The organism is Sphingobium sp. TomTYG75 (assembly GCF_054771635.1).
On sequence record NZ_BSRE01000001.1, the window covers coordinates 623,918 to 681,588 of the forward strand.

A 57,671-nucleotide genomic window follows, 5' to 3' on the forward strand; every position below is an offset into this window, starting at 1 on the left:
GATTCGCGTCGTTCAGCAAAATGGCTGGGAGGCGGCATGGCGGACATCGATCGCCTGCGCCAGATGCCCGCCGAGGTTTTCGGTAATGAAGGGAAAGCGCATCCCGGACAGCCGCGTGCTCGTGCAGTTAGCCCATAGCTGTCCGGGATGACCTCATCGCCATTCAGGGAATGACAACGCTGTCTTTCTTTAGACATTTGCGATGATCGATCAAGTCCCTTTTTGCTGTCTTGAGCCGAAAATCCGGACGCGATCCTTGGCCCCTGCGCCTCAGCCTTGTGCTGGGCGGCATTTCCGTGCCAAGGCCGCAACAATGCGTCGGGGCTGTCACACAGGATTGGGCGAAATTCGCCGGGAGTTTCATGGCCAGCATCCATGACGTGGCGGCACTGGCGCGCGTTTCGATCAAGACGGTCTCGCGCGTGGTCAACAAGGCGCCCAATGTCAGCGAGGAACTGCGGGACCGGGTGACCGCGGCGATAGCGGAGCTGGACTATCGCCCGAACCAGTCCGCGCGGAGGCTGGCTGGCGGACGGTCGTTCATGATCGCCTTCCTCTACAATAATCCGGTGGCAAGCTACATCAGCGGCATTCAGGCAGGCGCGGTCAACCGGTGCCGGGAACTGGGCTATCATCTGGTGGTCGAGCTGATCCCGTTGGCGGGTGAGGAGCGGTTCGACATATTGGAGGGGCTTGCGGCGGCGCTGCGTCCGGATGGCGTATTCCTCGCGCCTCCCCTGTCCGACGATCCCGCCGTGCTGGAATGGCTGGCCCGCAAGAAGCTGCCCTGCGCCCGGATAGCGGGGCCGAATGGGGCGCAGAGCCTGAATATCGTGACGCCGGAATGGGCTGCGGGGCGGATGGTGGCCGATCATCTGCTTGGCCTTGGTCATCGCCGGATCGGCGTCATCACGCCGCCGTCCGGCCATGAGGCGGCGACGCATCGCGTGGACGGGTTTCGTGAGGGGCTGGCGGCAGCGGGGCTGACGGAGGAGCCTGAATTGTTCGTCGAGGGCGGGTTTGACTATCCGTCGGGGATCGCGGCGGGCGAGATGCTGTTGGGGTTGGCCGAGCCGCCGACCGCGATCTTTGCGACCAACGACGACATGGCTCTGGGCGTTCTGCAACTGGCGCGGCAGCGGGGCTTGAGGGTGCCGGATGATCTTTCGGTGGTCGGGTTCGACGATACGCCCGCCAGCGCGACAGCCTGGCCGCCGCTCACGACCGTGCGGCAACCGCTGGCGCAGATGGGCGCGGCCGTCATCGATGCACTGATCAACCGGCCCGCCCAGGCGCCGCAGTTCGATTTCGAGCTGGTGCGGCGCGAAAGTTCCGCGCCGCCGACTGCCTAGGGTGTGTGGGGATTCAGTTCAGGGCGAGGCGAAAATGGTGAATTTCGAGCACCGGCGCGCAGCGTACTTCAGTACGTGAGCACCGGAAGCGCAGAAAGTCGCCATTTGCAGCCCATCATGGGCTGAATCCCCACACACCCTAGCCTGCGTAGAGCGGCGTCGGCATGCCCTTCACACCGGCATCGACCTCAAACAGGCCGCCATCATAGTCGCTGTCGGGCAATCCAACGGCCGCCGAACTCACGAACATGCGATCGAGCGCGGGGCCTGCAAAACAGATGTTCGTCACCTGCTGCGCGGGCAAGGCGATGGCGCGATCGAGCTTACCGTCGGGCGTGAAGCGGCTGATGCGGCTGCCGCTCCAATGCGCGATCCAGAGATGTCCTTCGGCATCCACCGTCATGCCGTCGGGATAGCCGTCCGCGTCGCCGAACTGGATGAAGACTTCTCGCGCGGAAAGGCCGCCGCCTTCGGTGCGGGCGAAGCGGTAGACGGTTCGGCGCGCGCTGTCGGTGTGATAAAGCCAGTTGCCGCAGGGGGAAAAGGCAGGGCCGTTGGGCACGCGATAGCCGCTGTCCATCTGCGTCCAGCGACCGTCCGGGTCCAGCCGGTAGAAGGCCCCGCTATCCTCTTTCTCCGCCATGTCCATCGTGCCGCACCAGATGCGCCCTTCGGCATCCGCCTTGCCATCGTTCATGCGGTTGCCGGGCAAATGCTGTTCAGGGTCACCGAACGGCTCGATCGTCAGCGGATCGAGAGAAAGGCGCGCGAAACCGCTCTTCAATCCGGCGATGAAACCGCCCTCCTGCCGCTCGGCGACCCAGCCGATCGGCTCCGGCATGGCCCAGCGGTCGATGCGGCCATCCGTCAGCGACAGCCGATTGAGCGCGGGGCCGATGATGTCGGTCCAATAAACCGCATTGTCGCGCGCCGACCAGAGAGTGCCCTCGCCCAGCTGATCGCGAATGTCGCGCTTGATGAGTTGCCACTGCGCCATGGGTCAGCGCTTTACCGAGAGGCGATAGATCATGACGTGGCGATAGGGCTTGCCGGGATCGACCCGAGCCGAAGGGAAATTTGGGTGATTTGGCGCATCGGGGAAATTCTGTGGCTCAAGCGCGAAGCCGTCGCCCATGCGATAGAGATGACTGTTTTTACCAAGGAATGTCCCGTCGAGAAAATTGCCGGAATAGAATTGAAGTCCAGGCTCCGTGCTCAGCACTTCAAGCACGCGTCCTGACCCAGGGTCCTCAAGACGCGCAGCCAGTTCCGGCGTCGCCGTCTGCCCCTTGTCCAACACCCAATTATGATCATAGCCCCGCCCGAAACTGATTTGCTGATCGGCGCCGTCGCGCACGGCATCGTCCACGCGGCGAGGTACGCGGAAGTCGAACGGCGTTCCCGCGACCGGCCTGATCTCGCCGGTGGGAATGAGTCCCGCATCGACGGGCGTGTAGGCTTTGGCCGGTATCGTCAGCAAATGACCAAGGGCGCCGCCCGGTGCCCCCTCGCCCGCCAGATTGAATATGGCATGGTTAGTGAGGTTGACGATCGTGGGCTTGCTCGCCTTCGCCTCGAAACTGATGATCAGGCCGCCGGTTTCATCCAGTGCGTAGCTGATGCGGGTGTCAAGCTGGCCGGGATAGCCCGCCTCCCCATTCGGGCTGCTGTAGGAGAGGACGACTTCGGGCCGCGGTTCGCGGCGAACCGACACGACCTTCCAGACCTGCTTGTCGAACCCCTTGCCGCCGCCGTGCAGCGTATTGCCCTTGTCATTGAGGGGCAGCTGGTAGGTCTGACCATCCAGAGTGAACCGGCCATGCCCGATGCGGTTGGCATAGCGGCCAACGGTCACCCCAAAATAATCGGGCCGAGCCAGATAGCCCGCCAGATCATCATAACCGAGCAGCACGTCGGCCTGCTTGCCGTCCCGATCCGGCCCCGTCAGCGATTGCAAAGTCGCGCCATAGGTAAGAATGCGGGCCGAAACGCCGTGGTCGTTAGAGAGCGTGATCGCTTCGACCGCCGTGCCGTCTGGAAGCTGTCCTGCGGGGGCGCGGCTGGCTTCACCCGCCCATGCTGACGTGCTTGCCATCAGACACGCAAAATAATAGGACGACGATGTTCGAAAAGCGTGGCTGATCCAGCCCCTCTGCATACGATCCCCTTACCGCCGGAGTATATTGACGCCCGACCGGCAGCTATATACTCGGACAAATTGAAGCAGCACAAGCCTGTTGGCGCCTGTTGGAGAAGATGAATGCCTGCACCTCCCTCATCATCAGCCACTCTGACGGCGGGCGACCACCCCGCCACCCGGTACGGGCCTGCCCTGACGCTGCTGGCCAGCCTGTTCTTCATGTGGGGCTTTATCACCGTCATCAACAACACGTTGCTGCCGCATCTGCGCAGCGTGTTCGAACTGAACTATACCCAGACAACGTTGATCGAGTCCGTCTGGTTCATCGCCTACTTCGTGGCATCCATCCCCTCGGCCAAGCTGATCGAACGCGTCGGCTATCAAAAGGCGCTGGTGATCGGGCTGCTGATCATGGCGGCGGGCGCATTGGGCATGATGCTGGCAGCCAGCCTGCCATCCTATGGCGTCACCTTGGCCATGTTGTTCATCATCGCCAGCGGCATCACGCTGTTGCAGGTTGCCGCCAATCCCTATGTGGCGGTCGTCGGCAAGCCGGAGACAGCGTCGTCACGTCTCAATCTGGTGCAGGCGATGAACTCGGCTGGTACGATGCTCGCTCCGCTGTTCGGCGCCTATCTGATCCTTGGCCGATCAAAGGGCGGCACGGCGAGCGCGGACGTCGTCCTGACCCAGGCGGAACGGTTGGCCGATGCGCAATCGGTGATCCTGCCCTACGGCCTCGTTGCCGCGGTCCTGCTGGTGCTGGCGATTGTGATCGCTCGCTTTCCCCTGCCCGCCATGGGTTCGTCCACCTCGCGTCTGGCGAAGGAGGACCGCAAGAACCACTCGCTCTGGGCGCATCGCAACCTGGTCTTCGGCGTCCCCGCCATCTTCATTTACCTGATCGCGGAGATCGGCGTCGCCAACCTCTTCGTGAATTTTGTCAGCCAGCCTGACATCGCCAACCTGACCCATGAGCAGGCAGGCCGCTATCTGAGCTTCCTGTGGGGCGGCATGATGGTCGGCCGTTTCGTGGGATCGGCGATCATGCAGAAGGTGGACGCGGGCAAGGTGCTGGCGGCCTTCGCGACCGGATCGTTCATCGTGATGCTCGTCGCGGTCTTCAGCCACGGGCCGGTCGCCATGTGGGCGCTGATTCTGGTGGGCCTGGGCCATTCGATCATGTTCCCGACCATCTTCACCCTGGGCATTCGTGGCCTGGGGCCGCTGACCGAGGAAGGATCGGGACTGCTGATCATGGCGATCGCTGGCGGGTCGCTGGTGGTGGTGCAGGGATGGCTGGCCGACAATTATGGCTTGCAAAACAGCTTCCTGCTGACGGCCGTCTGCGAACTCTACATCCTCTTCTATGCCCTTTGGGGTTCAAGGCCCACGCACGCGCTGCCTGATCAGCATCTGGAATGATGCGCGCATAGCGGTATCAAGCGAAGGCCGGGGTGCAGGTAGCGCCCCGGCCTTCTGCATATCTGGCTATTCAGCGGCGAGTGGATAGGCGGCGCGTGGCGCTTCGCTGGCCAGCGCGTCGATCAGGGATCTGATGGCCGTCTGAACCCTTGGCAGGCCGGGGCCGGGATTGTCCAGGGCGGCATCGAGATAGAGACTGCGGTCAACCTCCACCTGCAAGGCGTAGAAGTCATGGGCCGGATGCCCATGGCGTTCGATCATATGGTCGCCCGCATAGGGATGATTCTGCGCCACCGTCAGCCCATGCCCCTCCAGCACATCGGCCGCCAGCGTCATGAGCCGCGCCGACGCAGCCCGGCCGAAGCGATCCCCCAGCACCACGCTGGGCGCAGGCTGTCCGGCAGCAGCAGCGGGAAGCGGCGGCATCGAATGAAGATCGATCAGCACGGCGTGGCCATGGACTTCCCGAGCCGCCCGCAGCATCCGCGTCAATGCCTCATGATAGGGCCGATGGATCGTGTCGATCCGCCGACGGACTTCGTCCCACCCGATGGGCCGCTGCCACAGTTCATAGGCGCCCGGCAGGCGCCGGGGTAGAAGGCCAAGGCCACCACGCAGCTTCGCGCTGCTTTGAAGGGGGACGTCGCGGGGCAGGCCCGTCACCATCGCGGGATCGATTTCCCGTTCATGGCGATTGAGGTCGATCATCGCGCGGGGCGCGCGCGCCACCAGCACATGATAGCCGCGTTCGATCAACGGATGGGCCAGCAGGTCCGCCCAGCGATCCTCCAGCCGTCGCAATATGTCCGGTGCGACTCTGGCGGTGCCCAGCAGAGCCGGGGCATATTCGCGCCCGGCATGGGGCACCGAAATAACCACCGGAGCGATCGGGCGGTCCGGTCCGTAAAGATCATGAGAGGCTGTGGATTGGGCCGGAGCGCGCGGTGCGGAATAGCTCAAATCATCTCCTTCCACAGGGCGCGGCAAAAATGGTTACCCGGCTGGATATATATACTGGTTGTCGCATATAATGGCATACAGCGCCACCCGCGAGGGGTGCCGCACGAGATCGGCCGACACCGGCCAGAGACGAGATTGATCCAAGCGATGGTTCGAATTTTGCTGGCCGAGGATGATGACAGCATGCGCGTCTACCTCGCCCGCGCGCTGGAGCGGTCGGGATATGAGGTGGTGGCGGTCGCCACCGGCGCGCAGGCCGTGCCGCATATCGACGACGATCATTTCGACCTGTTGCTGACCGACATCGTCATGCCCGAGATGGATGGCATCGAGCTGGCCCAGCATGCGGCCACGGTCGCGCCCGATATGCGGATCATGTTCATCACGGGCTTTGCCGCCGTGACGTTGAAGGCTGGAAAAGCGGTGCCGCAGGCGAAGGTGCTGTCCAAGCCCTTCCACCTGCGCGACCTGGTGCTGGAGATCGACCGGCTTTTCGGCAGCACCAGCATGAGCGAGCTGAACTGAAAGCCGCTTAGCCGGGGACGACTTCTTCCATGTCGGGGGTCGGGGGCAGCGGCTTGCCCGCCATGGCGGCGGCGAAACGCTCGCGGTCGAGCCCCCTCTCCCACGCCGATACGACCACCGTCGCGACCGCATTGCCGACGAAGTTGGTGAGGCTGCGGCATTCGCTCATGAAACGGTCGACGCCGAGGATCAGGGTCATGCCTGCGACCGGCACGGACGGGACGATCGAGAGCGTGGCGGCGAGCGTGATGAAGCCCGCGCCCGTGACGCCCGCCGCGCCCTTGCTGGACAGCATGGCGACCAGCAGCAGCAGGATCTGGTCGCCGATGCTCAAATGGACGTTGGTCGCTTGCGCTATGAACAGCGCCGCCAGCGTCATATAGATGTTCGTGCCGTCGAGGTTGAAGCTGTACCCCGTCGGCACCACCAGCCCGACGACGGACTTGCGGCACCCTGCCCGCTCCATTTTCTCGATGAGACTGGGCAGCGCAGCTTCCGATGAAGATGTGCCGAGGACGAGCAGCAGTTCCGCTTTCAGGTAGCGGATGAGATGCAGGATGTTGAAGCCGATCAGCTTGGCGACGAGGCCCAGCACGACCAGCACGAACAACAAGGATGTGAGGTAGAAGGTCGCGACCAATTCCACGAGGTTCGCCAGCGCCCCCACGCCATATTTGCCGATGGTGAAGGCCATGGCGCCGAGCGCGCCGACGGGGGCTGCCTTCATCAGGATCGACACCAGCTTGAAAATGGCGTGGCTGGCGGATTCCAGGACCTGCATGAGCGGGTCCGCCCTCTCACCAATCAGGGTCAGGGCGATGCCGAACAATATGGCCACGAACAGCACCTGAAGGATGTTGTGGCCATCCGCGACGGCCGAGATCAGCGTGGCGGGGATGATGTCCATGAGGAAGCCGATGAGTGACCGGTCATGCGCCTGCTGCTGATATTCCGCGACCTTGCCCGCGTCGAGCGTCGTCGGGTCGATGTTCAGCCCCGCGCCCGGATGCACGACATTGGCGACGATCAGCCCGACTATCAGCGCAAGGGTGGAAAAGATGAGGAAGTAAGCAAATGCCTTTGCCGCCACCCGCCCGATCGCGCCCAATTCCTTCATGCCCGCGATGCCGGTCACGATGGTGAGGAAGATGACCGGCGCGATGATCATCTTCACCAGCTTGATGAAGGCGTCGCCGAGCGGCTGGAGCGCAACGCCGGTCTGCGGGAAGAAATGGCCGATCAGGACCCCGATCGCGATGGCGGCGAGCACCTGCACGTAAAGCTGCCGGTAAAAGGGCAGTGGCATCGTCGCTCCGCCCGCTGCGTTGTGGATGTCGTTCATGCCGACGGCGCCCCCTGTTTTCCCCGCACAATATGGGCTGCGCTCCCTCTGTCCAGAGAATTAGCTTTTAAGCGAATTTCGCGCTTGCACACCCCACCACCCCCCGCTATTGGCCCAACTCCCGTGGGCGTGTAGCTCAGTGGTAGAGCACTGTGTTGACATCGCAGGGGTCGCAAGTTCAATCCTTGCCACGCCCACCATCGAAAACCCCGTCAAATCAACGATTTGGCGGGGTTTTTGTTTGCCTGATGGAGGTCGCCTCCCCCGCATTGCCCAAGAGATTTTTGGGCAAATTTTGGGCATATCGACGCCTCTTTGGGCAAATTCTGGGCATGAAAATGCCGGGCGAACCCAGCGAGATTCCGATTCGCTAGCGCCTCGCCGACATGGTCTCGCAAAGCCTCATGATGCCCCATCGTCGACCCACGGACAGGTCGTCACCCCATTCGCGCGTGAGCCGCATCTTGCGGCAGAAAAACGGTGCTGCGCCACGGCAGAGCAGGCAATCTCGTCAGCAAGCAAAAGACGACACGCCGCCTCCGCCCCCCATAGAGCCCGCGATCCCCCGAAACAGACACAAGCCCCTTCGGGTCTCGCGACACTCTGCACCAGCCCGGCATAGCCACCGCCGTGCATGCACCGGAATGCGCCAGACCTTCACGAAACATGGCGTGCCCCACGTTCAGGAATGCGGATAAAATCCGTGCGGGGAAGGCGCAAAATCACATGCGACTGGAAAAGATCACATGCTCTCAATCCGTACCCGTGGGAAGAAAGGCATATACTACATCCGAGGCTCGGTTTCGCTTGGCGACAAGCATATCGAGGTCCAGGAGTTCAGCCTAAGAACAACCGATCGCGATGCGGCCGCCCATCTGATGGCAGAACATGAAACGAAGCTGCGCCACCAGCTCATGTTCGGTCCCGCAGCGCTCGTCGCCCAGGGAACCATCGCCGATGCCTTCAACAGCTATCTGTCAAAAGCCAAGCCTCCTTGCGCGTCCGACATCCTGCGCATCGGCAAACTGAATGGCATCATCGGCGACTTCAGCCTGCGCGAGCCGAAGCAGGCGTGGGAGCATTTTCGCCGGGCTTACCTGACCGGCCATGACCCGGGCGGTCAGGACCGCTATCGCTCGGTTTTCCAGGCGGCGATAAACGTCCATCACGATCTGCATGACCTTCCACCGCTCCGGATCAAGGCGATCCCGTTCAACAATGAGCGGGTGCGCTTCCTCAGCAAGGAGGATCGCGATCGGCTGATCGCCGCCTATTCCCCTCACATCCAGCCAATCATCACCATGCTGGCTTTCCAGGGTCCGAGGATCCAGACGGCATTGCAGATCCCGTGGGGCGTCGATGGGGTCGATATGAAAGAGAGATCGATCCGGCTCAACCACAGCAAGAACGCGGTCATCAAGTCGGTGCCGATGCATTCCCGCGTGTTCGATGTGCTCTGGCCGATCTGGGAAAAACGAGGACAGCCGACAAATGGCCATGTCTTCCTCAACCGGTTTGGCAAACCTTATTCGGACACGCGCAAGGCGAAGATCCCCGGTGGCAACCCGATCAGGAACCAGCATGCGACCGCCTGCACGCGCGCGGGGATCGAGGATTTCACCGTCCATGACTGGCGCCACCATTGGGCGTCCCACTGCGTGATGGCCGGGATAGACCTTATCACCATCATGAACATGGGCGGCTGGAAGTCACTGCGGATGGTCCAGCGCTATTCCAGCGTCAGCGTGGATCATATGCGCGAGTCCATCAACAGGCTCAGCTGACCCCCTCATCCAGGAAGCACCATACTGGCGGACCAGGAAGCGCAATGCGTACGCACTCCTGATCCGCCGCCCCTTGATCATTAACGTCTATTTGCGTTATAACAAGCGTATGAACGGCGCTCTTAGAATTACCAAGATCGGAAACAGCGCGGGTGTCATTCTACCCCGGGATGTTCTGGCGCACCTCAATGTACAGGTGGGTGAGACGCTCTCGATGGTAACGACTCCCCAGGGCATCGAACTGAGGACTGCGGCACCAGAGTTCGAAGCTCAGATGGCCGCAGCCCGTGAAGTGATGCTTCGGCGCAAACGCGCGTTGCGCGAACTCGCCAAATAATCCCGTGCAACACTGGATTTGGGTCACGGTAGCGGTGGCCTTGGCAGCCCATGCTGAGCAGGTGACGGAGCATGGCGGAGATGACGGGATACGCGATCCCGGCCTGCTTAATAGTGCCATGGCCCGCCCAGTGAACCTGGCGAATTACGGCAAACCTGACGTCGCGGATTTAGCCGCAGCCTATGCTTTCGGCATCGCGCGAAACCATCCTTTTGTAGACGGTAATAAACGGACCGCAGCAGTGGTGAGCGAAACATTCCTCATGCTTAACGGATACGACTTGGCCGCGACGGATGCCGAATTAGTGGTGGCTTTTGTCGCCCTTGCTGGCGGCGAACTCTCAGAGGTAGAGATGGCTGACTGGTTCCGCCAGCATCTCCGTTAGTCTGGGTTCGGTGCAACTTGTCTTCGCCTCGCCTGCCACTAAGCGGAATTCCGCGTGTAAAAAGATTCCGTTGCCCGGGATAATCGCGCAGCATGGGCGGGTGGCGATCAAACGCATCAATTAAGGTTCGCGCGGCCGCTTGGTGGTGATTGCTCGTGCATCTCTGAACTGAAACATGCTTCGATCAGCGGCCACTTCGCGACAGATTGGTTCGTTTCGCCCGTGCGACGCGCTGTGGCGACCACATCAGTCGCAGAACACGCCCAACGTCGAAGAGGTCATCGCGACCGCCGAGTTCGCGCGGTCAGGAAGATCGTCCGGTGACCGGGCATCGCCCCTCGTGCCAACCGCGGATCGAGAGACCCGCCTTCAGGCACACCTCCTCAACCCTCGTTCATCCCCCGCCTGTTTGAGAATGAACGCCCTCTGCTGCTCGCTAAATCTCGACGTCTTCATACGCCAACTTCCTCGTCTGGCTTCTGCCAAACCGAACCGGGAATTTCTCATCAAAATTCGGACCAGTCTCCAGCGAGCAGGCAACCTCTTACCTGGGACGGGTATGGAAGGCGCCGTTTGCGCGATGGCTTGCGTCATTATGCCCTGATCCCTTGCCGAGCGAAGGCCGTAGCTATGCGCAACATGGCCGGACGTATCCCTCCAAGGGGATGCGGGTACAGACTGGCAATCGGTAGACAGAACAGGCCCCCCGATGGTGACATTCGCGCACCCGTTGCGAAAGATTTGGCACCGTCACCAGGATTAGGGATATGCCAGTGTAATGCCGAACCAGCTATCGCTGGTAACTAATTCGGAATGCGCCAGATGGATCACAAAATCACCGTGAATGGCCGCAGCATGTCGGTCGAGGCGGACGAAGAGACCCCCTTGCTGTGGAGCTTGCGGGAGCAACTTGCGTTGCGAGGCACCAAATTTGGATGCGGCCTGGGTCAGTGCGGCGCATGTACGGTGCTGGTCGATGGCAGTCCTAGCCGCTCATGCGTAACGCCGACAGCCTCCGTCGGGGACGCGAGCATAGTCACGATCGAGGGCGCGGCTGCGGATGCCGTGGGGCAGCGGGTACAGTCGGCATGGGAAAAGCTGGCCGTCGTGCAATGCGGATATTGTCAGAGCGGCCAGATCATGGCGGCCATCGCACTGCTGAAGTCTACGCCCCGGCCCACGGACGCCGACATCGATGCAGCAATGACCAATTTATGCCGCTGCGGCACCTATCCCCGCATCCGGGCGGCGATCCATCTTGCAGCGAAGACCGATGATCATGGATGATGCATCTCGGCCCGCTTTCGGACGCAGGCACTTTATCGGCGCCAGTCTGATGGCCGGGGCGGCCCTGGTAATCCCGATGCGATTACTGGCGAAGGTTCCCGCGACGCCGGGAGAAACCGGATTCGCGCCCAATGCGTGGGTCACGATCCTTGCCGACGGGTCGGTCGAGATCATGATGGCACATATTGAAATGGGCCAAGGTGCGCAGACCGGACTTGCGATGTTGGTGGCCGAGGAGTTGGACGTCGCCATGGACGCGGTGCGCCTTCGGCAGGCTCCGGCGGACGAAGAACGCTACGGGCCGCAGATAACGGGCGGTTCCCAGTCGATCCGGAGCGGCTGGCTTCCAATGCGGCATGCCGGAGCGACGGCGCGAGCGATGTTGGTCGCCGCAGCTGCCGCGCGATGGACCGTAAAGCCGGAAAGCTGCTCGACTGCCGATGGGGTCGTGCGCCACGACGCAAGTGGCCGCAGCGTCAGCTATGCTGCCTTGATCCCCGACGCGGCGAAGCTGCCCGTGCCCAGTGATGTACCGCTGAAGAAACCGGCCGATTTCAAGCTGATCGGACGCACCAGTCCTCGTGTGGAGGGTATCGCGAAAATTCGGGGCGAAGCCGTATTCGGCATCGACGCGGCCGTGCCAGGTGCACGCATCGCGACACTGATCCAGTCCCCGGTGTTTGGCGGCAAGCTTGTTCAACTGGACGATGCTGCAGCCAAGGCGTCACCGGGCGTCAGCCAGATCGTGCGGCTGGACGATGCTGTTGCGGTCATCGCCGATACCATGCCGCACGCGCGGCAGGCGGCAGTTTTGCTGAAACCGCAATGGGACAATGGCCCGTCCGCGACGATCAATAGCGCCTCGATCCGGGCGTCGTTGCTCGCGGCGCTTGAGGCGCCGGGAGCCGTCGCCAGCAGCGTCGGAACACCGGGTGCGGTGCCGGGCCGACGGATAGCGGCGACCTATGAGCAGCCGTTTCTTGCTCATGCCCCAATGGAGCCGATGAACTGTACCGTTCACGTCACGAACGAACGATGTGACATCTGGACCGGCACGCAGGTGGCGACCGTGGCGCGCAAGGCCGTCGCCGGGCAGCTTGGCCTGCCGGTCACCAGCGTCATGCTGAACGTGTATCTCATGGGTGGCGGATTTGGCCGCCGGCTTGAGATCGATGGCATCCTTCGAGCCGTGCAGATCGGCCGTCAGGTGGCTGGACCCGTCCAGGTCATCTGGTCACGGGAGGAGGATATGCAGCACGACATGTACCGGCCCGCCTACGCGGATCGTATCGAAGCGGTCCTCGATAAGCAGGGGCGACCGGTCGACTGGATGCATCGCATTGCCGGTTCCTCGATCATAGCGCGCCTGTATCCACAGTTGTTCAAGGGCGTGGACAGCGACGCAGTGGAGTGCGCTGCAAAGCCGCTTTACGATCTGCCCAACCTCAAGGTCGAGTTCCAACGTGTCGAATCCGGAATTCCCACATCCTGGTGGCGCGGCGTCGGCGCCACCCGCAGCCTGTTCGTCGTGGAAAGCTTCATCGACGAACTCGCATTTGCGGCCAAGGCAAAGCCGATCGCCTATCGTCGTGCCCTGCTCAGCGACAAACGGGCATTGGGTGTTCTGGACCGGCTCGAAACCATGATGACGGCGCCGGCCAACAAGACCTCCGCTGGCGCATGGGGGGTGTCCCTGTTCCATGCGTTCGGAAGCTATTGCGGACTGGCGGCGCACGTGTCGCAGGAGCAAGGTGGCATAAGGGTACGCAAGGTGCTGGCCGCGCTCGACTGCGGCAGGGTGATAAATCCCGATCTGGTCAAGGCACAGATCGAGGGCGGGTGCATCTTTGGCGCCGGGGCGGCGCTTTCTGGCGAGATCACTATTGCCGGTGGGGCTGTCGAGCAGAGCAATTTCGCTGATTTTCCGATGATGACGATGGCGACGGCGCCACAAGTTGATGTCGAGATTCTGGCTAGCGAAGCCGATCCCGGCGGCGTCGGCGAGGTCGGGACCGCCGGTATCGCGCCCGCAATCACCAACGCCATTTTCGCGTTGGGTGGCAAAAGGATCCGCCGTCTGCCGGTGTCGTCGGCAATGCCGGTCTGGTCTGCATGAGCGTTTAACGATGAGGTATATCAGGGTGATGCATAAGAAATTACTGGCGGCTATGGGCGTGACCATGATCATGTCGTCGGCGGGAGTGGCAGCTCAACCCGCGGCGGCGGGCGCAGCAACGTTCAAGCAGCGGTGCATGATGTGTCATACGGTCGCACCCGGCGCGAAGGGCGCAGGGGGACCTAATCTGGGCGGGGTCGGCAATAGACCGGCTGCCAGTACCGCTTTCGCCTATTCGCCTGCGTTGAAACAATCAAAGGTGAAGTGGACCGCCGAAAATCTCGACAAGTTCCTGACGGCGCCAAGCAAGATGGTGCCGGGCACGCGTATGTTCGCCGGAATTCCAGACCCGAAGAAGCGTGCGGAAGTCGTGGCCTATCTCCTCTCGCTCAAATGATGAGGGGTTCAGCGGGCACCGATGATCGCGGCGGAATATGCCGCGATCGCGCAACGTCTGCCGCTGCTCCACAGACCCGACTTCCTGGATTAACCAACTTCGCCTGACCCAAAAGCGCGTTGTCAAGCACGCCCCGCTACAGCATAACCGACAGCCCAAGTGGCTTCGCGATGTTTGTTGTTATGCGATGGGGGAAGCTGCAACAGCTTCCGGGGGCTGGATTATGAACCAAAAGATCGACACCGAGGCATCGTTGCGCCTGGTGCGTACGCAGAAGGCATCTATCCCACCCTTTGCGGCGCTCAGGGCGTTCGAGGCGGTCGGGGTCTGCGGAGGGATCAGGCGCGCAGCCGTTGCCTTGTCGGTCGATCATGCCGCCGTCAGCCGTCATTTGCAGGCGCTGGAACATTGGACCGGCATGACGCTGATAGAAAGGGTGGGCGGCGCTTACGGCACCTTGACGCCGCAGGGGCGGATTTATCATCAACGGATCAGCGCGGCGTTGGCGGAAGTGGCGCGTGCCACCCAGGATCTGATGCGCCGGGACGAAGATTCCCGCCTGCGCTTGTGGGTGGCGCCGGGACTGGCATCGGAATGGTTGACGGGCAAGATCGGTGAATTCATCAAACGGCATGCCAAGATAGAGCTGGAACTCCAACCTTCGGATCGTGCGCCGGACTTCGGTTCAAATGAAGCTGACGCATATCTGCATTATGTCGCGGACGGGGCTGCCGATCAGGTCTTGCCGTCCCTTCGTTCGGTCGAAATCGCCAGACCGCCGATCCTGGCGGTTGCCAGCCCGCAATTTGTCGAGCTGACGGGCGTATTCCGTACCCCGGCGGAGCTCGTCGGCCAGACGCTGCTTCATGAGACAAGCCACGATCAATGGCGGAAATGGTTCGCGCTGCATGGTCTGGTCGATATCGGGCCGCTGGCCGGACCCAAATTCTTCCAGGGCCACCTGACCTTGTCGGCCGCGCGGCAGGGGCAGGGTATTGCTTTGGCCAACGCATTGCTCGTCAGCAACGATATAGCCAGCGGCCGCCTCGTGTCAGTCGGGCAATTTCCCGAGGTGTTCCTCGGAAGCTATAATTTTACGGCGCGCCGGGATTGCTGGCGGGCAACTTCAATCGCCAGCTTCAGGCGCTGGCTGGAAAACGCCATTGCGGCAACGCGGTGCGGTGATTCCTAAACACCGGAGATCGGGATTTTATCATCTGGCGGCTTGCAACGTACTCCTTACTCTTGGAGCCACAATGAGGGGCATGGTTGTGACTAACGCCGAGACGATTCTTGAACGAAAATTTGTGTGAAGTTCCGATGGATCGGCGAACGCTGTTGACCTCGGTCCTTGGCATGACCGTCTTGAGTGCGTGTGGCGGGCGCATTCGGGATCCGAATGAAGTGATCATCGGCTCCTCGCCGACAGGCGTTCCGTTCAGCTTCGTCGATCCGGCCACGAACGCGCTGACAGGATCGATCGTCGAAATCGCGCAGGCCGTCGCCGATAGCCTGTCGCTTCAAGCGGAAATGCGGATCACGCCCTTTTCGGCATTGCTGCCCTCCCTCCTGGCCCACAAGATCGACGTCATCGCCGCAGCCATGCTGCGCACGCCTGAGCGTGAGAAGATCGTGGCGTTCAGCGAGCCGGTTTACGCCTATTCCGCCGCACTGGTCGTGCCTGCGGCCGACCGCCACATATACCGCGACCTGCACGCCGTCCGGGATCTGCGTGTCGGCGCGCAGGTCGGGACGCGTTTCGTTGATCAATTGCGCGATGCCGGTGTGAAGAATGTCTCGACCTATGACGGCCTGTTCGACATCCTCCGTGATCTCGACAATGGCCGTATAGACGCCGGTTACGGCGATGAACCCATATTGCGCTATCAACTTCGGGTAGGCCCAAGGCGCGCGGTCAGGCTGGTGCCCGGCTTTCAGGCGCCTGCGCGCGAAGAACTCTGCCTGATATTGCGCAAGGACGACCCCCTGCTTCATCGCGTGAATTCAGCGATCGAGCATATGAAGAATGGGCGGTTTCTCGATATTGCACGACGTTGGAAGCTGGAGGGTTGATTTGAGCGAGTTTCTTGCGGACGCCGTGCAGTTCATGCCGCTGTTGCTGCGTGGACTTGGGACGACAATCTTGCTGACGCTGTGCGCGTTGGGATTGAGCCTGGTGCTGGGGATGATCTGGGCGTTGATGGCGCTGTCATCGTCCAGACTGTTACGCCTGATCAGCGTTACGATCGTCCAGACCGTACGCGGTATTCCGATTATCGTTCAGCTGTTCTGCGTCTATTTCGTGCTTCCCGAATTCGGCATCGACCTGCCGCCTTTCATGGCGGGCGTGGTCGGGCTGGGCGTCGCCTATTCGGTGTATCAGGCCGAGAATTTTCGCGGAGGGTTCGGATCGGTCGATCGTCAGCTGGTCGAGGCCGGATTGTCCCTGGGCATGAGCAACGGCCTTGCTTTTCGCCGCATCGTGTTTCCACTGGGACTGCGAACGGCCCTCCCCTCTTTGGGCAACACTACAGTGATGTTATTGAAGGATTCGTCGATCGCATCGACCATAACGATCGCGGAATTGACCCGGGCGGGCCAGCTTCTGGCCATATCCACATTCAAGAATGAAACGGTCTATCTGTTGGTCGCTCTGCTGTATCTGGCTGCAAGCCTGCCCCTTGCGGCGCTGGTCCGCCTGTTCGAACGCCGGATGGCTCGCGCATGATCCGCCTCTCTCATGTGACCAAGCATTTTGGTGCGAACCACGTTCTCCGGGACGTCAGTTTCACGATCCCACAGGGGCAAGTGGCCTGTCTCATCGGCCCTTCGGGTTCGGGAAAATCGACCGTATTGCGCTGCATCAACGGCCTGGAGCGTCATGACGGCGGCGAAATCGACGTTCTGGGACTTCCGGTCACGGTAGCAAACCATTCCGGCATTCGCCGCCAGGTGGGAATGGTGTTTCAGCGCTTCAATCTGTTGCCGCATCGAACCGTTCTGGAAAACATCGTTGAGGGGCCGGTTCAGGTGCTCAAGGAGGAACTCGGGCAAGCAAGAGACCATGCGATGGCCCTGCTCGAACAGGTCGGCCTGGCCGACCGGCATGGGGCTATGCCGAGCCAGCTTTCCGGAGGACAGCAGCAGCGCGTCGGCATCGCACGGGCATTGGCGATGCGCCCGAAGGCCATATTGTTCGACGAGCCGACCTCCGCCCTCGACCCGGAACGGGTGGGCGAAGTCCTTCAGGTCATGAAGTCGCTGGCGGAAAGCGGCATGACGATGATCGTCGTGACGCATGAAATTGCTTTTGCCCGGGAAGTTGCAGATCGCGCGATTTTCATGGCGGATGGCGTCGTGGTGGAGGATGGCCCGGCACGACAGGTTCTGGAAAATCCGCAAGCGGCGCGGACCCGCCAATTTCTGGATCGGGTCATCAACCCTTTTTAACTATCGACCAGAGCCCGATCCAAAGCTGCAAGCCGACACGTTATCATGTTTCGGCGGTGCCGATGCCGTGGCTGCGTCTTCAGGTCGGATAATCTCCGCAATCTCCTTTGGCAAAGCGGCAAACGGCGCGCGCCCTTTTCGAGTCCATAGATTTCGGGTTCAGCATCCACGCATGGTGATTGGTACTCACCGGCATCGCACTAATACACAACTGTCAGGCGACGGGTGGAGGAGGCATCGTTGAACGACATCAAAATACGGATATCGCCTAATGCCAGCTGTCTTGTTCGATCCGAAGACCCTTCTCGATACGGCAGGACCGCCGAAAGTCATTACTCCCCGGCTGTCCGATACCGACCTACGGGCTCGTTCGGCGTCGATCACTTCCGGTTCCAATCCCTCGAACCGTTTTGGCATATGGGAGTGCAGCCCAGGCCGTTGGCGCCGGGAAGTGCGGCAGGCTGAATTCTGTCATTTCCTCAGCGGGCGCGCCACGTTCACACCAGACGACGGACCTCCACTGGAAATCGCCGCAGGAGACGTGGTCCATTTTTCCGCATCGACGCACGGTGTCTGGGAAACGCATGATGTCTGCGTCAAGCTATTCATGGTCTATGACGAGGGCATCGGACAGTGACCAAGTCGAGCGCCGTTTCCAATGGCCCGGTAATCCAAACGATTGAGGGCGACTACTGGCTGTCGACATCGGGCGATGATCTTAAGGCGCGTCCCCCATTAGAGGGCGATGCTCTTGTCGATGTCGCTATTGTCGGTGGTGGATTTTCGGGTCTATGGACCGCCTTCTTCCTGCTTTCCGAAAACCCGGACCTTCGAATTGCAATCGTTGAAAAGCATTTCTGCGGCTATGGGGCATCGGGCCGCAACGGCGGCTGGTGCTCTCCGCGCTTTCCAGTGGATGCTGGCCCCCTTATCCGGCGCTATGGCATGGACCTGGCACGGCAGACGATCCTTGCTCAACAACGCTGCGTCCAGGATTTCCCGGAACTCCTCGCCAAGGCTGATATCGATGCCGATTTTCGCCGAACCGGGTTGCTGAGCCTGGCGCGAAGCCCAGCGCAGATGGCGTCGCTTGTCTCCACCTTCGAAACTTTCTCTAAGCTCGGACTTTCGGCCGACAGCCAGCTGCTGGGCGCCGATGAAACCTATGAAAAGGTTCATGTCACGAAATTGTCGGGCGCGTTGCGATCGATTCACGGGGCAAGCATCCATCCCGGCAAGCTGGTGCGCGGGCTGGCGCGGGCGGTCGAACGAATGGGGGCGACAATCTTCGAACAGACGCACGCCTTGACGATCCGGGGTGGAGATGACGCGGCGATCGTCACGGAACATGGCACCGTTCGCGCTCGGCGTGCGGTCGTAACGGCGGGGGAGGCCTATATGACGGATATGCCCCAATATCACCGTGACGTGCTGCCGATGTCGTCGATGATCGTGCTGACGGCACCGCTGACGACGGCGCAGTGGGACGCCATCGGCTGGGCCGAAGGCGAGTGTTTGAGTTCGCAGGTCCACACGAAGAATTACCTGACACGGACGCGCGATGGCCGGATACTCTATGGCAGCCGAGGTGCGCCCTATCGCTTCGCATCGGACATGGCGGAACGCGCGTTGCAGGACGAGGAAACCTTTGCATGGATGCGGTCCATCGTGAAGGAATGGTGGCCCGCCCTGCACGACATCTCGTTCACCCATTCATGGGGAGGCTATCTTGGCATTCCGCGCGACTGGATGCCATCGGTCAATTTCGATCCCGCCAGCCGGATCGGGCGGCTGTACGGCTATACGGGTCGGGGCGTCGCAACGAGTGCGATGTGCGCGCGCCTGCTGGCGGGACGGATCGGGGGATGGACCACGGGCCTGGAAGGCCTGCCGTTCCATCGACCGGAAGCGCCGCGCTGGGAACGGGAGCCGCTGCGGTGGGCAGGCGTTCGATATACGCAGAACGCGCTGGAGCGGGTCGATGAAGCGGACGATCAGGGTCGTGCACCGCCGATCGATGCACGGCTCGCCGAATATCTGACCTCGCAATGATCGCGGGAAGGGGCGTGCTCATGCCGGGGCGATGATCCTGCAGGCCATCTTTATGCTCAGAAATTCATCGATCCCCTAACGCGAAGCTTCGCGACCCAGGCCGGATTCCTTTACGCCACCGAATGGCGCCATCTCTGCCGAGATAAGGCGGGTTTTCAACTCGATCGCGCCATATTCCAACGCCGGGGTGACCCGGTTCTCCGGTCGCCGTCACGAGTAAAGACCAGCTATCGCTTATCTGACGACACAGCGTGTACCCCAACTCGGTAGAGGACGCCCCGCCCTCTACCGCCCAATGTCACTGATCAGATGCGTGTGCCCCATGGCCATTCATGAAGCGCCTGCATCACGTCCGTCACGATCTCGTTCACGGCGCGATTGGCCTGATCGAACGCCGCTTGCGTTAGGCATATGGCCCCCGCATCGGAATTGGCTATGGCAATTCGGCCGACACGTTTCCGGCCGACGACCCACGGCCGATCTTCGGGCGCCCAGTCCGGGTCATATAGTGAATTGGCGCAGGCCGCGTAGCCGTGAGGATGACGGTTGACGGTGATCGACACGATATCCCGATCGACGTCGAAACCGACCGGCCCGAACGCGGTACGGAACAGATCGCGCGTCGCCGCCTCGATCGTTTCGATATCCGTCGCCAACAGTTCCGCGCGCCCGGCGCGGAACTGGTCCTTTGCATTCAAACCCGGGCTGGTGGGAACCTTTGAAAGGTGAATCGGCATGGGGTCCGAAGGCGTCTCGGCGGGTCGATACCCCCCGACCTTGGAGGGCCAATCCACACCGATCGTGTCCCACCAGAAGGTGTTGCCGGGACAGCTGACGGCACCGATGCCCAGCTTTGCCAGCATTTCCCAATTGCGGACGACGACCGTCCCGTACACCAACGGCATCCGCACCGCATTGTGCAGCGCCGCTTTCTGAGGCTCTGGTATTTCCGGAGCGATATAGGGGATGATCGCGTTGTAGCAGGCCATGACGACGGCATCTGCACGGACCATTTGCGCCTTGCCGTTACGGATGTAACTAATCTCCACGCCCGTCGATTTTTGAGGGGTTCCACTGTGCACCACGCGCCCGACGGTGCTGCTCAATCTTATCCGAACGTCATGTTCCGGCCGATCCAGCTGGCTGTAATCGGTGCGGGTGAGCACGGAATCCTCCTGCGTGCTGCCAGGCAGCGCCGAGGGGATCAGCCACCTTATCAGCAATTTTGCCAGCCCGTGATTTCCATCCGGGAAATGAATGTCGTCGCCCTCGCCATCCGGTAGCCAGCTTTGGGGGCGAGGCATCTCGATCCCGAGCTTGGCGAAGCCGGGCAAGCCACGCTCGAATGCGTGCATGGCACTGATCGTATCGATACCGGCCGCACCGTTGACGCCGCTGTGGATATCCTTGATCATCATCGTGATGACTTCCGGGTTCACCTTGACATAGCGGGTGAGATAGTCCGCATAGCTGGTCTTTTGCAGCAAAGCGGCCTTTTCGGTCGCTGACATGCCCGCCAGATAATCCACCGGCCGCGTGTTCAAACGAAGCAAATCGTCCTTTGTGCGCTGGGACAATGGAGCCTTGGCCAAAAATGCGGACCATGCCTTAGGGTTCGATCGGTCTGCTCCTTCAGGAATATCGACCACCAGCTTGTCGACGCCGAATGTGGCCTTGTCGAACAACACGGCCCGTTTAAGGTTGAATGCCGTATCGAGACCGCGCCAGACGCTGCGAGGTCCCGCCGCCGCCCGAAAGCGTTTAATATCGACGCCTACATCTGCCAGCAGCTGGCGTCCCTCGGCCGTATATGCACGCGGGCTGAGGATGTACATCGTCCCCCCATAACCAATCACGGTACGCCCATCGACATCCGTCTCGTTACGGCGGGCATGGCCGCCAAAGTCATCGTGATTGTCGAGGATCAGGATTTTCGCCTTGGGGAACTTCTTTTTCATGAAGTAGGCCGAAGCCAGCCCGCTCATCCCGGCGCCGACGACGACAAGGTCATAACGCTCGCCAATGTCGGGCGCGTCCTTGAGTGCAGAGCCATCGCGAATAGCATGGGCAGCTTCGAATGAACCCGGATGGCTGCCGCGCATTCCGGTCAGCGTTGGCGGATAATAAGTGCCCGGCGGCAAGGGGGGCGACGATGCGGGCGGCTCCGTCGCCGCCTGCGCGATCGTGCTGATCCCGGTGCCGCCCAGGACGGATGCTCCCCCAACAAGAAATCCGGCACCCCCGACCAACTGGCGGCGGGACACTCCCCGCGCACGGCCCTCTTCATGTTGATCGTCGTTCATGATCACATCCTCAGCTCTGTAAAAATTGACATCTTGTTGACGGCGTCCGTCACGGCTTGGCGGGCCGGACGGGGCGTGGTTCATGATCGCTCCAGGCCCTGATCTTGCCGTCAACCACCACGAAAACCCCTGTCACATGGAACGGGACCTGCTCTCCGGTTGTCAGCAAGGACGTGTCTTCGCGATCATTTACCACGACATTGCCGCTCTCATAGGCGCTATGGACGCTGATCCGGTAGCGCTGACCGTGAGCGAACAGCCCGCGCAGCTTCTGGGTGACGGCGGATTTGCCGCGCCCGGGATCGTCAAATTCACCGAAACTAACGACCGCGTCATCTGCGAACAGATCGGTCAGGCTATCGACGTTGGGCGTTGGCGATGCGATACCCGCCAGCAATGCCCCCACTACCGTGCGGGCGGACGCAACCGGCGGTTCGGCCTTAGCAGGCAGAGTTCCCGCGAGGGCGATCAAACCCGCCAAGCCTGCCAAGCTCGGCGATGAGAATGCCAACATGAGCCCGCCCCGAATTTGCTTCGCCTTCATTCTGCGCCGTACAAGTCGACAGATATGTACCCGGAAGGTCATTGTTTGAATATCGCTTGCAAAATGAAGGCGCGCGGCCGCCAGGACGTGCCAGAAAATACGGGCCAGCCCTGACTGGGACGGGTGCGAGTGAGAAGTTCGCTGGAATTGAGCAGATTGTCGACATAGAAGGAAAGACTGAAGCGGCCGACGGTCGTGCCGATACGGGCCGTCACATAGTCCCGCGCGGGAGGCTTCGTCAAAGCGGGGTCATAAGATGTCGTCGCGGGATCCAACTGAGCGGTCAGACCAGCGAAAGTATCGATATGCTGGTAATCGACGCGCGCGAAGCTCTTGTTGCCCAACGCCTCGAAATTATACTGTCCACCGACGGCCAATGTCCACTCAGGAGCGCCCAGAGATTGCCCGCGGCTGACGATCAGCGCTGGCCCGCTCGGCGGCGCGATCGCCTTCGTCAGGCGTGCATCGGTGTAAGCCGCCGCCAAATTGACGTCGAAATCATTGCCGATCGTTGTTTGGAGTTGCAGGTCAAAACCCTTGCTGCGCGCTTCGCCCAGATTGTCGATGTAGCGAAAACCGCAGACCGGCAGCGATATAGCCTGCTGAATGCCTGTCCATTTCACATAGTAAACACTGGTGGAAACGCTGACATCGCCTAATTTGTTCTTTGACCCAACTTCATAATTCCATGTTACGTCCCCATCATAGGATGAGGGCGCCTGATTCAATCCCAATTGGGCCAGATCGGATGCGCATGGCGTCACCGGAATCGGCGCGTTGGCACCGCCAATGCGAAAGCCCTTGGAGGCGGTGGCATATACCATGTTATCGGGATTGATCTGGAAAGCGAGACTGGCGCGGGGAGTGAAGGGCTTTTCGGACTGCTCGCCGGTCGATCCGGTCGGACCACCGTTAAGGGGGCCGCCCTGGTCATTCTGGAACTTGATCTTCACCTTCGCATAGCGCGCGCCGAGCGTGAGTTTCAACCTGTCCACAAATTCCCAGGTCGCCTCGCCAAATATGGCGAGTTGGGTATCCTTGACGCTATTGGTCCCGAAATAGTTCAGGTCTCCTACAAGGGATGAACCGTAATAATCCTCGTAGCTGATGCCATATAACGCCTGGATAAGGCGTTCACCCATGGGATCGACAATCTCTTCATAATTTTTATATCGGTTGTTGCTGTAAAAGCCCCCGATTACCCAGTTCAAACGTGAATCAGTGGCTGACTGAACGCGAACTTCCTGAACGAAATTATTCTGACTGTTGTTGATGTGGGCTTCGGAAAAATAATCGCCAATCGGAAGCCTGATCCCCATCGGCGTACCCAGCGAGCCAAAGTCATTGAGCGTAGGAAGGCCCACCGAGTCATAGAAGCGCGCCAGATAGTCGGTTCCGCTATAGCCGGTGCGCTGTCGGCGTCTGAACCAGGAAGTATTGGAAAGAACGGTGACGGCGCCGAGGTTCAGCTCTGCCTTGATGGTCGGCAGATACCAGCTGTCACGGTTCGGCACGACGGTTGCGTCGGTGGTTCGAAAATCGCCCCCGCTGATATCGGATGCCGCGATATTGAAATAATTCTCTCGCTCCTTCGTATATTGATATTGAAGCGAAGGCGTGATTTCCAGATCGCCGAGAGCAAAACGAACAGCGCCGCGCAAGGACACTGTCTTGCGGGAATTGGCGTCTTTCTCGTCGACTTGGTATGTCCGCCAATCGAGCTGGTCGATCCAGCCGCCATCGCGCCGCGCGAAGGCACTGACGCGCACGGCAACCTTGTCCTCCACGACCGGTATATTGAGCGCCACGCCTGTCTCTGCGTCGAAATCACCTTTCGTAATGGCGCCGATTTCGCTGCGGGCGTAAATCTTCGTCGAAGACAGGGAGGGTTGAGGCGTGATGTATCGTACGACGCCGCCCTGTGCGCCAGCGCCGAACAAGGTTCCTTGCGGACCACGCAGCACTTCGATGCGATCCAGATCAAAGACCGTTGGCAAGGCATTTTGCGAGAGGATACCAATATTCAGAAGCTGAAACGGCGTGTCGTCAATGTAGACGCCTGTCGTTGGAGCACCCGCGGACGAACTGATCCCCCGCACTGCCACGGTGCGCGTATCGACATCTATGGTGACGCCAGGTAGTTGGCGCTGGAGATCGTTGAAAGTCTTGATGCCCTGCTGATCAAGCTTGGCCTGACCATAAGCGCTGATGCTGATAGGAACTTTGGAGGCGCGCATTTCCTGCCGCGTCGCTGTGACGACAATATCATTGCCGCTGTCGTTTATACGAGCATCAGACGGCGACGTTGACTGTCCGGCAGGTTGACTATCACCTTGGAGTGGAGCGCCATGAACTGCTGTAGAAGCAAGGCCCAAACTCACCATTGTTGCACTTGTGAACAAGCGCAAACGATGTCTTCCAAGTATCATCGGAATCCCCTTCACACGCCGAATTTTCCCTGAGGGGTTATCCCTCTTCAGGGCGCTTATTCCTCTTAAACGATACGATCTATCGCCCGCGTGCAACAGATTTTTGCACAGCCCTCCCCGAACGGCGTGCGCAGGCAGGCAGCAAAGTGAGATGCCCTCGCTGACATTATTTGTTCTTTTAATTCAATATGTTTTCACCAGAATGGCCGCGATATGCCGGGTGCAGCATCGGTGACTCATAACAGGACCAGTGATATTCTGACACCACCCGGACAGCCGTTTACACCATTGCATGGCGAGGCCGAGGGGTAGAAGTAAAATCTCATCTTGCGATCAAGAGGCTCCGGATGACAGACGATACAGTCGGCGAAAGGAAATGGGCTTCATATCTTATGCCGTGCCGTTTCTTGTGGTCGGATCCTGGAATATTCGGAACAGGCTAAGGAAGATTATTCGGCAGCGGAACGCGTAATTGAATATTTGAAGGACAGGGAACGGCGATGAAAAACCGCAATTGGGTAGGGTTCAGTGGATCGGCCTTGATATGGATACTGTCCACATCGCCTGTTCTTGCAGAACAAACCTACGCAGATCTTATCGTTACCAACGGCAAGATCGTTACAGTTGACCCAAAGGACAGTATCGTTGGCAGCGTCGCCGTCGTGGGCAACCGGATCGTCGCCGTCAGCGACGACGTCCAGGCGTGGCGTGGCCCCGCGACCAAGGTGGTCGATCTGCGGGGGAGAACCATGCTGCCCGGCTTCATCGATGCGCATTCGCATGTCGAAGGCATGGCCAACGTCGAGGCCAACTTCATCAATATCCAGGCGCCGCCGCTGAAGGACGGCAAGGCGATCATTGCCAAGCTGAAGGAAGCGCAGGCCAAACTGCCGCCGGGCGCATGGTTGGTCGGTCAGGGAACCTATATGCAGGTTATGCCCTCGCGAGCGGAACTCGATGCAGCTTTTCCGGATAATCCCGTACGCCTCGACTGGAGCGCGCACGACAAGCTCATCAATCACAAAGCTGCGGTTGTGATGGGGATGGACAAGAACTGGCCGGAGCCCCCGGCAAGTTCAGGCGGCCGCTATGAACGCAATGCGCAGGGCGAAGTGGTGATCGTGCGGGATGCTCCAGCCCCGTGGCCCAAAAACCATGAGTTTACCTATCCCGAGATGAAGGAAGGCGTGCGGAAGATATTGGAGGACTTCTACCTTAAAAAAGGCGTCACCACGGTCTCCGACATGTCTCCCCCGAAAACCTATCTCGCTTATCAGGAATTGCGCAAGGAAGGCCGGTTACCGACCCGCGTGCGTGTGAACTATGTACTCCGAAATCCGAATGCCACGACTTCCCCCATGGAAGGGGCAATTACCGCAGAACAGCTCTTGTCGACCGGCATCACGACCGGGATGGGAGACGACTGGATCCGTGTCGGAGCGATCAAGCTATTCATGGATGGTGCCTGGGGAACCACCGTGGCGCTCTATCGGCCGCAATGGAAAGGTGCTGGTACGACCTGGGTGCCCAACAATTACGGCACACCCATGATGGATCAGAGCCAACTCAATGACATCGTCTTAAAGGCCCGACAGGCTGGCTGGCAGATTCAAATCCATGCGAATGGCGATCGCGCACAGGATATGACGCTTACGGCCTACGAAAATGCCAACCGATTGTTTCCAAAAGCCGACGCGAGGGACCGGATAGAGCATTTTGGTCATTATCTGACGATCGACCCTCAACGCACGCAGGAACGATTGGCCCGTTTGCAGCGCGACCATGTCATCCCCTCCCCACAGGTAGCCTTTCTGTGGCGATTGACAGACGTCGGCATGAAGGAACCGAACGTCAAATTTTTCGCGATGAAAACGCTGATTGGTCTCGGCCTGCACCCTCCTGGTGGCGTCGATACCGTGGGCACGCAGAATTTTGCGACATATCCGCTATTTTCCATCGAGCGGGCCGTTCATCGCGACACGAAATATGGGAAGATCGTGCAGCCGGAGGAAGCGATCAGCGTCATGGACGGCATCCGCATGTTTACGATCTGGTCGGCTGAAGCGAACTTTATGGAAAAGCAGCTAGGCTCCATTGAAACGGGCAAACTTGCTGACTTCGTCGTGCTTGCGCAGGACCCACTGACGATCAACGCTGACAAACTCAGCGACATTCCTGTCGATATGACAATCCTGGATGGCAAGGTCGTTTATCAGCGGTGAATGGCAATTTTTAAGTAACTGCCCGCTCACATCGACGGACGGCGGGAGAGCAGATGTCAATCTGCGCCGCGCGTTCCTGATCTTCATCGAATGGATTTTGGAGCGGAAGCCGGTCGCCAAAGGAGAAGAGTATGACCGCCAGTGATCGTCTTAGGCGGGAGGCGCAGACCCGCGAACGGATGGCGACGGTGCGAGATCCCATCAATATGCTGCGGATCGTCGCTGATCGTTCGCCTTCCCATGATGCCATGGTTCATTTCAGAAACGCTGACGATCTTTCACCCGTTCGCCTTGATTATGCCGCGCTTGCCGAACAGACGGCCCGGCTGGGTGCGGCGTTGCAAGGGGCCGGGATCAAGCCCGATCATGTGGTGGCCATTGTCGCGCCCTCGATCCCCGAATGCATGATCGCTATCATGGCATCGTCTTCGGTCGCCATCGCTTTCCCGGTAAATCTCCTCCTTGGCCCAGAAGCGATGGCCAGCCAATTTGCCCTCGCCAATGTGCGGGCCGTCATCGCCTTTGGGGCGAATGACAATTTCACGCTGGATGAGACCGTGGCGCAGGCCATCGCCCTGGCGGGCGGGGTGGAACTGGTCATCGAAATCGACGGTGGGGCGGGCCGATCCGGCGCGTTGCAGCGCTATGCGGGGCAATATGCTTGGTGGCCGGATTTTCTGGGATCGGCTGACCCGGCTGCCGTCAGGATCATTCATGGCGATCGTTGCGCGGCATTATGTCATACGGGAGGGACCACCGGCGCCCCTAAACTGGCTGATCTGAGCCTTGGTGGCCTGATGGCCTCCGTGCATGCCAGCGCGGCTGGAATGGGCTGGCGCCCGGACGACCGTGTGTTGCAACTGCTTCCCTTTTTTCATGTGGGCGGCGGTGTCGTGGTGGGAATGGCGCTGTTTTCCAGCGGATCGACATTATTGAATTGCGGCATTGCCGGAGCGCGCGATCGTCGAACCGTCAACGCGATCTGGGAAATTTCCGCGCGGGAAAAAGTCACCGTCATCGCTTTGGTGCCGCCGACCTGGTCGCATGTCGCCGAACTCGGCAAGCCTGCCCTTTGGCCCGAATTGCGTGCACTGGTGACGGGAGCAACCTCCATCGGCCCCTCATTGATGCGCTGCATCACGGAACTGACCGGCATTCCGCTTTCCCAGATACTGGGCATGACCGAATTGTCGGGCGCCGGGGGCAATCAGCCGCTCGACGGAATCGAATATCAGCCAGCCATCGGAACGCCGACCCCCCTGGTCGAAACCCAGTTGGTCCCGATCGTGCCCGGCGGCCCTGACGAACTGTATGTTCGGGGACCCATGCTGTTCCGGGGTTATCGGACGGTGGAGGGTTTGATCGAGCATCCGAAAGAGAAATGGCATGCGACCGGCGATCTGGCCGAGATGACGTCAGATGGCCAAATCCGGCTGATTGGCCGTAGCAAGGACGTCATCATCCGCAGCGGCCACAATATCGACCCGCAGACGATCGAGGAAACAATATGTCACCATCCGGCTGTTGCCATGGCGGCGGCGGTGGGGATGCCGGATGCTTATGCAGGCCAGGTTCCGGTGCTCTTCGTTACCCGGAAACCGGGCGCTTTGGTCGATGAAGAAGAACTGATTGCCTTTGTAACGCAGCATATCGAGGAGCCGCCCGCCAGGCCGAAACGGATATTGCTTGTTAACAGCTTGCCATTGACCGCCGTAGGCAAGATTGCCCGCTTTCAGCTGCGTCAACAGGCTGTGGCCATGCGCGCTGTTGAAGAGTTGGCGGGATTGTCCAAAGTATTGGACATTTCATGTACCGACATAGGGGCGAGAAACGTAACGGTGATCTGGTCCGCCGATCCCGATGACAAGGAAAAGCGCGAAGCCGAAAATCTGCTGGCGCCATTTGAACTGAATGCGGATCATGAAATCATATAGGCCAGCCGATGATAATGACCAGTAACAGCTTGTTTTCGTCCATGCGACTTCCCGTGATTGGCGCGCCGATGTTCATCATATCCAATCCCGCTCTTGTCATCGCGCAATGCAAGGCGGGCATCATCGGATCGTTCCCTGCTCTCAACGCCCGACCGCAGGCCTTACTGGACGAATGGCTGCATCAAATTACCGAAGAGCTCGCAGTGTGGGACAGGGACAATCCCGACCGTCCATCCGCGCCGTTCGCCATCAATCAAATCGTGCACCGGTCGAACGACAGACTTGGCGCAGACATGGATATGTGCGCCAAGTGGAAGGTGCCGCTCATCATTACTTCGCTCGGCTCACGTGAAGATGTGAATGTTGAAGTGAAAGGATGGGGCGGGATTACCTTGCACGATGTGGTCGATGACCGCTTTGCACGCAAGGCCATCGAAAATGGTGCGGACGGATTGATTGCGGTCGCGGCGGGCGCGGGCGGTCATGCTGGCCGACTTTCCCCCTTCGCGCTCATTCAGGAAATTCGCCAGTGGTTCGACGGGCCGCTTGCACTTTCGGGCGCCATGGCGACGGGCCGGGGGATACTTGCGGCTCAAGCCATGGGGGCCGATTTCGCCTATATCGGCTCGGCCTTTATCACCACGCCTGAGGCAAATGCCGTCCAAAGCTATAAGGATGCGGTGGTCCAAGGGTGTGCCCGGGACATCGTCTATTCAAACTATTTCACGGGCGTGCACGGCAATTATTTGAGAAGTTCGATCATTGCTGCCGGATTTGATCCAGAAGATCTGCCGGTCGGAGACCGTACGATGATGAATTTCGGGGGCGATGCTGCGGCCAAGGCATGGAGAGACATTTGGGGCGCTGGACAGGGCATCGGCGCAATTTCAAACGTCGCGCCCGTATCGCAAGTTATTGCGCGATGGCAGGCAGAATATAATACCGGCCTCTCGCGCCTGAAAAAGCTGAAATAACCTTGTTTTGATCACGTCAGATGTATTTCGCCGAGCGATGCCTGAGTTAAGCCGTCGATAACCATTTTGCGCGAAATGGAAGGGAAACAATGGGTCGTAACAGGGGAGCTTCCACGACGTGCGGCATTCAGCCCGATTGGCAGGCATCCTCAGCCGTCTGCCGAGCGCAATCCTTCCCCTTGCGGCGCTTGCGCTGATCGCTCTCCTGACGTGCGGTATGCTCGTGGCCGTGCTCGTTTCCAAGATGGACGATGCTGCGGCCCTCGAAAAGGCACGCATGGTCAAGGGCGCGATAACCCGCGAGGCTACCGCTCTTGTAGCCGAAACCCGCGATTACGGGAAATGGGACGATGCCGTAGATCATCTATACGGGGATACCGATTATGAATGGGCCGCATCTAACCTCGGCAGCTCGAAACCTACGTACATCCTCGACGATCGCGGTGCGACGATCTTTGGGTGGCGACCGGGCACAACTGTTCCTGGGAACTTGGGGAAGGAAGCTCCAGACGCGCTTCGAGATTTGAAGCGCATGCTCCCGAAAAAGGTGACAGATCGACATAGCGTTCCCGTTCGCTCTTTCATCAGTCTTTATCGGGGACAACCCGCCTTGTTTGCGGGCACCCCCATCACGCCCTTCTCGGCGGATCGGCCGCTGCCGACTGGGCCACTGCGCTACGTCGTGGTCGTTCGCCCGCTTGATGCCGCACTGTTTTCCAGTTGGGAGCAGGCCTATCAAATAACGGGCATCAGCTTCCTACCGCCCGGCGCGCGCACAGACAAATCTTCTGGCCATACCCTCGTCAGCCCCTCAGGAACGGATATCGGGCATGTTCACTGGGCAGCCGTTCGCCCAGGGTTGGCGGCGCTTGAAAGCCTTTCCTGGTTGCTGGCCACAGCATTCATTCTCTTCCTTCTGTTTTTCCTGGCAGTCTCGCGATCCATTTTACGCGCTCATCATTTATTGTTAGAGGGCCGCTTGCGGGCTGAACAAATTTCCGCAGATCGGGAGAGCGCGCGTGCCGCTGCGGATGACGCCCGAAAACAGGCGGAAAGCGCGAGCGAGCAAATCGCCGCGATCGCCGAGAAGCAAGCCCGGGAGGAGGCCGACCATCGCGAAGCATTGAAGAATGCTGCCCATGAGGTCGCCAGCCTACTCTCGGCAAGCGTGGGCGACCTTTCAAGATCATTATTGAGGCAGGCCGACCAGCTTGAAGTGAGTGCGCGCGACACGCTGGCGGCGCTGGCGGAACAACTCGCCGGAACGGCTTTTGTGCGGGATCGCAGCCGTACGTCGGCACAGGCCGTGCATGAGATAGAGGCCCATGTGCAGGATTTGAGTGTTGCAATAGGCCAAATCCATACGCAATCAATCGCCACGCGCAGGAATATGAGCAAGACGGAGATTGAGGCGCGGGCAGTGCTGGGGGCTCACGACAAGTTGCAGCGGGAGATCGAAGCGATCGACCTTGCCACCAGAGCCATCCGGCAAATTGCGAGCCAGACCAACATGCTGGCTCTGAATGCGACCTTGGAGGCCGCGCGCAGCGGCGAGAGGGGAGCGGGATTCGCAGTCGTCGCCGGCGAGATCAAGATCCTGGCGACGAAGGCCGGAGCCATGGCAGGACAGATCGAACAGCGCACGGAGGCGGTAAACGCCTCTGCTTCATCGATCGCATCGCTGCTCAACCTGCTGAACATAGTCGTCCGTGAATTGGAACGCAGCGTGTCGGAAGTATCCTCGGCTGCCGAGAAGCACCATGAGGGTGCCCGAACGATCCTGGCAAGCAGCCAGAGCGTCGGAGGTGATGCGGAAGCCGTGCATAACGCCATCAGCTCCATTGCCGCAGGTCTTGGTGCCGTGAAGGCTAATGCCGAGCACACGCTCAATGTCGGAGCAGCTGTCCGGGTTAGCGCTAGCGAGCTAAGGCAGCAGTTCGATCAGGTAATTGCCCGCCTCCGCGCGGCGTGAAATTGCCGCCCGGCCTTAGCCGCTTACGCCATTCTGCTGCCGTTTCCGATTTGCTTTTCCCACTGGGGGGGGACTGTTTTCCGGTTTGTCCATGCGCCGCCACGACCCCAGTGGGTCCGGCGATTCCCATTGCTGACGTATCAAACCAATCTAGGTCGGCCGTCGGCTCCGCCTTCACATGAGAGCGGATCTGCAGATCACACAGCGACGCTGTCGACTTGGCTGATGAGTCGCAAGAAGGCCACCTCATCTTCGTCGTGGGGCGTTCCATCCGCATCGAAAATGTCGTGAAACCACCGGTCCTTGAGGCCTTCAAGATTGGGATTCTCCCATTTGTCCCATGGCAAGTGCGTCTGCGTCTTGCCCCGGACGAGACCCCAGCAGAATGTCCCGACCTCATGTTCCTTGGCCACGGGCAGTATTGTTTGAAACGTGCTGCCTGCGGGTCGCGCCATATATTCGGTGCATAGCAGAGGTCTTCCCATCGCCTTCAACCATTTCACGCGCTGCGCAAAATCGTCGGCGATGCCGTAATTATGGAAGGAGATCACATCCGAACTCCCCGTTTGGGCGCGCTGGATGGGGCTGAGCAGATCGGGCGCGGACCAGTCGCCAAGCCAGATGCCGCTAGTGAGCGGTTGGACAGGTTTCATCTCGCGCGACCACGCGAATGCGGCCAACAGCAAGGGCACCACCAGGTCGGCCTTCGCCTTGAGCGCCGCCGGATCGCACAGGGCAACTTCGGGACCATTGTCCGGCTCATTCCAGATGTCCCAGGCAATGACGCGGGGGTCGTGAGCAAAACGGCCGACAACGCCACGGACATAATCTTCGAGCCGGTGATGTTCGTCTATATTTTGGAGCGCGGTGATTCCGGGCGACTGGACCCAACCACTGTTGTGCACGCCTTCGCGTGGATGGGGCTGAGGCCCAAGCTCAGGTTCAGGGTGCCAGCAAGAATCGAAAAGCACCAGCATGGTGCGAATCCCGTGCCGATCCGCGACTGCGAGAAAGGCGTCGATCCGCTTCAGGAAACCCTGAGGATCCTCAATCCAAAGGAGATCGTGAAGATAGACGCGAACCGCATTCATGCCCACCGATGCGGCGAGGGCCAATTCCCGATCGATCATGGGCAGATCGAAGGTGCCCGCCTGCCACATCTCCAGTTGATTGATCGCATTGGACGGAGTGAAATTACACCCGACCAACCAAGGCTGAGCCTTGAACCACGCATGCGCCGCTTCCGGCGACCAACGTTCTACCGTATCCGACCCGCTCACCGATTCTCGTCCTTTCCCCGACCCGCCGCGGTCCCTTAAGGATGAGATTAATATAGAGCAAGTCAGTTAACATGATGTGACCGACGTATTCATTGGTGATCCATCCATGATCCCAATATTCATTACGGATTCGTTCTCTTTCGACTTCGCAACAACTACGAAAATATGCGGATCATATAGATTGTTTTGAACAGGAAATAAGATGGGATCTGTATAACCGAGTGCCGATCACGAAATAACGAAATCCAATTGCCGGTGGTGATGCGACGCGAAATGATCCAGAGCACACTCCAGCGCAGGCAAGTCCGCTCCACGGCTGCTCGCCAACGCGCCATTTCTCGGCCGCTCGGCCCGCCAGCGGAAGGAGGCATGGGGAATGCCGTGCACAAGGTCGAAATCATATCCACAACTGCCCGCGACACGCCGCGCAAAATCGGCCCAGGAAAGGGATTCCCCGTTGGTGAGATGCCAGCAGCCGCTTTCCCCATCGATCAACAGGTCAAGTACCGTCGACACCAAATGCGGCACGTAAGTGGGGGTAATAAGCAGGTCGTCCGCTGCCTGAAACACCTCGCCCCGCGCAAGCGACCTCACGACTGCTGCGGCGAAATTGAAGCTGTCGTCCGGGGAGAAGAAGGCCGCCGTGCGGATCACCAGATGCTGGCCCGACAAATCTGCAAGTCCCGCCTCCATCTGCGCCTTGCTATGGCCGTAGCTATTACGCGGGGATGGATCATCGGTTTCCACATAGGATGATCCCTTGCCGCCATCGAACACCAGATCGCTGGAGAAGGAAACGGACGGCAGCCCCCGGCGCTCGCACGCCTGTGCCAAGGCGATCGCGCCATGGGCATTTGCCATCAGGCAGTCATCCTGCTGGCCCTCGGCTTCATCGACCCGGACCCAACCTGCGGCGTTAATCACCGCCCACGGGTGAACACGATCGATGGCGGCATCGATGCTGGTCCGATCGGCAAGGTCGAGGTCGCCACGCGACGTGAGCACAAAGGGAATATTGCGCAGCGTGCAGGCGCGCCCCATTGCCTGACCCAGCGTGCCTGTCGCGCCACATATCAGCAGCGGTCGAGCCGGGAAGCGCAAGCGTGCCCCTGCCAGATGCTCGGCCATGGGCGCAGGACGCGCGACCGTCGGGTGCGCCATCCTGACCGGGCGTTGCCACCATCCGGCACCAGCCGCCAGAGGCGGACGCACGCCATGGCCCGCCAACGCCTTCAGCAGAGACGCGAGTGCGGTCGGCCTCGGATGGCCGCTGCTAACATCCCATGCGCCCGGCTCGTAAAAGCCCGGCCGTGTCAGCAACGTATTCCACCCCTTGCTTCCCAGCAGCGACCAAATCGTCACGGCTTCGACACGAAGGCCCTCCCCGTCGAGGCGCAGCGCCGTGTCCCACGCCTGTGCCGCCCAGCGCAACTGCTCCTCCCGGGTTGAACCATTATGCACCTCCGTCAGCGCGAGCGGCACGCCGTACCGCTCCCACGCCTCGCGCATCGCCCCTTCCATACCCTGTGGCGAGGGCGCAAGCACCCTGACTGCCTCGACATCAGCGTAAACCTGCTGTTCGCTCCCGCCGTGATTATGCCGTGGATAACGATGTAGTCGGTGATCGAGGAAGCGGTCGCTCGTCAGATAATGGTTGATGCCGATCACATCAGGTGGACAGGGATCATCCGCTATCGCAAGCAACCGACTTTCAAAACCAAAGCCGCACAACCGGTCCCAAAAAGGATGGTCGCGCGTCATCCGCCCGCAGAGAAGGTCCCATCCAGCCCATCGGCGCAGATTGTCGAACCCTGCCTGCGTCCGCAGCGAGGCGGTCGCATAGGTCCGGCCCAGATCGTCGGTCTGGATCAACCGGGCGACGGGATTGACGCGCCGAATAGCCCGCATCGAAAGGCGGGTCGCATCGATCTGGTTCAGCAGGGCCAGCCAGAATGCCTGTTCAGACCGCTGGTGGGGGTACCAGTGGCCGTAAAGCGCTGAAAAACGCGCCGTGGTCAGCGGTTCGTTGACGGGGGTCCAATCGGTGATCCAGGGGTAGCGTTCTGCCGCACCCCGGGCGTGGCGGGCCAGCCCATCAGCAAAGTCCTCGTCCAGTAGGCTGGTGTAGCGTGGGCCGCTGCCGTGGTGGATGAGGCCAGCAATGACCGCAATGTCCAGTTGGCGCAGGCGCCCGAGCCGCTCGTCCGTCCAGCGCCAGTCGCATTGTTCAGGACTATCGGGGCTAACCCTTTCCCATAAAACGGGATAGCGGATCGCACGGATACCCGACAGCGCAATCGTGTCGAGGTCCTCGATCCGGTCATGGTGCCCGCTGGCGCAGATTTGATCGCCATAGCGGTCTTGCACACGGTTCACCGTGCACTCCAGACCGCCCCAAAGCTGCGGGCGCGTTGGCATCCTGTATCCTTTCTCGCTTGTCAGAAACTCAACGTTGCTCAAGGGGATTATTTCGCAAGCAGAATCCTATGCAAGTCCAAGGCATATAATTGCGACATGACGCCAACCTGTATCAGCTGACGCACTGGAACAAGTGCCAGCAACCGACGGTTTGCAAACCGTTCGTCCCCGAGAAAGGTTTCCGCACATGGTCCAGGTCCGTTCGCCCGACATTTCGCAACCTGGATTAAACTCCAACGCCGTCGCCCATACTCTCATCTGCTTTAGTCATCTTCGCTGGAACTTTGTGTTTCAAAGACCCCAGCATTTGATGAGCCGCTTTGCCAAACAGGGCCGGGTCATCTTTTGGGAAGAGCCATGCTTCTCCGCAGAGATTAAAGCGGCTGACCTGAGGTTCGAGACATGCGCTTTCACAGGTGTCAGTGTGGTGACACCGCAGTTGCCCGAGAGCGCGCGCGGGCAAGATTGTGAGATACTCAAACAGTTGCTCGACCTCTATTTGGCGGGCGAGAGCGGCCCCTATATCCGCTGGTATTATACGCCCATGATGCTGCCCTTTTCGGAGCATGTCGCGGCCGATTGCATCGTATACGACTGCATGGACGAGCTTGCCAATTTCAGGGGCGCCCCGCCCGAACTGCTGCCGCTCGAGCAGCGGCTTCTATCGTGCGCCGATCTGGTGTTCACTGGCGGATATAGCCTCTACGAGGCGAAGAAGGACAAGCACGCCCATGTCGTCCCCTTTCCCTCAAGCGTGGATATCCACCATTTCGCTGCGGCACGTTCTGCTGCGAAGACCAAGGGAGATCCGGCCAGCCGCCCCTGCCTTGGCTTTTACGGCGTTGTTGACGAGCGGATGGATCTCGACCTGCTCGCCCGCCTCGCCGACGCGCGGCCCGGCTGGGACGTGGAGATCATCGGCCCGGTCGTAAAGATCAGCAGCGACGATCTGCCCAGACGACCCAATCTCCATTTTCTGGGCGGGCGGTCCTACGAAGACCTGCCCACCTGCATCGCGGGATGGGATGTGGCGCTAATGCCCTTCGCCCTCAATGATGCGACACGGTTCATCAGCCCCACCAAGACCCCCGAATATCTGGCGGCGGGGAAGCCCGTCGTTTCGACCCCTATTACCGACGTCGTGCGGCATTATGGCGAGATGGAAGCCGTGTGGATCGCGGACGGCGCCGAAGCCTTCGTCACTGCCTGCGAAGAGGCACTGGCGCTGCCGCGTCCAGGCGGCCACTGGCTGTCGCAGGCGGACCAGTTGCTGGCGGGCATGTCCTGGGACAAGAGCTTTCAGCAGATGAACACGTTGATTGCCGACGCGGTGTCGCAGAGCGTCCATGCCCATCCGATCGTATCGCCAACTAGCTGGAACAGCGACCGGCCCCGGCATTATGACGTGATGGTGGTCGGAGCTGGCTTTGCTGGCGCGATCATGGCCGAGCGGCTGGCGGCCGATGGCGGCAAGAAAGTGCTGGTGGTCGATCGACGCCACCATGTCGGGGGCAACGCCTATGATGAACTCGACGAAGCGGGGGTGCTGATCCACCGTTACGGTCCGCATATCTTCCACACCAATGCAGCGGAGATTTTCACCTACCTCTCGCGCTTTACCAAATGGCGGCCTTATGAGCATCGGGTGCTTGCGGCGGTCGACGATATGCTGGTGCCAATGCCGATAAACCGGACGACGCTCAACTTGCTCTATGGGTTGAGCCTTCAAACCGAAGAGGACGCCGCGGCCTTCCTCGCCGCGCAGGCCGAGCCGGTGGCAATCGTGCGCACATCGGAAGACGTCGTGGTCTCCGCCGTGGGTCGAGAATTGTATGAAAAATTCTTCCAAGGCTATACGCGCAAGCAATGGGGTCTTGACCCATCCGAACTCGACAAGGCTGTAACATCACGGGTGCCAACGCGCACCAATGTCGATGATCGCTACTTTACAGACAAATTCCAGGCGATGCCGTTGGAAGGCTATACGCGTATGTTTGAGCGGATGCTCGATCATCCCAACATCGAGGTGCTCCTGGGGGTCGACTATTGCGAGGCTGGCGATGCCTATCCGCACGATCACCTGGTGTTCACCGGCCCGATCGACGAATATTTCGGCTATCGCTTCGGCAAATTGCCTTATCGGTCGCTGCGGTTCCAGCATGAACAGCACAGCGTCGAACAGTTCCAGCCGGTCGCCGTGGTCAACTATCCCTCACCCGATGTGCCCTATACGCGCATTACCGAATATAAGCATCTGACCGGCCAGCAGGTGAATTCCACCAGCATCACCTATGAGTTTCCGACAGCAGAAGGCGATCCCTATTACCCGATCCCAAGGCCTGAAAACCAAGCCCTCTTCAAGCGTTATGAAGCGCTTTCCATGGTCCAGACGAACGTGACCTTCGTGGGTCGGCTGGCGACCTATCGCTATTATAATATGGATCAGGTGGTCGGCCAGGCCTTGGCAACGTATCGGCGCATGTCGCAGCGCAAGGCTCGCGCCTCTGTGGCCCCGACGAACGTGACCCACGCTTCTTCGGGAGTCCCATAAAGCGCGCCTGCCATCATCGCCGCGCTTGATATATCCGGCCGTCCGCGCCCGTATCGGGCGTAAACAGGAACCTCGCTTCGTCGAGTTAAGAAAGCTCACTAGGATGATCCTCGGAACCTTTGTCCCGACGGCGAACCGGCACAGCAACTTTGGCACGTGCGCCAAGTGATTATAAGTACTTAAAAAATCCTGACGCCCGCCGACTCAACAGGGGAGCGCCGATCAATCACGGATCCCAAGGCGTCGGCCCAGCGTTGTCGCATCACATGTTCGAGCGGGAGAAGGCTCATCGCCACTTTCATGTTCGCCACGGGCGTCGAGAACAGCGTGCCTACGATCGACAACGGCAGAACGCGGGTCGATGAAATGGAAAGTTGCGGCCATTATGCCCGCTGGCGAGAGGATTTCGCACTCGTTCAAGAGATGGGCATCTCCTATCTGCGTTATGGTCCGCCCGTCCACAAGACCTGGCTGGGTCCAGGACATTATGACTGGGAATTTGCGGACCAGAGCTTTTCGGAACTGAAGCGCCTCAATCTCGTCCCCATCGTCGATCTTTGTCATTTTGGAGTCTCTGACTGGATCGGAAATTTCCAGAATCCTGACTTCCCCGAGCAGTTCGGCATTTATGCCCGCGCCTTTGCGGAGCGCTTCCCTTGGGTACAACTATATACGCCGGTCAACGAGATGTTCATCTGCGCCACTTTCTCGGCGCGTTATGGCTGGTGGAACGAGCAGCTCGCCAGTGATCAGGCATTCGTCAATGCACTGAAAAATATTGTTCGCGCCAACGTTCTGGCCATGCGTCGAATATTGGAAGTGCGGCCCGACGCCATCTTCATCCAAAGTGAATCTTCCGAATATTATCATGCCGAAGCTCCGGGTGCGATCCGGGGTGCCGAGCTGATGAATTCGCAGCGCTTTCTCTCGCTGGACCTCAACTACGGGCGTCGCGTCGATTCCGAGATGTACGAATATCTCATGGATAACGGGATGACGCGCGAGGAATATCATTTCTTCCTCGACAATCGCTTGAAACAGCACTGCATCATGGGGAATGACTATTACATCACCAACGAGCATCGCGTCGCGCTGGACGGAATGACCCGGCCTTCTGGCGAAATTTTTGGCTACAGCGAGATCACCCGCCAATACCATCAGCGTTACCGCTTGCCGGTGATGCACACGGAAACCAACCTGTCACAAGGTCCGCTGGGCACCGAAGCGGTCGATTGGCTCTGGAAGCAATGGGCCAACGTCCTCCGGGTGCGAAATGATGGCGTACCTATCGTCGGTTTCACCTGGTATTCCTTGACGGATCAGGTCGACTGGGACAGCGCGCTGCGCGTCAAGAACGGGAACGTCAATCCGCTCGGCCTCTATGATCTCGACCGCAAGATCCGTCCGGTGGGCGAAGCCTATAAGCGCTTGATCCAGCAATGGCGCGACGTCCTTCCGACCCAAAGCCTGTGCCTTACGGTGCCGGTCGTGCTGCCGAGCGACGTCAATCGTGGCTTCGCCATGGAGCAGCGGGAGCGGGCAAAGCGGATGATCAAGGCACCCGCGACAGGCCCGGCTGTGCAGGAGGAAGCATGATGAAGCAACGCTTCGAGGATAAGGTGGCGATCGTCACAGGCGCGGCGGGCGGGATCGGCGCTGCGATCGCCGCAAGACTGTATGCCGAGGGGGCGGCTGTCCTCATTGCCGATCTCAAGCAAGACCAAGCCCAGGCGGCTGCGGCCGGCCTTGGCGCCAAGGCGATGGGCTTTGGCTGCGACGTCGGATCAGAGGAACAGGTCGAAGCCTGCGTGAAGGCGGCAATGGACCATTTCGGCAGGGTGGACATTATCGTCAACAATGCCGGTCTCATGTCGTTCAAGATGCTCGCCCAGTGGTCAGGCGATGACTGGCTGGACATATTGCGGGTGGATCTGTTGGGCGCCGCATTCTTTACGAAGCAGGGATTCCTCTGCTTTGGCGCCAAAGGGGGTGTAATCGTTAACATCGCCAGCGTCCATGCTATGGAAACCAGTGCGAACGTAGCACCCTATGCCGCGGCCAAGGCGGGCATGCTCTCGCTGACCCGCAGCACTGCCATTGAGGGACGCGATACAAAGATTCGCGCGAACGCTGTCTTGCCCGGTGCGATAGACACGCCGATGCTATGGAATAATCCCAATGTGCAATCGGGCGCCGAGACGATCGTTAACCGTGACGTGGGAACCCCAGAAGATATCGCTGCGGCCGTGGCATTTCTCGCTAGCGATGACGCAACATTCATCACGGGGACGACACTGGCGGTGGATGGTGGGCGGCTGGCCCGGCTTTGATAGCTCCGTCAAGTTTGATTACCGGCATAGTTGGGCTATCGCACAGCAGGTCGCGACCTGAATAACATGGGAGCATTCTCACAAGGTTGCGCGAGGCGTCTGCCAGCCGCCGCCGAGTGCGCGGAACAGGTCGATCTGGCTGGCGGCGACCAGCGCATCGGCACCGGCGAGGTCGGCTTCTGCTCCTGCCAACGTTCGCTCCGCATCCAGCACTGCCAGCGAATCCGCACGTCCTTCGCGAAGCTGTGCCCGGCTGATCCGTGCCGCGACACGCGCCTGCTCCAGTGCCGCTTGCAGCGCCCGCCGCCGTTCCAGCCTATGAGCATAGGCGGAAAGTGCTGTTTCCGTTTCCTGCAGCGCCTTCAGCACCGCGCCGTCGAAGGTCGCCAGCGCCACGCGTGTCGATGCTTCCGCCTGGGCCACCCTCGCGCGTCCAGCCTCCATGTTCGGGAAGGCCCAATTCAGCAGCGGTCCGATGACCCAGTTCAGAGGCCCCGCTCCGAACAGGTTGCTTGCCGTATTTCCCGTCGATCCGACCGATCCACCCAAGGTGATACGCGGATAAAGGTCAGCTGTCGCGACGCCGATCCGAGCGGTCTGCGCCGCAAGTCTGCGTTCCGCTTCCCGCACGTCCGGGCGCCTGGCCAACAGCGCGCGGCCATCTCCGACTGGTATGGGGCGATCCAGTCGAAGAGTGACCGCGCGCTGGCCGACCTGAGGGGGGAGGTCGGCCGGCGCTCTTCCGGTTAGGAGGGCCAGCCGGAAAAGCGCTGCATCGCGCTGGGCGCGAAGGGGGGGAATGGTCGCCTGCTGCTGGTTACGCAGCGCGGACACGCGAGCGACGTCGAGACGGCTTGTGCGCCCTGCCGCATATCGCTTGGCGGTAAGGTCCACGGTACGGTCGAGCAGCTCCAGCGTTCGCTCGGCCACGCCGATCCGCTCGGCCGCCGAAGAAGCGTCGGCATAGGCCCGTACCGTCTCGGCAACGATGCTGACTCGTACGGCATCCGCAGCAGCGGCGGCGGCGTCTGCATCCGCTCGCGACGCTCCGAGCGCACGACGTACCCGGCCGAACAGATCGACTTCATAGGCGACACTCAGCCCGGTATCGATGCGCCAATCCTCTGCTTGCTGGCCTGGTGGACGTTGGATTGCAGAGGTGCGGCCATAGGTTGGCTGAGCCGAGACGGTTGTCTGCGGCAGCATTTGCGTACGACTTTCGCGAAGGACAGTTCGCGCTCGCTCCAGATTGGCGAGTGCGACCCTCAAGTCCGTGTTGGCCGCCAAAGAGTCTCCAACCAGGCCGTCCAGTATTGGATCCTGGTAGAGCCGCCACCAGCCGTCCTGCGGCGCATCCGGTGTGGTGAGCGTCGGCGGCGCGGCTATGAAATGGCCTTGTGTACTTACCCCCGCCTGCGGGCGGACATAGTCCGGACCCGCAGCGCAGGCGGCAAGCGCCAGCGTGGCCAAGGCGATGAGCAGATATCTTGTCGTCATCATCTTTCTCATTCCGCTGCCCCAAGCACAGGCCCGCTGATATGCGGGCCCCTACGCTCCCGCCAGCGCCGCATGCGTTCCGAAAGGGCGCGGGTGACCACGTAAAAAGTTGGTGTGAACACGAGCCCGAAGAAGGTCACGCCCAACATGCCGGAGAAGACTGCTGTACCTAGCGCCTGCCGCAACTCCGCGCCGGGACCTGTAGCAATCACGAGTGGCACGACACCAAGGATGAAAGCAAAGCTGGTCATCAGGATCGGGCGCAGGCGATTTTGCGCAGCACGAACGACCGCATCTACAGCTGCCATGCCCTCTTCTTCCGCCTGCTTTGCGAACTCCACGATAAGGATCGCGTTCTTGGCGGCCAGGCCGATCAGCACGACGAGACCAATCTGCGTGAGGATATTGTTGTCCATGCCCCGCAGATTGACCCCGATCATCGCCGCCAAAAGCGTCATCGGGACGATCAGGATGATCGACAGAGGCAGCATCAGGCTTTCAAACTGTGCGGCAAGCACCAGGAAGACAAAGAGTGTTGCTGCAGCGAACACCAGGATGGCCGCATTGCCTGCCATCTTCTGGAGATAGGCGACCTCCGTCCATTCGCTCGTCACGCCGGACGGCAGCTTGACCGCCAGACGCTCCATCGCAACCATCGCCTGACCGGAGGAATGACCGGGCGCAACATCACCCTCCACATCGATGGCGGGATAAAGGTTGTAGCGAACAGCCCGGTATGGACCTGTCTTGTCGTGCAGGGTCGCGACCGCGCCGACCGGCACCATCTCGCCCGATGTGGAGCGGGTCTTGAGGAGCGCGACGTCGCCAGAATCATCCCGGAACGGCAGATCGGCCTGCGCGATCACGCGATAGGTACGGCCCAGCAGGTTGAAGTCATTGACATAGGCGGAGCCCAGATAGACCTGCATCGCTTCGAATATGCGGGCGGGCGATACGCCGATCATGTCGGCCTTGGCGCGGTCCACATCGGCAAAGATGCGGGGGGCGGAAGCCTCGAATTTCGTATGGACGAAGAAGAGATTGGGATCCTTGTTTGCTTCGGCGAGCAGGCCGCCGACAATCTTGTTTAACTGCGCATAGCCACGTCCTGAACGATCCTGGATCAGCATCTTGAAACCGCCGCCCGTACTGATGCCACGGATCAGCGGTGGTGGAATGACGAACGCCCGGCCTTCATTCACCTGCGCTGCAATCTTGCGCGCCTCCCCCATGATGAAGTGATTGGTCCAGCCATGCTTGCCGCGCTCTTCGAAGCTGTCGAAGACGAGGAAGGCCGCTGCGGCGTTCGGCGCGACGGTGCCGCTCGGCGCGTGATAGCCAGTCAGCATGACGGTGCCCTTGACGCCAGGGATCTTGCCCATCTTGGCGGCCGTTTCCCGCAGAACCTTGTCGGTCTGCGCCAGCGACGTGCCCGGCGGGGTGAATATCGCCGTCACCGCATAGCCCTGATCCTGCGCCGGAACGAAACCGGCTGGCGTGGACATGAAGACCAGCGCCGTCAGTCCGACCAACCCGACATAGATAAGGAGCATAAGTTTCTGTCGGCCCAGCATCGCGCGGGTGACGGCGGCATACCAGTGACTCAGGCGATCGAAGGCGGCGTTGAACCGCTTGCCCCCGCGATAGGCCATGCGCTTCCACCGGCCTTCAGGCTCATCCTCTTCCTTCGGACGCAGCAGGAGCGCAGCAAGCGCGGGTGACAGCGTTAGCGAAAGGATCAGCGAGATGATCGTTGCCGCCGATATGGTGACCGCGAACTGGCGGTAGAACTCCCCTGTAAGGCCGGTCAGGAACATCGTCGGCACGAACACCGCGCACAGCACCAGCACGATGGCCACCAGCGCAGTCGACACTTCGTCCATGGACCGGTGCGCTGCCTCGCGCGGGGTCATGCCATGTTCCAGATTGCGCTCGACATTCTCGACCACGACGATCGCGTCGTCGACGACGATGCCGATGGCGAGGACCAGCCCGAACAGCGACAGGTTATTGAGCGAATATCCAAGCGCCGCCAGCACCGCGAAGGTGCCGACCAGCGACACGGGGATCGCAAGCACGGGAATGACCGCCGCGCGCCAACTCTGGAGGAAGACCAAGATGACGATAACGACCAGCACCACCGCCTCGAGCAGCGTGTGCTGAACGGCGCTGACCGATTCACGAATGAAGTCGGTAGGATTGTAGATGACGCGATATTCCATGCCCGAGGGGAATTTGGCGGACATGGTCTTCAACTCAGCCAACACTGCATCGGCAGAGTCCAGGGCGTTGCTGCCCGGCCGCTGGAAGATGCCGATGCCGACGGAGGGTTGGCCGGACAGGTAGGTGTTGATGCCGTAATCCTCGGCCCCAAGCTCCACCCGTGCGACGTCGGAAAGACGGGTCAGACGACCTTCCCCATCGCTCTTGATAACGATGTTCGCGAATTGCTCGGGCGCCGTGAAGCGCCCCTGCGCTTCCAGATTCACCTCATAGGCAGGCGCGCTGCTTTCCGGCGGCTTGCCGATCGCGCCAGCGGCGACCTGCACATTCTGGGAGCGGAGCGCCTCGACGATCTCGCCCGCCGTCATGTTGCGCGCGGCCGCCCGGCCGGGATCGATCCACACGCGCATCGCATAGTCGCGGGCGCCGAAGATACGGACCTCGCCCACCCCGTCGATGCGCGCGAGCCCATCCTTCATCTGCGTCAGCGCGTAATTAGACAGATAGGCGCGGTCGAGACTGTTGTCCGGCGAGATCAGGTTGGCGACGAGAAGGAAGTCGGGAGTAGTCTTGCGCGTCACCACGCCCTGGCGCCGCACATCGTCGGGCAGGCGGGGTTCAGCGAGCGCGACGCGGTTTTGCACCAGCACTTGCGCCTCGTCGAGGTCTGTGCCCTGCTTGAAGGTGACAGTGATCGTCAGTCGACCATCGCCGGTCGACTGACTCGACATGTAGAGCATGTCATCGACACCGTTGATCTCCTGCTCCAGCGGTGCGGCCACGGTGTCAGCGATCGTTTCGGACGAAGCACCCGGATAATTTGCGCTGACCGTGACGGTCGGCGGCACGACGTCGGGATATTGCGCGACGGGCAGGCCGAAAAAGGCGAGCGCGCCGACAATCGTGATGACCACCGCAATGACGCCAGCGAAGATCGGCCGTCTGATGAAGACGTGGCTGAGACGCATGATCTCTTCCCCTTATTCCCTTTGCCGGACATGGGACGCCGTGGCGCCCGGCAGGCGCGGCGGCTTCCTTGCCGGGCTTGTTCAGTCGGCCAACGTGGCCTGAGACGCGATCGGTGCGGAAGCTGGTTCGCTGACCGATGACGGCGCTGTTTCGATACGATCGGCGACCGGTTTAACCTTCGCGCCGGGCTGGATGTACTGGGTGCCCTGGATAACTACCTGATCTGACGGCAACAGGCCCGACCGGATGACACGCAGGCCATTGGCCAAGGCACCGATCTTGACTGGCTTGGCCGTCGTGCTTCCGTCCTTGCTGACGACAAACACCAGCTTGCGCGCTTGGTCTGTCACGACTGCCGCGTCCGGGACGAGCAGCGCACGATGTGGCGCACCCGAGCCAAGCCGCATATTGCCAAACATGCCCGGCACCAGGAAGGAGTCGGGGTTGGAAACAACCGCCCTACCCCTGATCGTGCCGGACCCGCGATCGATCGCGTTGTCGGTGAAATCCACCCTTCCTTTCCAGCTGTAGCCGGTTTCATCCTGAAGCCGGATTTCGACCTGTTCGCTGGCCTGCTGCTGGCGGCGATGCTTGAGGTAGAGCGCCTCGGAGCCGTTGAAGGAGAAGTAGATCGGATCGACCGCGTTAATGGTCGTCAGCACTGTCGCTCCCGCAGCGGTGTCACCCGCCACTAAATTGCCGACATCCACCTGCCGGTCGGAAATGCGGCCTGTGATCGGCGCGCGGATATAGGCGAACTCGACATTCAGGCGACGCGCCCGCACCGACGCCTGCGCGGCGGCAAGCTGCGCCTCGGCCGACCTCACTCGGGCGCGGAGGGAGTCGACTTCCTCCGCGCTCACTGCCTCGTCAGCGATCAGGCGCGTGGCGCGCCCCAGTTCTGCTCGCGCAAGCCCAAGCGCGGTCGATGCACTCGCCACCTGTGCCTGCGTCTCCTGCAACGCGGCGGTGAACGGGCGGGGATCGATAGTGAAGAGGAGCTGGCCCTGCTTCACGACATCGCCATCCCGGAAATGAATGCCCACAAGCTGGCCGGAGACGCGAGGCCGTACCTCCACCGCCTTGCTTGCCTCGAACCGGCCAACATAGTCGTCCCAGTCAAGGACCATGCGCGAGAGCGGCGTAGCCACTGTGACGACCGGCATGGGAGGCGCGGGCGGGGCTGCGGCGCCGTTCCACCAATTCATGGCTGCCCAAATGGCGAGGACGCCCGCTGCCGGGAGCAGGAGGTAGGCGGGCTTCCAACGCCGTGCCGCTGGTACGCCCTGTTCCATTTCCGAGGCGGCTTTGACTTTGGAAAGATACATCGTCTGCCCACTTTTCTTACGGTTATGTTACTGACCGGTACGTCTCTTGCGGGTTACGTACCGATCTGTTACATACTCGTCAAGCGGTGAGGATGCGGAATTTCTGTTTATGGACCTGACGGATGGTTCCGACTGCGGCTGCGCGGAAGGAACGCTAAAGAAAACAGCAGCTTCGAGGATATTTGAGACCGCCAAGGATCTCTTTTACAGACGCGGAATCAGGGCCGTGGGTGTAGATGAGATTGTTTGTCAGGCGGGGGTCACAAAGCCTAGTCTCTATCGAGCGTATCGGTCAAAGGACGAGCTAGTAGCCGCTTGCTTGCGCGAGGATGCCGAGGCGGGCCTTGCTGGGATTTATGCCGTATTGGAAGCGGCAGGGCCGAACCCGCTCGATCGACTATACGCCCTGATCAGCCACAAATCGGAGAAGATGCGCGAAGCCGACTTTCGCGGTTGCCTGATCAGCAATGTCGCAGTCGAACTCCCCGAACCAAGCCATCCCGGCCGTTTGATCGTGGAAAGCTGCAAGTCGGAATTTCGTGCGTTGATCTGCGACCTCAGCCGCGATCTAGGTGTGGCCGAACCGGAAAAACTGGCAGATGGATTGATGCTGGTCATTGAGGGTGCGATGGCGACGCATCATGTTTTCGGCAGTCAGGGTCCGGCGCAAGCGCTGGAAGATACCTGTGCGGCGTTGATTGCTTCCCATCTGGAACGAGCTGCTGGCAAGCTACTGATCGCCACTGAGTCCGGGAGAACGCGAGCGTCCCCTATTAAGTAAACGTGTTGCCGAACCCCGTCTTGCATGCCCAGGGGTAGTCAGCGGACTTCCCCACTGCGGGTACAGCGGAGCGTTGCCAAGGCCAACAACCCTCTATCTCTGTCTCGAGGGAGAAGCTGAGGAACGTCCGGATCGCGACGATAGCAGCAAGTAGGCCTAGGCTCGTAAAGGTGAGCGGGGCAGTAACGGTTGACATGATATCCGCCCCAACCAGTAGCTCAAGTCCGAGCAATATCCCACGCCCGAGATTAGCCCGGTAGAGATCATAAGCTTGGCGCCAATCCCCTTTTACGCCGTCCCATAGAAAATAAGCGGTCGATAACAGCGTGCCGGTGACGATGATCCCGGCTCCAGCCAGCTCGACCATTTTCGCAAGGAAATCGATTGCCGCGTGTGTCTCCTCCATATCGCGTACAAGCGCGGAGGATAGGAAGCTGTTCCCGATCTGCGGACGTTCCGGATTGCAAGTAAGGAGGACATCACGTCAAACTCGCCTGTGGACGTGGGAAGCAGCCGCGTCTGGCTCACGGTCGCTATCGTAATCTTCCGGGTTGGCACCGCCCCGCCCCCTCCGAGGCGCAATCCTTGGGCTGATTCTCAGTGTTCGGATTACGCATTTGCTCGGCAGCTGTCGTGCTCATATGAGCGTGTTCGTTATCCATTGTCAGGCCAGTTTCAGACCTTCCTGGTTCATCCGCCGCGTGAGGCGGCCTGTCGCGCTATCGTCGAGCGCCTGACGCAGGCGCGGGAACAGCTCCTGCTCCTCCTGCTTCATATGCCGTTCGATGTCGGCGCGGAACTTTGCCAGCTTCTGCTGAAAGGCCGGATTATCGTCCAGAAGGTCTGACAGTTCGTAGAGATATTGCTTCACATAGCCATGCTCGCCGTTGAGCGCGTCCGCCTCTGCTTCCATGCCATGTTCGCGCATGGCGGGGTAAATGGCGTTCTCTTCCTCCAGCGCATGTTTGCCCAAAGCATGTTTGAGCTGCATCAGCATCAGCCGACGTCTGCCGCTGGCGGCATCGTCGGTTGCGGCAAGGCCGTCGAACAAAGCAAGCGCTGCCTTATGTTCGGCCGCGAGTGCCTTATCCCAGTCGCCTGCCAACATGGTCGGTGCCTGGACCATCAACTTCCGCCCGGCGAGACCGAGGAAGGCAAGGCCCGCACCGAGCAGCAGGCTTTGGGATCGTGAGGGGTAATGGGCGTGAAGCGCCATGGGTTATCTCCCGTTGACTGATGGCCGGTTAACGATGGCTTTTCGCACATGTTCCGCAGTCCGTCGCAGGAGCGGCAGAGGCATTAACCTATATTATCTACGGCTGTTTTTGCATGAGGCCGTCGTGAAAAGAGGGAACGCGGGCGCCCGCCCGCTGGTTGGCGCCATGATCACTTCAGGAGGCTCAGCATGGCCGACAACATGGCGCCGCTCCCGAGCGACGATGCGCCGCTTACCACGAGCAAAAAAGATCGCAGCGAACAGGCGAGCGACACACTGATCGAACCCACGGGCGATACGCTGGTCGGCAAGACGGTGACCATCAATCGCCCCAGGGCGGAGCTCTATGCCTTCTGGCGGGACATGGCCAATTTGCCACGGTTCATGGAGAATGTGGTGTCGGTGGTGCCGGTGGGGGAGGGGCGCACCCACTGGACGGTGAAGGCACCCGCCGGGAAGACGGTGGAATGGATCTCCGCCATCATCGAGGACAAGCCTAACGAGACGATCGCCTGGACTTCAGAACATGGTGCCGACGTTCCGAATAGCGGCCGGGTCGATTTCCGCGACGCGCCGGGCGTGCGCGGAACGTGGGTGAGCGTGACGATCCTTTATGATCCCCCGGCTGGGATCATCGGCAGGGCAGTTGCCAAAATGTTTCAGCGAGAACCGGCGATTCAGGCGCGGCGCGATTTACGTCGGTTCAAGCAGCTCATGGAGACGGGCGAGATCGCGACTTCGGCGCGCACCCGCGAGGCGTTTGAGGAGGAGGAGGTCTGATGCGGGCGCTGACATGGCATGGCAAGCATGATGTTCGGGTGGAGACAGTGGATGATCCGGAGATCATAAATCCTCGTGATGCGATCATCCGGATAACATCCACGGCAATTTGCGGCTCTGACCTCCATCTTTATGATGGATACATACCGACGATGAAGTCGGGCGATATATTGGGCCATGAATTCATGGGAGAGGTGGTCGAGACGGGACCGAAATCGACATTGCAGAAGGGGCAGCGCGTTGTCGTTCCCTTCACCATTGCATGCGGCGGATGCTTTCATTGCAGCAAGCATCAATATTCCGCTTGCGACAACAGCCTGCCCGCCGACAATCAGGACATCGCTCAGGCCATTTACGGCCAGCCCATGTCAGGTCTGTTTGGATATAGCCACATGACCGGCGGCTATGCCGGGGGTCAGGCTGAATATGTCCGCGTGCCGTTTTCCGACGTCGGCCCGATCGTCATTCCCGATGGGGTGGAAGACGACAAGGTTCTTTTCCTTTCGGACATCCTTCCGACTGGATGGATGGCGGCCGAGAATGCCGCGATTGAACCGGGAGATACTGTCGCTGTCTGGGGTTGCGGGCCGGTTGGGCTGTTCGCCGTGCAGTCCGCCTTCCTGGTGGGGGCGGAGCGGGTGATCGCCATTGACCATTTCCCTCGAAGACTGGAACTCGCGGCGCGTTTCGGCGCGCAGACGATTAATTACGAGCAGACCAAGACCTATGACGCGCTGATGGAGATGACCGGCGGCATCGGCCCCGACGCGTGCATCGATGCGGTGGGGCTGGAGGCGCATGGCTTCTTTGCCGACAATGTGTGGGACCAGATCAAGATATCGACCTTCCTCGGCACGGATCGCACCCATAGCATCCGCCAGGCCATTCTCGCCTGCCGCAAGGGTGGGCGCGTGTCGATGCCCGCCGTTTATGGCGGCTTCGTCGATAAATTTCCGCTGGGCGCCTTCATGGAGAAGGGTCTGACGCTCAAGACCGGGCAGACCCATGTTCAGCATTATATGCCCGCCCTGCTCAATGCGATCATGGAGGACAAGATCGACACGACTTTCCTCATCAGCCACCGCCTGCCGCTGGAAGAAGCGGCGGAGGGATATCGCATGTTCCACGATCATCAGAATGAAGTGACCAAGGTCGTGCTGAAACCGGGCATGGCGGCCAGCCAGAAAGAGGAGAACCGCGATGGGAGCCACTAAATTCGCCATCGTCACCGGCGCCTCGACAGGTATCGGGTTCGAACTGGCCCATTTGGCCGCGCAGAATGGCTATGACCTGCTGGTCGTGGCGGACGAGCCGCTGATAGAAGCGTCGGCCACCGATTTCCGTCGCCATGGCGTGGAAGTGGAAGCGGTGGAGGCTGATCTCGCGACGATACAGGGCGTCGAGACACTGATCGACGCGGCGAAGGGGCGCAAGGTGGATTTGCTCTGCGCCAATGCTCGACGGGGCTTGGGTCACGGCTTTCTGGAGCAGGAGGTCGCAGACTGGCGGCGGGTGATCGACACCAACGTCACCGGCACCCTTTATCTGCTACAAAAGGTCGTCCAGCCGATGGTGGCCCGCAATGAGGGCAAGGTGCTGATTACCGGCTCGATCGCTGGCTTCATGCCCGGCTCCTTCCAGGCGGTCTATAATGGCACCAAGGCGTTTATCGACAGCTTTGCCGATGCATTGCGCAATGAGATAAAGGATGCCGAGGGTGTCACAATCACCACTCTGATGCCGGGCGCGACGGAAACGGAATTTTTTGACCGGGCGGACATGTTGGATACCAAGGTGGGGTCCGACGAAAAGGATGATCCCGCCAAGGTCGCCAAGGATGGCTGGGACGCGCTCATGGCGGGCAAGGCGCATATCGTATCGGGCTGGAAGAACAAGCTTCAGGCCGCCGCAGCGCATGTCACGCCTGCCTCCATCCTAGCTGAGCAGCATCGCAAGATGGCCGAGCCCGGCACAGCAGAGGAGAATGACGATGAGTGAACGCGAAGGACAGCATAAGCCGGACAATGCCGAAACGCCGCGCGGTCCGATGGGTGACACGCTGCCGGGGCGGGAGAAGGAAGACCCCCGGACGGGCGGTGGCCAGCGGCAGGAGGCGGTCGAGGATCGCCCTAATGTCGGCACGGTGAAGCCGGAGGATTATCCGGAAAAGGATCGGCGGGATTCCCGTCCTTGAAAACCACAACGAGGTGAACCATGGGATGGGAGCCGTTCAGTCCAGATCCGGTTAACGGCTTTCGGGGCGACGACCTTCCGGCCTATGTCGCTAACGGCCTGGTGGGTCTTCGCGTGCGCGAGATTCCGATGCTGCCCGGTTCCGCCATCGTCAACGGCGTGGTGGGTTTGCATGTCGAGGAGCCGGTCGAGGCTGCCATCCCTATCCCTTATCCGCTTGCCGCCGACATGGGCGTCGGGGAGACTTGGCTGACCGAACAGCCCTGGCTCATCAGCGACGCGACACAGCGATATGATTTCGCCGCCGGGGAGCTATTCAGCGGATTTACGTTTCACGTGGGCGAAGTTGCGCTCCGCGTCGAGGTTCTGACCTTTGCCAGCCGCAGTGACCCGGCGTTGGTGCTGCAGCGCACCGAATTGAAGGCCGATAGTCCTTGCACGGTCCGGCTTCGCGCGGGGATTGCGACGGCGGGTGCGCGTGGGCGAGCGGACGAGCGGAAAGTCGAAGGGCCAGCAGCTTCGGGTGATGGCGCGATGCTTTGGGTGCCGGAGGGTGCGTTCAACTGCTGCGGCATCGCTTTTCATAGCGAATGCCGCGAAGCTAAGGATGAGCCCTGCTTTCGGGAGAAGCACGGCTCGGGATCGCTGACGGCCGAATATTCGGTCGAGTTGAGGCGTGGTAGAACGGTGCGGCTGGAGCAGATCACCGCCCTCGTTCCCTCCCTTGTCCATCATCGCCCCATGGACGAGGCCGTTCGCCGGCTTGCCAAGGGCACGGAGCTGGGTTTCGACCAGTTGCGCGACCTCAATCGGGAAAGCTGGCGGCAGTTGTGGCAAAGCCGGATAGTGGTCGATGGCGCGAGCGCGGATCATCAACGTCTGATCGACGCGGGCTTCTTCTATCTCAACAGCTCCGCGCACAGGTCATCGCCCGCCGCGACTTCGATGTTCGGGCTCGCAAGCTGGCCCAATTATAATTATTATTTTGGGCATGTGATGTGGGACATCGACGCCTTCTGCGTTCCGCCCCTTTTACTCGTCCAGCCCACGGCGGCGCGCAGCCTGCTCGGCTTTCGCGCCCGGCATATTGGTGCTGCGCGCATGTATGCGATGCTCGATAACAAGGATGGACTGTGTTTCCCGTGGGAGGCGGCACCGCGTTCGGGCGAGGAAGCGACGCCCGGTCGCGGATCGGGCGCGGCACATGCGGCCCATGTCTCACTGCATGTCGCGCGCGCCTTCGCGCTCCAAGCCGAGGCGGAGCGCGATATGCGCTATCTGCGCGCTACAGGCTGGCCTATATTATCAGGCGTGGCCGACTGGCTGGCGTCCCGCCTAACGCAGACGACGCGCGGTTTTGAACTGCTGCGGGCGACAGGACCTGCCGAAGTGCCCGAACCGCCGGATAATGACAGCTTCACGCTGATGACGGTCTATGATCTGCTGCGCCGGACGATCCGCATCGGCCTGTCGATCGGGGCGGAGATACCTTCCAATTGGCGCAACATAGCCGACAATCTCCATTTGCCGGTTCGCGGTGACGGCATCATCGCCTCGCATGAGGAGTTCCGCATCAGCGAGCCCAAGGGGGCGACCCCCTCCCCGCTCGCCGGCCTATTCCCGATGGACTATCCAGCGACCGCCCGACAAGAACAGGCGACGCTCGACCTTTTTCTGTCGCACTGGCCGGACTATGTGGGGTCGCCGATGCTGCCTGCCTTTTATCCCGTCTGGGCAGCGATGCGAGGGGACCGGGCACTGGCGCTCAAGCTGTTTGAAGAGGGCTATGCCGCCTATGACAAGGGGCGGTTTCACCAGTGCCTGGAATATCGCGAGGATCATCCGGATTCCAAGGTGCCTGCCGGCCCCTTCATGGCGAATATTGGCGGGATGCTGATGACCATGCTGCTGGGCCTGCCGGGGATCGAAATTTCAGATGCCGATCCGTCGGACTGGGGACGGCGGCCAGTGATCCTGCCGGCCGGGTGGAAAAGCATCATCGTGGATCGGCTGTGGGTCAGAGGGGCGCCGATGCGGATGGAAGCGATTCACGGCGCGGAGCGCGCGCGACTTTTCAAGGCATGAAGGACTTTGTCAAGTTGGGCTTCGACGGACCCGACCTGCCGCGCTCAACTGTCCGGTTGATACGTCGGTAAGAGTCGGCATCGGCAACGGCCACATGATTTCGCGGGTTTTGATAATGTGCCACTTCGGCGCGAGAGAGGATCCTCAAATGGCAAATCAGAACCAAGACAATCAAATGGGTAACCAGCGAGGCGGACAGACCCAGAATCCCTGCCAGCAGAATCAGCAGGACGACCAACGGCGCCAGCAGGGCGGCCCGGATCAGCAGGAACGCCGCGATGATCGTTCGGGCGGTCAGCAGCGGTAATCCGCCGATTATGCTATCGAGGGCCGCCATCATTGGCGGCCCTTTCTAATTTACGGCCAATGATAGTATCATTCTTTGCCCGGACCTCCGCTTCCGTTGGCTGGAGCTGGGGAGTTGCTAAATACCTGACGGTCCCGCCCGGCGCGACCGCTAAGCCCTTCAGATCTGGGCAGTTCGCTTTTTTAAGCGGCGACCCGGATCGGGCTATATTCAACCTTGCCGTTGGCAGCAAACTTCGCCGCTGTTACCTAGTGGTGATCAAAAGCAGCGACATCGCTGTGGCCGAAAGATTGCGTCATCCAGCAGGGATTCGTATCATGTGTCATACCATGCATTGCTGTCGTTCTGACTGGCGGCTGGAATGGCGATCAGTCAACGGCATGAGCTATCGGCCGCTATATCGCCAGGATAGGAAATGGCAGCAGCCCACCGGTAAACATTTTTTAATATCTGTCGATTAATCCAGATTAGGCAAAATCTGGGCTTGCTGCCCCTCCCTTAATCATCTGTTTCAGAATTTCCGTTACCGCATCCCCCGAAAGGGATGAGCATGCCGCGCACTGGTCACAGGATGCAGGGAGGAAACGGACGGCCATTATGGCTGCTGACAGCGGTATCCGTGACCGTGTTACTTGGCATGCTGATCTTTCCGACGGCTACTTTGCTGTACCTAACGATCTTTATTGGTGCGGCATCCCTGCACATCGCCGCCGAGACATTCTGGCTCGTTCGCCTCCGTAAAGCACTGCGCGCCGGGACCGCCTATCCGCTTTCCCGCGCCATTCACGCAGAAGTCCTCAACCTCATCGAAGCAAACCGTTCGATCGCTCCGCGCCAGGTGCAACGTCACGGCGTTTCGGGGCTTCCCACCCGGGAAAAGTTGATTCACGTGATCAGCCAGGGTCCAGGCGTTCTCGGCATGATCGAATTTACGGATTTTGACCGGCTGAGCGCTATCGATCCTGAAAAGGCGGACCGGGTTCTTGTCGAAATCGCCAAGCGGATAAGCCGCATGGCCGGCGCAGGGCGCATGGCGGCTCATGTCGATCGAGCCCACTTCGCGCTTTGGTTCGCAAGCGCCAGCGAGGAGGACGCTACCACCGCTCTGCAAGCCATCACTTACGCGCTTCAGGATCGCATTCTCATTGACGGCGAAGAGCTGTTGCCTGTGGTCCGTATGGGCCATATGGCCTGCGATCCCAGCCTGGCCCCGGCGGCAAAGCTGGTTTCCCGCGCCTTTTCCCTTTTGGCCAGCCGCCACAGCAATATGCTTGGCTCGATCGAAGCAGCGTCGAAGGCTATAAGTTGCGACTTCGCACTGGAACAGGATCTGCGCCGCGCCATCACCGGGGGCGAATTCGAATTGTGGTTCCAGCCCTTCCTTGACGCAAGGACGCAATCGGTCTGCGGCGCCGAAGCCCTGATCCGTTGGCGGCACCCCGTTCGCGGACTGGTCGCACCGGCGGAGTTCATCCCCCTGGCTGAAGCTGCCGGATTGGCGGGGGAGCTTGGCACCTGGGTTCTCGACGCTGCTTGCCGCGCGGCGCGCAACTGGTCGGCAACCGGTCTACCGGACGTCAAGGTCGCCGTCAATGTCTCGGGTCAGCAGCTGGAACGGGACGGCTTTGACAGCCTGGTCGAACGGACGCTTGGCCGCCACGGCCTACCAGCCCGTCTGCTGGAACTGGAACTGACCGAAACCATCGCCATGGCCGATTCCCGCACGGCCGCGCAGTTGTTCGAGCGCATTCGCGCATTTGGAATAACGATCTCCATCGATGATTTCGGCACCGGCTTTTCCAGCCTCAGCCATCTGAAAAAGCTGTCCTTCGACAAGCTTAAGATAGACCGGGAATTTGTGACCGGCATCGACAGCCGCCGCGACTGTCAGGCGATTTGTCAATCAATCATCGCACTGGGCCGCGGCCTGGGCATCAGCGTCTTGGCCGAAGGGGTGGAACGGACGGAGGAGATGCTTTGGCTGCGCCGTCACGGCTGCAACCTCTTCCAGGGCTTTCACTTCGCCCGCCCGCTGCCTGAAACCGATTTCCTCGCCTTCGCCCGCGACCGGCAGAGGATCGCCAGTCTGTTCAGCACAAACGCCCCGCCCCTACACCCAAAAAAGATCACGCACGCAAGGACCGCCTGATGAGGATGAACGCGCCAAACCTGTTGCTCGCCATTGTGGCGCTAGGCCTGGCGGGCTGCGCCTCAAAGCCCGGTGGGCAGGCGGTGCGCCCTACCATGGTGCAGCAGGTTAGCAATGCCCAGGAACTAGGCGATGTCGTATCCCTGCTCGACCAGGGGGAGGAAAAAGCCGCGCGCAAGAAGCTCTCCGCAATGCTGAAACGCGATCCTGCCGACACTTCCTCACGCAAGCTGCTGGAGAGCATCACCGCCGATGCGGTCGCGACATTGGGCGGCACCGCCTTCGTCTATCGGGTTGAACCCGGCGACACCATGCAGGATATCGCCCAGCGTTTCCTCGGCGACAGGATGAAATTCTATCTGTTGGCACGCTATAATAAGCTCGCCGTCCCCGCTGCGCTCAAGCCGGGTCAGACCGTCCGAGTGCCAGGGCTCCGGCCAAAGGATGCGCCCCCGGCACCGTCCCGGCCTCGACCTGAACCAACTCCCGCCCCTGCCCCTTCCACCAAGCCCGCGCCATCCGCCACAGGGGCCGTTCCACCGCCTGCGCCGCGCACGGCCGATCCTCGCCGCGCTGCCCAGTTGCGCTCAGCTGGCCTTACGGCTCTCAACAAGGGGCAGATCGGCAACGCGGTAAGGCTGCTCGGTCAAGCCCTCCGCCTGGATCCCGGCAATGCGCTGATCGAGCGCGATCTGGACCGCGCGCGGCGGCTTCAGGCAACAGTGACGGCCCGGCGATGACCAATAGCATTTCGACAATGGCCTTTTGGCATTTCACAGCCTCAACATTGGATTTGGCCGCATGATCTGGGTTGGACGTTACAGGATTGATGAGCTGATTGGCGAAGGCGCGATGGCGCACGTTCACCGCGCTCATGACCCAAGCATAGACCGGCCGATTGCAGTCAAACTGCTGAAGCCGGAATTCCGCTCCGACAGTGAGATTACGCGGCGTTTCCTGAGTGAATCCCGGGCGGCCGGCATGCTCAGCCACGCCAATATCGTTACCATTTACGATGTAGGTGAGGCCGACGGCACGCCCTATATTGCGATGGAATATGTTGATGGCTGCCCGCTGGACGAACTGCTCGCCGCGCAAGGCCGGATGACGGCGGACAAGGTCACCATGCTCGGCGCGCAAATCGCCCACGCGTTGGCCTATGCCCATGCGCAAGGTGTCGTCCACCGTGATATTAAACCCTCCAACATCCTGATCTGCGACAGTGGCAAGACCGCCAAGCTGCTCGATTTTGGCATCGCCAGGATCGACGGTCGCGACGTGGCGTCCCCGCAGAGGCAGGCGGCCCGCACTCAGGTCGGCGCCGTCCTCGGCACGCCCCGCTACATGAGCCCGGAGCAGGCGCTTGGCATACCGGTCGATGCGCGATCGGACCTTTTTTCACTGGGCGTCGTCCTCTATGAAATGGTGACGGGCAAGGTCGCCTTCACCGGCGCGGGCCTCGCCACGCTCGCCATCCAGATCGCACAGGAGCAGCCGCTCGAAATCGCGCGGCAGGTCCCTGATTGCCCCAAGGGGCTTCGCTTTCTCATCGGCAAGCTGTTGGCCAAGAAGCCTGACCAGCGCTTTGCCAATGCTGCTGAGGTCGCTCAGGCACTTCGCCGCGAACATGACGC

Annotated in this window: 47 protein-coding genes, 1 tRNA gene and 2 pseudogenes (1 of these 50 cut by a window edge); 33 read left to right on the plus strand and 17 right to left on the minus strand. The window is 60.5% G+C overall.

The features are described 5' to 3' along the window. Positions 1 to 362: 362 nt before the first annotated feature. A complete protein-coding gene (locus ACYU81_RS03020) occupies positions 363 to 1,352 on the plus strand; it encodes a LacI family DNA-binding transcriptional regulator (protein ID WP_460986282.1) in 990 nt (329 codons plus the stop codon). Between the two features lie 139 nt (positions 1,353 to 1,491). Here ACYU81_RS03020 and ACYU81_RS03025 read toward each other — a convergent pair whose 3' ends face one another. Together ACYU81_RS03025 and ACYU81_RS03030 are read right to left on the minus strand one after the other, a co-directional pair. Beyond that, the gene (locus ACYU81_RS03025) at positions 1,492 to 2,349 is read right to left on the minus strand and encodes an SMP-30/gluconolactonase/LRE family protein (protein WP_460986283.1); all 858 of its coding nucleotides are present in this window, start codon (positions 2,347 to 2,349) and stop codon (positions 1,492 to 1,494) included. A 3-nt stretch (positions 2,350 to 2,352) separates the two neighbouring features. Next, positions 2,353 to 3,447, minus strand: coding sequence for an aldose epimerase family protein (locus ACYU81_RS03030; RefSeq protein WP_460986284.1), 1,095 nt, complete (start codon positions 3,445 to 3,447; stop codon positions 2,353 to 2,355). 165 nt (positions 3,448 to 3,612) lie between these two features. On the opposite strand from ACYU81_RS03030, the gene ACYU81_RS03035 reads away from it, so the two are divergent. Then, positions 3,613 to 4,917, plus strand: coding sequence for a sugar MFS transporter (locus tag ACYU81_RS03035; RefSeq protein ID WP_449473626.1), 1,305 nt, complete (start codon positions 3,613 to 3,615; stop codon positions 4,915 to 4,917). Between the two features lie 66 nt (positions 4,918 to 4,983). On the opposite strand, the gene ACYU81_RS03040 is transcribed toward ACYU81_RS03035, so the two are convergent. Further along, positions 4,984 to 5,877 carry an N-formylglutamate amidohydrolase gene (locus ACYU81_RS03040; RefSeq protein ID WP_460986285.1) on the minus strand — a complete coding sequence of 298 codons (894 nt, stop codon included), beginning with the start codon at positions 5,875 to 5,877 and terminating at the stop codon, positions 4,984 to 4,986. A 147-nt stretch (positions 5,878 to 6,024) separates the two neighbouring features. Here ACYU81_RS03040 and cpdR point away from each other — a divergent pair, with 147 nt between their 5' ends. After that, on the plus strand, positions 6,025 to 6,402 hold the full coding sequence (cpdR, locus tag ACYU81_RS03045; protein WP_449473629.1) for a cell cycle two-component system response regulator CpdR: 378 nt from the start codon (positions 6,025 to 6,027) through the stop codon (positions 6,400 to 6,402). Between the two features lie 7 nt (positions 6,403 to 6,409). On the opposite strand, the gene ACYU81_RS03050 is transcribed toward cpdR, so the two are convergent. Next, positions 6,410 to 7,744, minus strand: coding sequence for a dicarboxylate/amino acid:cation symporter (locus ACYU81_RS03050; protein ID WP_460986286.1), 1,335 nt, complete (start codon positions 7,742 to 7,744; stop codon positions 6,410 to 6,412). Positions 7,745 to 7,869: 125 nt separating this feature from the next. On the opposite strand from ACYU81_RS03050, the gene ACYU81_RS03055 reads away from it, so the two are divergent. From ACYU81_RS03055 to ACYU81_RS03115, 13 genes are all read left to right on the plus strand, one after another. Beyond that, a tRNA-Val gene (locus ACYU81_RS03055) sits at positions 7,870 to 7,944 on the plus strand. 546 nt (positions 7,945 to 8,490) lie between these two features. After that, a complete protein-coding gene (locus ACYU81_RS03060) occupies positions 8,491 to 9,528 on the plus strand; it encodes a tyrosine-type recombinase/integrase (RefSeq protein WP_460986287.1) in 1,038 nt (345 codons plus the stop codon). 109 nt (positions 9,529 to 9,637) lie between these two features. Beyond that, a complete protein-coding gene (locus tag ACYU81_RS03065; protein ID WP_460986288.1) occupies positions 9,638 to 9,865 on the plus strand; it encodes an AbrB/MazE/SpoVT family DNA-binding domain-containing protein in 228 nt (75 codons plus the stop codon). Positions 9,866 to 9,869: 4 nt separating this feature from the next. Beyond that, complete coding sequence (locus ACYU81_RS03070; RefSeq protein WP_460986289.1) at positions 9,870 to 10,250, plus strand: type II toxin-antitoxin system death-on-curing family toxin; 381 nt, start codon at positions 9,870 to 9,872, stop codon at positions 10,248 to 10,250. 822 nt (positions 10,251 to 11,072) lie between these two features. Beyond that, positions 11,073 to 11,537 (plus strand): (2Fe-2S)-binding protein, encoded by a 465-nt coding sequence (locus tag ACYU81_RS03075; protein ID WP_460988101.1) that lies wholly within the window; start codon positions 11,073 to 11,075, stop codon positions 11,535 to 11,537. A 49-nt stretch (positions 11,538 to 11,586) separates the two neighbouring features. After that, positions 11,587 to 13,653, plus strand: a complete 2,067-nt coding sequence (locus ACYU81_RS03080) for a xanthine dehydrogenase family protein molybdopterin-binding subunit (RefSeq protein WP_460986290.1) — start codon at positions 11,587 to 11,589, stop codon at positions 13,651 to 13,653. Between the two features lie 28 nt (positions 13,654 to 13,681). After that, on the plus strand, positions 13,682 to 14,050 hold the full coding sequence (locus ACYU81_RS03085) for a c-type cytochrome (protein WP_460986291.1): 369 nt from the start codon (positions 13,682 to 13,684) through the stop codon (positions 14,048 to 14,050). 223 nt (positions 14,051 to 14,273) lie between these two features. Then, on the plus strand, positions 14,274 to 15,242 hold the full coding sequence (locus ACYU81_RS03090; protein WP_460986292.1) for a LysR substrate-binding domain-containing protein: 969 nt from the start codon (positions 14,274 to 14,276) through the stop codon (positions 15,240 to 15,242). 164 nt (positions 15,243 to 15,406) lie between these two features. Continuing rightward, the gene (locus ACYU81_RS03095; protein ID WP_460986293.1) at positions 15,407 to 16,123 is read left to right on the plus strand and encodes a substrate-binding periplasmic protein; all 717 of its coding nucleotides are present in this window, start codon (positions 15,407 to 15,409) and stop codon (positions 16,121 to 16,123) included. Position 16,124: 1 nt separating this feature from the next. Further along, complete coding sequence (locus ACYU81_RS03100) at positions 16,125 to 16,778, plus strand: amino acid ABC transporter permease (protein WP_460986294.1); 654 nt, start codon at positions 16,125 to 16,127, stop codon at positions 16,776 to 16,778. Further along, positions 16,775 to 17,500 carry an amino acid ABC transporter ATP-binding protein gene (locus tag ACYU81_RS03105; protein ID WP_460986295.1) on the plus strand — a complete coding sequence of 242 codons (726 nt, stop codon included), beginning with the start codon at positions 16,775 to 16,777 and terminating at the stop codon, positions 17,498 to 17,500. The genes ACYU81_RS03100 and ACYU81_RS03105 overlap by 4 nt, the downstream gene beginning before the upstream one ends. A gap of 271 nt (positions 17,501 to 17,771) precedes the next feature. Next, the gene (locus ACYU81_RS03110) at positions 17,772 to 18,137 is read left to right on the plus strand and encodes a cupin domain-containing protein (RefSeq protein ID WP_460986296.1); all 366 of its coding nucleotides are present in this window, start codon (positions 17,772 to 17,774) and stop codon (positions 18,135 to 18,137) included. Further along, positions 18,134 to 19,552, plus strand: a complete 1,419-nt coding sequence (locus ACYU81_RS03115; protein WP_460986297.1) for an NAD(P)/FAD-dependent oxidoreductase — start codon at positions 18,134 to 18,136, stop codon at positions 19,550 to 19,552. The genes ACYU81_RS03110 and ACYU81_RS03115 overlap by 4 nt, the downstream gene beginning before the upstream one ends. 75 nt (positions 19,553 to 19,627) lie before the next feature. On the opposite strand, the pseudogene ACYU81_RS03120 reads toward ACYU81_RS03115, so the two are convergent. The 4 genes and pseudogenes from ACYU81_RS03120 to ACYU81_RS03135 form a co-directional block, all read right to left on the minus strand. Beyond that, positions 19,628 to 19,738, minus strand: a pseudogene (locus tag ACYU81_RS03120) (hypothetical protein); the annotation flags it as partial. Between the two features lie 119 nt (positions 19,739 to 19,857). Further along, entirely contained in the window at positions 19,858 to 21,855 is a 1,998-nt protein-coding gene (locus tag ACYU81_RS03125) for an NAD(P)/FAD-dependent oxidoreductase (RefSeq protein ID WP_460986298.1), read from the minus strand. Positions 21,856 to 21,904: 49 nt separating this feature from the next. Further along, complete coding sequence (locus ACYU81_RS03130; protein WP_460986299.1) at positions 21,905 to 22,369, minus strand: nuclear transport factor 2 family protein; 465 nt, start codon at positions 22,367 to 22,369, stop codon at positions 21,905 to 21,907. A gap of 68 nt (positions 22,370 to 22,437) precedes the next feature. Then, entirely contained in the window at positions 22,438 to 24,924 is a 2,487-nt protein-coding gene (locus ACYU81_RS03135; RefSeq protein WP_460986300.1) for a TonB-dependent receptor, read from the minus strand. A 404-nt stretch (positions 24,925 to 25,328) separates the two neighbouring features. Here ACYU81_RS03135 and ACYU81_RS03140 point away from each other — a divergent pair, with 404 nt between their 5' ends. From ACYU81_RS03140 to ACYU81_RS03150, 3 genes are all read left to right on the plus strand, one after another. Continuing rightward, on the plus strand, positions 25,329 to 27,050 hold the full coding sequence (locus ACYU81_RS03140) for an amidohydrolase (protein ID WP_460986301.1): 1,722 nt from the start codon (positions 25,329 to 25,331) through the stop codon (positions 27,048 to 27,050). A 131-nt stretch (positions 27,051 to 27,181) separates the two neighbouring features. After that, positions 27,182 to 28,984 (plus strand): AMP-binding protein, encoded by a 1,803-nt coding sequence (locus ACYU81_RS03145; protein ID WP_460986302.1) that lies wholly within the window; start codon positions 27,182 to 27,184, stop codon positions 28,982 to 28,984. Positions 28,985 to 28,998: 14 nt separating this feature from the next. Then, positions 28,999 to 29,958: an NAD(P)H-dependent flavin oxidoreductase gene (locus tag ACYU81_RS03150; protein WP_460986303.1), complete on the plus strand. Its 960-nt coding sequence runs from the start codon at positions 28,999 to 29,001 to the stop codon at positions 29,956 to 29,958. 127 nt (positions 29,959 to 30,085) lie between these two features. On the opposite strand, the gene ACYU81_RS03155 is transcribed toward ACYU81_RS03150, so the two are convergent. Next, complete coding sequence (locus tag ACYU81_RS03155; RefSeq protein WP_449474698.1) at positions 30,086 to 30,322, minus strand: hypothetical protein; 237 nt, start codon at positions 30,320 to 30,322, stop codon at positions 30,086 to 30,088. Here ACYU81_RS03155 and ACYU81_RS03160 point away from each other — a divergent pair. Together ACYU81_RS03160 and ACYU81_RS03165 are read left to right on the plus strand one after the other, a co-directional pair. Then, positions 30,236 to 30,628 (plus strand): annotated as a pseudogene (locus ACYU81_RS03160) (CHASE4 domain-containing protein); the annotation flags it as partial. The gene ACYU81_RS03155 and the pseudogene ACYU81_RS03160 sit on opposite strands and share 87 nt — an antisense overlap. A 309-nt stretch (positions 30,629 to 30,937) precedes the next feature. Continuing rightward, complete coding sequence (locus ACYU81_RS03165; protein ID WP_460988102.1) at positions 30,938 to 31,930, plus strand: methyl-accepting chemotaxis protein; 993 nt, start codon at positions 30,938 to 30,940, stop codon at positions 31,928 to 31,930. 197 nt (positions 31,931 to 32,127) lie between these two features. Here the strand turns inward: ACYU81_RS03165 and ACYU81_RS03170 are convergent, their stop codons facing one another. Beyond that, on the minus strand, positions 32,128 to 33,210 hold the full coding sequence (locus tag ACYU81_RS03170; RefSeq protein WP_460986304.1) for a cellulase family glycosylhydrolase: 1,083 nt from the start codon (positions 33,208 to 33,210) through the stop codon (positions 32,128 to 32,130). A gap of 228 nt (positions 33,211 to 33,438) precedes the next feature. After that, entirely contained in the window at positions 33,439 to 35,628 is a 2,190-nt protein-coding gene (locus ACYU81_RS03175) for a sugar nucleotide-binding protein (protein WP_460986305.1), read from the minus strand. A gap of 310 nt (positions 35,629 to 35,938) precedes the next feature. Here ACYU81_RS03175 and glf point away from each other — a divergent pair, with 310 nt between their 5' ends. The 3 genes from glf (at position 35,939) to ACYU81_RS03190 (ending at position 40,509) form a co-directional block, all read left to right on the plus strand. Next, entirely contained in the window at positions 35,939 to 38,179 is a 2,241-nt protein-coding gene (gene glf / locus ACYU81_RS03180) for a UDP-galactopyranose mutase (RefSeq protein WP_460986306.1), read from the plus strand. A 300-nt stretch (positions 38,180 to 38,479) separates the two neighbouring features. Beyond that, entirely contained in the window at positions 38,480 to 39,775 is a 1,296-nt protein-coding gene (locus tag ACYU81_RS03185; RefSeq protein ID WP_460986307.1) for a family 1 glycosylhydrolase, read from the plus strand. Further along, a complete protein-coding gene (locus ACYU81_RS03190) occupies positions 39,772 to 40,509 on the plus strand; it encodes an SDR family NAD(P)-dependent oxidoreductase (protein WP_460986308.1) in 738 nt (245 codons plus the stop codon). The genes ACYU81_RS03185 and ACYU81_RS03190 overlap by 4 nt, the downstream gene beginning before the upstream one ends. 78 nt (positions 40,510 to 40,587) lie before the next feature. Here ACYU81_RS03190 and ACYU81_RS03195 read toward each other — a convergent pair whose 3' ends face one another. From ACYU81_RS03195 to ACYU81_RS03205, 3 genes are all read right to left on the minus strand, one after another. Next, positions 40,588 to 42,006 (minus strand): efflux transporter outer membrane subunit, encoded by a 1,419-nt coding sequence (locus tag ACYU81_RS03195; protein WP_460986310.1) that lies wholly within the window; start codon positions 42,004 to 42,006, stop codon positions 40,588 to 40,590. Positions 42,007 to 42,014: 8 nt separating this feature from the next. After that, the gene (locus ACYU81_RS03200; RefSeq protein ID WP_449473665.1) at positions 42,015 to 45,197 is read right to left on the minus strand and encodes an efflux RND transporter permease subunit; all 3,183 of its coding nucleotides are present in this window, start codon (positions 45,195 to 45,197) and stop codon (positions 42,015 to 42,017) included. Positions 45,198 to 45,278: 81 nt separating this feature from the next. Beyond that, positions 45,279 to 46,526, minus strand: coding sequence for an efflux RND transporter periplasmic adaptor subunit (locus ACYU81_RS03205; RefSeq protein ID WP_460986311.1), 1,248 nt, complete (start codon positions 46,524 to 46,526; stop codon positions 45,279 to 45,281). A gap of 109 nt (positions 46,527 to 46,635) precedes the next feature. On the opposite strand from ACYU81_RS03205, the gene ACYU81_RS03210 reads away from it, so the two are divergent. Beyond that, the gene (locus ACYU81_RS03210) at positions 46,636 to 47,307 is read left to right on the plus strand and encodes a TetR/AcrR family transcriptional regulator (protein WP_449473669.1); all 672 of its coding nucleotides are present in this window, start codon (positions 46,636 to 46,638) and stop codon (positions 47,305 to 47,307) included. On the opposite strand, the gene ACYU81_RS03215 is transcribed toward ACYU81_RS03210, so the two are convergent. After that, the gene (locus ACYU81_RS03215; RefSeq protein WP_460986312.1) at positions 47,300 to 47,713 is read right to left on the minus strand and encodes a DUF1622 domain-containing protein; all 414 of its coding nucleotides are present in this window, start codon (positions 47,711 to 47,713) and stop codon (positions 47,300 to 47,302) included. The genes ACYU81_RS03210 and ACYU81_RS03215 overlap by 8 nt on opposite strands. Positions 47,714 to 47,971: 258 nt before the next feature. Further along, complete coding sequence (locus tag ACYU81_RS03220; RefSeq protein ID WP_460986313.1) at positions 47,972 to 48,523, minus strand: hemerythrin domain-containing protein; 552 nt, start codon at positions 48,521 to 48,523, stop codon at positions 47,972 to 47,974. A 189-nt stretch (positions 48,524 to 48,712) separates the two neighbouring features. Here ACYU81_RS03220 and ACYU81_RS03225 point away from each other — a divergent pair, with 189 nt between their 5' ends. Genes ACYU81_RS03225 through ACYU81_RS03245 form a run of 5 tightly spaced genes read left to right on the plus strand, consistent with a single transcriptional unit; the run spans position 48,713 to position 53,581 of the window. Next, positions 48,713 to 49,303, plus strand: a complete 591-nt coding sequence (locus ACYU81_RS03225; protein WP_460986314.1) for an SRPBCC family protein — start codon at positions 48,713 to 48,715, stop codon at positions 49,301 to 49,303. Beyond that, positions 49,303 to 50,517, plus strand: a complete 1,215-nt coding sequence (locus ACYU81_RS03230; protein WP_460986315.1) for a zinc-dependent alcohol dehydrogenase — start codon at positions 49,303 to 49,305, stop codon at positions 50,515 to 50,517. Before ACYU81_RS03225 ends, ACYU81_RS03230 begins: the two co-directional genes overlap by 1 nt. Then, positions 50,504 to 51,301, plus strand: a complete 798-nt coding sequence (locus tag ACYU81_RS03235) for an SDR family NAD(P)-dependent oxidoreductase (RefSeq protein ID WP_460986316.1) — start codon at positions 50,504 to 50,506, stop codon at positions 51,299 to 51,301. The genes ACYU81_RS03230 and ACYU81_RS03235 overlap by 14 nt, the downstream gene beginning before the upstream one ends. Next, entirely contained in the window at positions 51,294 to 51,497 is a 204-nt protein-coding gene (locus ACYU81_RS03240) for a hypothetical protein (RefSeq protein WP_460986317.1), read from the plus strand. The genes ACYU81_RS03235 and ACYU81_RS03240 overlap by 8 nt, the downstream gene beginning before the upstream one ends. Before the next feature lie 20 nt (positions 51,498 to 51,517). After that, a complete protein-coding gene (locus ACYU81_RS03245) occupies positions 51,518 to 53,581 on the plus strand; it encodes a glycoside hydrolase family 65 protein (RefSeq protein WP_460986318.1) in 2,064 nt (687 codons plus the stop codon). On the opposite strand, the gene ACYU81_RS03250 is transcribed toward ACYU81_RS03245, so the two are convergent. Beyond that, positions 53,571 to 53,918, minus strand: coding sequence for a hypothetical protein (locus ACYU81_RS03250; protein ID WP_460986319.1), 348 nt, complete (start codon positions 53,916 to 53,918; stop codon positions 53,571 to 53,573). The genes ACYU81_RS03245 and ACYU81_RS03250 overlap by 11 nt on opposite strands. Before the next feature lie 589 nt (positions 53,919 to 54,507). Between ACYU81_RS03250 and ACYU81_RS03255 the strand changes: the two genes are divergently transcribed. The 3 genes from ACYU81_RS03255 to ACYU81_RS03265 form a co-directional block, all read left to right on the plus strand. Then, on the plus strand, positions 54,508 to 56,037 hold the full coding sequence (locus ACYU81_RS03255) for a bifunctional diguanylate cyclase/phosphodiesterase (protein WP_460986320.1): 1,530 nt from the start codon (positions 54,508 to 54,510) through the stop codon (positions 56,035 to 56,037). Then, positions 56,037 to 56,777, plus strand: a complete 741-nt coding sequence (locus ACYU81_RS03260; RefSeq protein WP_460986321.1) for a LysM peptidoglycan-binding domain-containing protein — start codon at positions 56,037 to 56,039, stop codon at positions 56,775 to 56,777. The genes ACYU81_RS03255 and ACYU81_RS03260 overlap by 1 nt, the downstream gene beginning before the upstream one ends. A 61-nt stretch (positions 56,778 to 56,838) precedes the next feature. Next, on the plus strand, positions 56,839 to 57,671 hold the beginning of the coding sequence (locus tag ACYU81_RS03265; protein WP_460986322.1) for a protein kinase domain-containing protein. Its footprint extends 868 nt past the window's final position; the window shows 833 of its 1,701 coding nt (coding positions 1-833); the start codon lies at positions 56,839 to 56,841; the stop codon falls past the right edge of the window.

Excerpts from the sequence above, each read along its gene's own strand:
- ACYU81_RS03020 (WP_460986282.1), top strand. The coding sequence starts at position 363 with ATGGCCAGCATCCATGACGTGGCGGCACTGGCGCGCGTTTCGATCAAG.
- ACYU81_RS03025 (WP_460986283.1), bottom strand. The coding sequence starts at position 2,349 with ATGGCGCAGTGGCAACTCATCAAGCGCGACATTCGCGATCAGCTGGGC.
- ACYU81_RS03030 (WP_460986284.1), bottom strand. The coding sequence starts at position 3,447 with ATGGCAAGCACGTCAGCATGGGCGGGTGAAGCCAGCCGCGCCCCCGCA.
- ACYU81_RS03035 (WP_449473626.1), top strand. The coding sequence starts at position 3,613 with ATGCCTGCACCTCCCTCATCATCAGCCACTCTGACGGCGGGCGACCAC.
- cpdR (WP_449473629.1), top strand. The coding sequence starts at position 6,025 with ATGGTTCGAATTTTGCTGGCCGAGGATGATGACAGCATGCGCGTCTAC.
- ACYU81_RS03050 (WP_460986286.1), bottom strand. The coding sequence starts at position 7,744 with ATGAACGACATCCACAACGCAGCGGGCGGAGCGACGATGCCACTGCCC.
- ACYU81_RS03060 (WP_460986287.1), top strand. The coding sequence starts at position 8,491 with ATGCTCTCAATCCGTACCCGTGGGAAGAAAGGCATATACTACATCCGA.
- ACYU81_RS03065 (WP_460986288.1), top strand. The coding sequence starts at position 9,638 with ATGAACGGCGCTCTTAGAATTACCAAGATCGGAAACAGCGCGGGTGTC.
- ACYU81_RS03075 (WP_460988101.1), top strand. The coding sequence starts at position 11,073 with ATGGATCACAAAATCACCGTGAATGGCCGCAGCATGTCGGTCGAGGCG.
- ACYU81_RS03080 (WP_460986290.1), top strand. The coding sequence starts at position 11,587 with ATGGCCGGGGCGGCCCTGGTAATCCCGATGCGATTACTGGCGAAGGTT.
- ACYU81_RS03085 (WP_460986291.1), top strand. The coding sequence starts at position 13,682 with ATGCATAAGAAATTACTGGCGGCTATGGGCGTGACCATGATCATGTCG.
- ACYU81_RS03090 (WP_460986292.1), top strand. The coding sequence starts at position 14,274 with ATGAACCAAAAGATCGACACCGAGGCATCGTTGCGCCTGGTGCGTACG.
- ACYU81_RS03095 (WP_460986293.1), top strand. The coding sequence starts at position 15,407 with ATGACCGTCTTGAGTGCGTGTGGCGGGCGCATTCGGGATCCGAATGAA.
- ACYU81_RS03105 (WP_460986295.1), top strand. The coding sequence starts at position 16,775 with ATGATCCGCCTCTCTCATGTGACCAAGCATTTTGGTGCGAACCACGTT.
- ACYU81_RS03110 (WP_460986296.1), top strand. The coding sequence starts at position 17,772 with ATGCCAGCTGTCTTGTTCGATCCGAAGACCCTTCTCGATACGGCAGGA.
- ACYU81_RS03125 (WP_460986298.1), bottom strand. The coding sequence starts at position 21,855 with ATGAACGACGATCAACATGAAGAGGGCCGTGCGCGGGGAGTGTCCCGC.
- ACYU81_RS03130 (WP_460986299.1), bottom strand. The coding sequence starts at position 22,369 with ATGTTGGCATTCTCATCGCCGAGCTTGGCAGGCTTGGCGGGTTTGATC.
- ACYU81_RS03140 (WP_460986301.1), top strand. The coding sequence starts at position 25,329 with ATGAAAAACCGCAATTGGGTAGGGTTCAGTGGATCGGCCTTGATATGG.
- ACYU81_RS03145 (WP_460986302.1), top strand. The coding sequence starts at position 27,182 with ATGACCGCCAGTGATCGTCTTAGGCGGGAGGCGCAGACCCGCGAACGG.
- ACYU81_RS03150 (WP_460986303.1), top strand. The coding sequence starts at position 28,999 with ATGACCAGTAACAGCTTGTTTTCGTCCATGCGACTTCCCGTGATTGGC.
- ACYU81_RS03155 (WP_449474698.1), bottom strand. The coding sequence starts at position 30,322 with ATGATCTACGGCATCGTCCCATTTCCCGTAATCGCGGGTTTCGGCTAC.
- ACYU81_RS03175 (WP_460986305.1), bottom strand. The coding sequence starts at position 35,628 with ATGCCAACGCGCCCGCAGCTTTGGGGCGGTCTGGAGTGCACGGTGAAC.
- glf (WP_460986306.1), top strand. The coding sequence starts at position 35,939 with ATGAGCCGCTTTGCCAAACAGGGCCGGGTCATCTTTTGGGAAGAGCCA.
- ACYU81_RS03185 (WP_460986307.1), top strand. The coding sequence starts at position 38,480 with ATGTTCGCCACGGGCGTCGAGAACAGCGTGCCTACGATCGACAACGGC.
- ACYU81_RS03190 (WP_460986308.1), top strand. The coding sequence starts at position 39,772 with ATGATGAAGCAACGCTTCGAGGATAAGGTGGCGATCGTCACAGGCGCG.
- ACYU81_RS03195 (WP_460986310.1), bottom strand. The coding sequence starts at position 42,006 with ATGACGACAAGATATCTGCTCATCGCCTTGGCCACGCTGGCGCTTGCC.
- ACYU81_RS03200 (WP_449473665.1), bottom strand. The coding sequence starts at position 45,197 with ATGCGTCTCAGCCACGTCTTCATCAGACGGCCGATCTTCGCTGGCGTC.
- ACYU81_RS03205 (WP_460986311.1), bottom strand. The coding sequence starts at position 46,526 with ATGTATCTTTCCAAAGTCAAAGCCGCCTCGGAAATGGAACAGGGCGTA.
- ACYU81_RS03210 (WP_449473669.1), top strand. The coding sequence starts at position 46,636 with ATGGACCTGACGGATGGTTCCGACTGCGGCTGCGCGGAAGGAACGCTA.
- ACYU81_RS03215 (WP_460986312.1), bottom strand. The coding sequence starts at position 47,713 with ATGGAGGAGACACACGCGGCAATCGATTTCCTTGCGAAAATGGTCGAG.
- ACYU81_RS03220 (WP_460986313.1), bottom strand. The coding sequence starts at position 48,523 with ATGGCGCTTCACGCCCATTACCCCTCACGATCCCAAAGCCTGCTGCTC.
- ACYU81_RS03225 (WP_460986314.1), top strand. The coding sequence starts at position 48,713 with ATGGCCGACAACATGGCGCCGCTCCCGAGCGACGATGCGCCGCTTACC.
- ACYU81_RS03230 (WP_460986315.1), top strand. The coding sequence starts at position 49,303 with ATGCGGGCGCTGACATGGCATGGCAAGCATGATGTTCGGGTGGAGACA.
- ACYU81_RS03235 (WP_460986316.1), top strand. The coding sequence starts at position 50,504 with ATGGGAGCCACTAAATTCGCCATCGTCACCGGCGCCTCGACAGGTATC.
- ACYU81_RS03240 (WP_460986317.1), top strand. The coding sequence starts at position 51,294 with ATGAGTGAACGCGAAGGACAGCATAAGCCGGACAATGCCGAAACGCCG.
- ACYU81_RS03245 (WP_460986318.1), top strand. The coding sequence starts at position 51,518 with ATGGGATGGGAGCCGTTCAGTCCAGATCCGGTTAACGGCTTTCGGGGC.
- ACYU81_RS03250 (WP_460986319.1), bottom strand. The coding sequence starts at position 53,918 with ATGGCGGCCCTCGATAGCATAATCGGCGGATTACCGCTGCTGACCGCC.
- ACYU81_RS03260 (WP_460986321.1), top strand. The coding sequence starts at position 56,037 with ATGAGGATGAACGCGCCAAACCTGTTGCTCGCCATTGTGGCGCTAGGC.